At 69.7% G+C, this 56,920-nt stretch carries 46 protein-coding genes and 5 pseudogenes (1 of these 51 cut by a window edge); 23 read left to right on the top strand and 28 right to left on the bottom strand.

The annotated features are described in order from the left end of the window. The 4 genes in view from ACFVWD_RS33460 to ACFVWD_RS33445 are tightly spaced (at most 43 nt apart) and all read right to left on the bottom strand, a layout consistent with a single transcriptional unit that may run on beyond the window. Positions 1–998: the 5' portion of a beta-N-acetylhexosaminidase gene (locus ACFVWD_RS33460; protein ID WP_389601556.1), read on the bottom strand. 535 nt of this gene lie to the left of the window's left edge; the window shows 998 of its 1,533 coding nt (coding positions 1–998); it begins with the start codon at positions 996–998; the stop codon falls past the left edge of the window. A gap of 43 nt (positions 999–1,041) precedes the next feature. Further along, the gene (locus ACFVWD_RS33455; protein WP_389601554.1) at positions 1,042–1,881 is read right to left on the bottom strand and encodes a carbohydrate ABC transporter permease; all 840 of its coding nucleotides are present in this window, start codon (positions 1,879–1,881) and stop codon (positions 1,042–1,044) included. Then, entirely contained in the window at positions 1,878–2,867 is a 990-nt protein-coding gene (locus tag ACFVWD_RS33450; RefSeq protein WP_389601553.1) for a carbohydrate ABC transporter permease, read from the bottom strand. The genes ACFVWD_RS33455 and ACFVWD_RS33450 overlap by 4 nt, the downstream gene beginning before the upstream one ends. Positions 2,868–2,896: 29 nt before the next feature. Next, the gene (locus ACFVWD_RS33445; protein ID WP_389601589.1) at positions 2,897–4,126 is read right to left on the bottom strand and encodes an extracellular solute-binding protein; all 1,230 of its coding nucleotides are present in this window, start codon (positions 4,124–4,126) and stop codon (positions 2,897–2,899) included. A gap of 301 nt (positions 4,127–4,427) precedes the next feature. Here ACFVWD_RS33445 and ACFVWD_RS33440 point away from each other — a divergent pair, with 301 nt between their 5' ends. After that, positions 4,428–5,267, top strand: coding sequence for a GntR family transcriptional regulator (locus ACFVWD_RS33440; protein ID WP_389601552.1), 840 nt, complete (start codon positions 4,428–4,430; stop codon positions 5,265–5,267). Positions 5,268–5,351: 84 nt separating this feature from the next. On the opposite strand, the gene ACFVWD_RS33435 is transcribed toward ACFVWD_RS33440, so the two are convergent. The 3 genes from ACFVWD_RS33435 to ACFVWD_RS33425 all read right to left on the bottom strand — a co-directional run bounded on the left by ACFVWD_RS33435 (position 5,352) and on the right by ACFVWD_RS33425 (position 8,396). Then, positions 5,352–6,134 carry an SDR family oxidoreductase gene (locus ACFVWD_RS33435; RefSeq protein WP_389601551.1) on the bottom strand — a complete coding sequence of 261 codons (783 nt, stop codon included), beginning with the start codon at positions 6,132–6,134 and terminating at the stop codon, positions 5,352–5,354. Positions 6,135–6,304: 170 nt separating this feature from the next. Further along, positions 6,305–7,144, bottom strand: coding sequence for an SDR family NAD(P)-dependent oxidoreductase (locus tag ACFVWD_RS33430; RefSeq protein WP_389601549.1), 840 nt, complete (start codon positions 7,142–7,144; stop codon positions 6,305–6,307). A 376-nt stretch (positions 7,145–7,520) separates the two neighbouring features. Further along, complete coding sequence (locus tag ACFVWD_RS33425) at positions 7,521–8,396, bottom strand: helix-turn-helix transcriptional regulator (RefSeq protein WP_389601547.1); 876 nt, start codon at positions 8,394–8,396, stop codon at positions 7,521–7,523. Positions 8,397–8,637: 241 nt separating this feature from the next. Between ACFVWD_RS33425 and ACFVWD_RS33420 the strand changes: the two genes are divergently transcribed. The 3 genes from ACFVWD_RS33420 (at position 8,638) to cynS (ending at position 10,760) form a co-directional block, all read left to right on the top strand. Then, entirely contained in the window at positions 8,638–9,510 is an 873-nt protein-coding gene (locus ACFVWD_RS33420) for a helix-turn-helix transcriptional regulator (RefSeq protein ID WP_389601545.1), read from the top strand. 159 nt (positions 9,511–9,669) lie between these two features. Beyond that, complete coding sequence (locus ACFVWD_RS33415) at positions 9,670–10,236, top strand: flavin reductase family protein (protein ID WP_389601543.1); 567 nt, start codon at positions 9,670–9,672, stop codon at positions 10,234–10,236. Between the two features lie 80 nt (positions 10,237–10,316). Then, positions 10,317–10,760: a cyanase gene (gene cynS / locus ACFVWD_RS33410; RefSeq protein WP_389601541.1), complete on the top strand. Its 444-nt coding sequence runs from the start codon at positions 10,317–10,319 to the stop codon at positions 10,758–10,760. Positions 10,761–10,793: 33 nt separating this feature from the next. Here the strand turns inward: cynS and ACFVWD_RS33405 are convergent, their stop codons facing one another. Beyond that, the gene (locus ACFVWD_RS33405; RefSeq protein WP_389601540.1) at positions 10,794–11,645 is read right to left on the bottom strand and encodes an MOSC domain-containing protein; all 852 of its coding nucleotides are present in this window, start codon (positions 11,643–11,645) and stop codon (positions 10,794–10,796) included. A 169-nt stretch (positions 11,646–11,814) separates the two neighbouring features. On the opposite strand from ACFVWD_RS33405, the gene ACFVWD_RS33400 reads away from it, so the two are divergent. From ACFVWD_RS33400 to ACFVWD_RS33380, 5 genes are all read left to right on the top strand, one after another. Then, the gene (locus ACFVWD_RS33400; protein ID WP_389601538.1) at positions 11,815–13,098 is read left to right on the top strand and encodes a methyltransferase domain-containing protein; all 1,284 of its coding nucleotides are present in this window, start codon (positions 11,815–11,817) and stop codon (positions 13,096–13,098) included. A 190-nt stretch (positions 13,099–13,288) separates the two neighbouring features. Continuing rightward, positions 13,289–14,569, top strand: a complete 1,281-nt coding sequence (locus ACFVWD_RS33395) for a molybdopterin molybdotransferase MoeA (protein ID WP_389601536.1) — start codon at positions 13,289–13,291, stop codon at positions 14,567–14,569. Further along, positions 14,494–14,679, top strand: a complete 186-nt coding sequence (locus ACFVWD_RS33390; RefSeq protein ID WP_389601534.1) for a pyridoxine 5'-phosphate oxidase C-terminal domain-containing protein — start codon at positions 14,494–14,496, stop codon at positions 14,677–14,679. The genes ACFVWD_RS33395 and ACFVWD_RS33390 overlap by 76 nt, the downstream gene beginning before the upstream one ends. A 46-nt stretch (positions 14,680–14,725) precedes the next feature. Next, the gene (locus ACFVWD_RS33385; protein WP_389601532.1) at positions 14,726–15,418 is read left to right on the top strand and encodes a M24 family metallopeptidase; all 693 of its coding nucleotides are present in this window, start codon (positions 14,726–14,728) and stop codon (positions 15,416–15,418) included. Between the two features lie 354 nt (positions 15,419–15,772). Further along, positions 15,773–17,383 (top strand): purple acid phosphatase family protein, encoded by a 1,611-nt coding sequence (locus ACFVWD_RS33380; RefSeq protein ID WP_389601530.1) that lies wholly within the window; start codon positions 15,773–15,775, stop codon positions 17,381–17,383. Positions 17,384–17,854: 471 nt separating this feature from the next. Here the strand turns inward: ACFVWD_RS33380 and ACFVWD_RS33375 are convergent, their stop codons facing one another. Both ACFVWD_RS33375 and ACFVWD_RS33370 read right to left on the bottom strand, forming a co-directional pair. Next, on the bottom strand, positions 17,855–18,517 hold the full coding sequence (locus ACFVWD_RS33375) for a TetR/AcrR family transcriptional regulator (RefSeq protein ID WP_389601529.1): 663 nt from the start codon (positions 18,515–18,517) through the stop codon (positions 17,855–17,857). Further along, on the bottom strand, positions 18,514–19,809 hold the full coding sequence (locus ACFVWD_RS33370; RefSeq protein ID WP_389601527.1) for a PucR family transcriptional regulator: 1,296 nt from the start codon (positions 19,807–19,809) through the stop codon (positions 18,514–18,516). Before ACFVWD_RS33370 ends, ACFVWD_RS33375 begins: the two co-directional genes overlap by 4 nt. Positions 19,810–19,997: 188 nt before the next feature. Here ACFVWD_RS33370 and ACFVWD_RS33365 point away from each other — a divergent pair, with 188 nt between their 5' ends. Genes ACFVWD_RS33365 through ACFVWD_RS33345 form a run of 5 tightly spaced genes read left to right on the top strand, consistent with a single transcriptional unit; the run spans position 19,998 to position 24,874 of the window. After that, the gene (locus tag ACFVWD_RS33365; protein WP_389601525.1) at positions 19,998–20,756 is read left to right on the top strand and encodes an ABC transporter ATP-binding protein; all 759 of its coding nucleotides are present in this window, start codon (positions 19,998–20,000) and stop codon (positions 20,754–20,756) included. Further along, the gene (locus tag ACFVWD_RS33360; protein ID WP_389601523.1) at positions 20,753–21,559 is read left to right on the top strand and encodes an ABC transporter ATP-binding protein; all 807 of its coding nucleotides are present in this window, start codon (positions 20,753–20,755) and stop codon (positions 21,557–21,559) included. Before ACFVWD_RS33365 ends, ACFVWD_RS33360 begins: the two co-directional genes overlap by 4 nt. 5 nt (positions 21,560–21,564) lie before the next feature. Beyond that, on the top strand, positions 21,565–22,446 hold the full coding sequence (locus ACFVWD_RS33355; RefSeq protein ID WP_389601521.1) for a branched-chain amino acid ABC transporter permease: 882 nt from the start codon (positions 21,565–21,567) through the stop codon (positions 22,444–22,446). Beyond that, entirely contained in the window at positions 22,443–23,591 is a 1,149-nt protein-coding gene (locus ACFVWD_RS33350; protein ID WP_389601519.1) for a branched-chain amino acid ABC transporter permease, read from the top strand. The genes ACFVWD_RS33355 and ACFVWD_RS33350 overlap by 4 nt, the downstream gene beginning before the upstream one ends. 5 nt (positions 23,592–23,596) lie before the next feature. Further along, positions 23,597–24,874 (top strand): ABC transporter substrate-binding protein, encoded by a 1,278-nt coding sequence (locus ACFVWD_RS33345; RefSeq protein ID WP_389601518.1) that lies wholly within the window; start codon positions 23,597–23,599, stop codon positions 24,872–24,874. A gap of 74 nt (positions 24,875–24,948) precedes the next feature. Here ACFVWD_RS33345 and ACFVWD_RS33340 read toward each other — a convergent pair whose 3' ends face one another. Together ACFVWD_RS33340 and ACFVWD_RS33335 are read right to left on the bottom strand one after the other, a co-directional pair. Continuing rightward, positions 24,949–25,758 (bottom strand): SDR family NAD(P)-dependent oxidoreductase, encoded by an 810-nt coding sequence (locus ACFVWD_RS33340; RefSeq protein WP_389601516.1) that lies wholly within the window; start codon positions 25,756–25,758, stop codon positions 24,949–24,951. Further along, complete coding sequence (locus tag ACFVWD_RS33335; RefSeq protein ID WP_389601514.1) at positions 25,751–26,398, bottom strand: carboxymuconolactone decarboxylase family protein; 648 nt, start codon at positions 26,396–26,398, stop codon at positions 25,751–25,753. Before ACFVWD_RS33335 ends, ACFVWD_RS33340 begins: the two co-directional genes overlap by 8 nt. Before the next feature lie 233 nt (positions 26,399–26,631). Here ACFVWD_RS33335 and ACFVWD_RS33330 point away from each other — a divergent pair, with 233 nt between their 5' ends. Then, positions 26,632–27,828, top strand: coding sequence for a PucR family transcriptional regulator (locus tag ACFVWD_RS33330; protein ID WP_389601512.1), 1,197 nt, complete (start codon positions 26,632–26,634; stop codon positions 27,826–27,828). 184 nt (positions 27,829–28,012) lie between these two features. Further along, a complete protein-coding gene (locus tag ACFVWD_RS33325) occupies positions 28,013–28,279 on the top strand; it encodes a PAS domain-containing protein (RefSeq protein WP_389601510.1) in 267 nt (88 codons plus the stop codon). 19 nt (positions 28,280–28,298) lie between these two features. Here the strand turns inward: ACFVWD_RS33325 and ACFVWD_RS33320 are convergent, their stop codons facing one another. Further along, a complete protein-coding gene (locus tag ACFVWD_RS33320; protein WP_389601508.1) occupies positions 28,299–29,915 on the bottom strand; it encodes a cation acetate symporter in 1,617 nt (538 codons plus the stop codon). Continuing rightward, positions 29,912–30,367, bottom strand: a complete 456-nt coding sequence (locus ACFVWD_RS33315; RefSeq protein WP_389601506.1) for a DUF485 domain-containing protein — start codon at positions 30,365–30,367, stop codon at positions 29,912–29,914. Before ACFVWD_RS33315 ends, ACFVWD_RS33320 begins: the two co-directional genes overlap by 4 nt. A 1,273-nt stretch (positions 30,368–31,640) precedes the next feature. On the opposite strand from ACFVWD_RS33315, the pseudogene ACFVWD_RS33310 reads away from it, so the two are divergent. Beyond that, a pseudogene (locus ACFVWD_RS33310) lies at positions 31,641–32,189 on the top strand (transposase); the annotation flags it as partial. A 159-nt stretch (positions 32,190–32,348) separates the two neighbouring features. Further along, a pseudogene (locus tag ACFVWD_RS33305) lies at positions 32,349–32,723 on the top strand (DUF4097 family beta strand repeat-containing protein); the annotation flags it as partial. A 325-nt stretch (positions 32,724–33,048) separates the two neighbouring features. Here the strand turns inward: ACFVWD_RS33305 and ACFVWD_RS33300 are convergent. From ACFVWD_RS33300 to ACFVWD_RS33270, 7 genes are all read right to left on the bottom strand, one after another. Then, positions 33,049–34,110, bottom strand: a complete 1,062-nt coding sequence (locus tag ACFVWD_RS33300; RefSeq protein ID WP_389601504.1) for a threonine aldolase family protein — start codon at positions 34,108–34,110, stop codon at positions 33,049–33,051. A 20-nt stretch (positions 34,111–34,130) separates the two neighbouring features. Further along, positions 34,131–34,676: a helix-turn-helix domain-containing protein gene (locus ACFVWD_RS33295; protein WP_389601502.1), complete on the bottom strand. Its 546-nt coding sequence runs from the start codon at positions 34,674–34,676 to the stop codon at positions 34,131–34,133. A 289-nt stretch (positions 34,677–34,965) separates the two neighbouring features. Beyond that, positions 34,966–37,950, bottom strand: coding sequence for a glycoside hydrolase family 2 TIM barrel-domain containing protein (locus tag ACFVWD_RS33290; RefSeq protein WP_389601500.1), 2,985 nt, complete (start codon positions 37,948–37,950; stop codon positions 34,966–34,968). A gap of 48 nt (positions 37,951–37,998) precedes the next feature. Beyond that, positions 37,999–40,734 carry an alpha-mannosidase gene (locus ACFVWD_RS33285; protein ID WP_389601588.1) on the bottom strand — a complete coding sequence of 912 codons (2,736 nt, stop codon included), beginning with the start codon at positions 40,732–40,734 and terminating at the stop codon, positions 37,999–38,001. A 41-nt stretch (positions 40,735–40,775) separates the two neighbouring features. After that, complete coding sequence (locus ACFVWD_RS33280) at positions 40,776–41,582, bottom strand: carbohydrate ABC transporter permease (protein WP_389601586.1); 807 nt, start codon at positions 41,580–41,582, stop codon at positions 40,776–40,778. 47 nt (positions 41,583–41,629) lie between these two features. Continuing rightward, entirely contained in the window at positions 41,630–42,562 is a 933-nt protein-coding gene (locus tag ACFVWD_RS33275) for a carbohydrate ABC transporter permease (protein ID WP_389601498.1), read from the bottom strand. 7 nt (positions 42,563–42,569) lie between these two features. Further along, positions 42,570–43,904 carry an ABC transporter substrate-binding protein gene (locus ACFVWD_RS33270; RefSeq protein ID WP_389601497.1) on the bottom strand — a complete coding sequence of 445 codons (1,335 nt, stop codon included), beginning with the start codon at positions 43,902–43,904 and terminating at the stop codon, positions 42,570–42,572. A 391-nt stretch (positions 43,905–44,295) separates the two neighbouring features. On the opposite strand from ACFVWD_RS33270, the gene ACFVWD_RS33265 reads away from it, so the two are divergent. Then, complete coding sequence (locus tag ACFVWD_RS33265) at positions 44,296–45,297, top strand: LacI family DNA-binding transcriptional regulator (protein ID WP_389601495.1); 1,002 nt, start codon at positions 44,296–44,298, stop codon at positions 45,295–45,297. 132 nt (positions 45,298–45,429) lie between these two features. On the opposite strand, the gene ACFVWD_RS33260 is transcribed toward ACFVWD_RS33265, so the two are convergent. The 5 genes and pseudogenes from ACFVWD_RS33260 to ACFVWD_RS33240 all read right to left on the bottom strand — a co-directional run. Next, a complete protein-coding gene (locus ACFVWD_RS33260) occupies positions 45,430–46,428 on the bottom strand; it encodes a hypothetical protein (RefSeq protein ID WP_389601493.1) in 999 nt (332 codons plus the stop codon). A gap of 25 nt (positions 46,429–46,453) precedes the next feature. Then, on the bottom strand, positions 46,454–47,740 hold the full coding sequence (locus tag ACFVWD_RS33255) for a TRAP transporter large permease subunit (protein ID WP_389601491.1): 1,287 nt from the start codon (positions 47,738–47,740) through the stop codon (positions 46,454–46,456). 3 nt (positions 47,741–47,743) lie between these two features. Beyond that, positions 47,744–48,367, bottom strand: a complete 624-nt coding sequence (locus tag ACFVWD_RS33250; RefSeq protein WP_389601489.1) for a hypothetical protein — start codon at positions 48,365–48,367, stop codon at positions 47,744–47,746. Next, positions 48,364–50,492 (bottom strand): annotated as a pseudogene (locus ACFVWD_RS33245) (hydantoinase/oxoprolinase family protein). Before ACFVWD_RS33245 ends, ACFVWD_RS33250 begins: the two are co-directional and overlap by 4 nt. A 123-nt stretch (positions 50,493–50,615) precedes the next feature. After that, positions 50,616–51,830: pseudogene (locus tag ACFVWD_RS33240) on the bottom strand (FAD-dependent oxidoreductase); the annotation flags it as partial. A gap of 8 nt (positions 51,831–51,838) precedes the next feature. Between ACFVWD_RS33240 and ACFVWD_RS33235 the strand changes: the two are divergent. Continuing rightward, positions 51,839–52,024 (top strand): zinc-binding dehydrogenase, encoded by a 186-nt coding sequence (locus ACFVWD_RS33235; RefSeq protein WP_389601584.1) that lies wholly within the window; start codon positions 51,839–51,841, stop codon positions 52,022–52,024. Positions 52,025–52,550: 526 nt separating this feature from the next. Here the strand turns inward: ACFVWD_RS33235 and ACFVWD_RS33230 are convergent. Further along, a complete protein-coding gene (locus tag ACFVWD_RS33230) occupies positions 52,551–53,432 on the bottom strand; it encodes a helix-turn-helix transcriptional regulator (protein ID WP_389601487.1) in 882 nt (293 codons plus the stop codon). A 210-nt stretch (positions 53,433–53,642) separates the two neighbouring features. Here ACFVWD_RS33230 and ACFVWD_RS33225 point away from each other — a divergent pair, with 210 nt between their 5' ends. Beyond that, the gene (locus tag ACFVWD_RS33225; protein WP_389601485.1) at positions 53,643–54,554 is read left to right on the top strand and encodes an alpha/beta hydrolase; all 912 of its coding nucleotides are present in this window, start codon (positions 53,643–53,645) and stop codon (positions 54,552–54,554) included. A gap of 239 nt (positions 54,555–54,793) precedes the next feature. Here the strand turns inward: ACFVWD_RS33225 and ACFVWD_RS33220 are convergent, their stop codons facing one another. Beyond that, complete coding sequence (locus ACFVWD_RS33220; protein WP_389601582.1) at positions 54,794–55,732, bottom strand: Ig-like domain-containing protein; 939 nt, start codon at positions 55,730–55,732, stop codon at positions 54,794–54,796. Between the two features lie 461 nt (positions 55,733–56,193). On the opposite strand from ACFVWD_RS33220, the gene ACFVWD_RS33215 reads away from it, so the two are divergent. Next, on the top strand, positions 56,194–56,628 hold the full coding sequence (locus ACFVWD_RS33215) for a dihydroxyacetone kinase subunit DhaK (RefSeq protein WP_389601483.1): 435 nt from the start codon (positions 56,194–56,196) through the stop codon (positions 56,626–56,628). Between the two features lie 140 nt (positions 56,629–56,768). After that, positions 56,769–56,920: pseudogene (locus ACFVWD_RS33210) on the top strand (NAD-dependent formate dehydrogenase); the annotation flags it as partial.

Below are 56,920 nucleotides of genomic sequence, written 5' to 3'. Positions count from 1 at the left end.
TGCGCCACCGCTCGTTCCCGCGCGGCGACACTCTGCGTCCACTCGGTGGTGGGGCACTCCTCGCCGCCGACGTGGATGTACGGCGAGGGGAAGACGTCCATGACCTCGTCGAGGACGGTGCGGCAGAAGTCGAGGACCTCGTCGTGGACACCGAGGACGGTGTCGCACACGCCCCAGCGGGTCCAGACGTCGAGGGTGCGCTCCGGATGGTTGCCCAGTTCGGGGTAGGCGGCGAGGGCGGCGCGTACATGGCCGGGCATCTCTATCTCCGGCATGACGGTGACGCCGCGTGCGGACGCGTACCGGACCAGGCCGACGAGTTCGTCCCGTGTGTACGCCCCGCCGTGCGGGATGCCGTCGTACGTGTCGCTGCCGGCCGGGCCCTTCTGGGACTCGGCGCGGTGGCCGCCGACCTCGGTGAGCCTGGGCAGTGCGGGGATGGGCATGCGCCAGCCCTGGTCGTCGGTGAGATGCAGATGGAACACGCTGATCTTGTGCAGGGCCAGCAGGTCGACGTACCGGCGCAGGTAGGAGACGGGCTGGAAGTGGCGTGCCACGTCCAGCATCGCGCCGCGCCAGGGGTGGCGGGGAACGTCGGTGATCTCGGCGCACGGCAGCAGCCACCGCGTACCGCGCTGCGGAGTGTCCGACAAGGCCTGAGGATGCAGGAGTTGGCGGAGCGTCTGGATGCCGCGCAGCAGACCGGTCGGGTGCGCGGCTCGCAGCAGCACGGCGCGCGGGGCGACGGTGAGCCCGTACCCCTCTTCTCCGAGGCCGGTGAGTCCGGGGTCGAGCGTCAGGGCGAACTGTCCGTCCGGGGAGGGCCGCAGGGACAGCCCGGTGGCGGGGGCGAGCAGGGTGCGCAGCAGGTCCGCGGCCGGTTCGGCGCCCGCGCCGATGTGCAGCGCGGTGCCGGCGTCGAGCGTGAAGTGTCCCGGCCGGAGTGCGGCCTTGGTGGGGCGGGGTACGAGGGTGAGCACGGATCGCTGTGCGGGCATGGATCAGCTCCGGGACGGGGTCGCGTGGGGGTGGGGTGTGAGGTCAGCCCTTGACTGCGCCGGCCGCGAAGCCGGCGGTGACATGGCGCTGGAGCAGCAGGAACACCACCAGCGCGGGGGCGGCGAAGAGGGTCGAGGCGGCCATCGTGGCGCCCCAGTCGGTGCCGAAGACGTTCTGGAACGAGGACAGCCACACGGGCAGGGTGCGGTTGTCCTGCTGCTTGATGATCAGGAAGTTGGCGTAGGCGAATTCGTTCCAGGCGGTGATGTAGCCGAACAGCGAGGTGGCCATCAGGCCCGGGGCAAGGAGCGGGAACGCTATGTGCCGGAACGCGCCGAGCCGGGTGCAGCCGTCGACCTGGGCGGACTCCTCCAGCTCCGGGGGGATCGTGCCGATGAAGCCGCGCAGGACGATGATGGTGAAGGGCAGCGTCATCATGAAGTAGACGAGGGTCAGGGTCGGCAGCCGGTCGAGCATGTCGGTGTCCCGGGAGATGATGTAGACCGGGATGATCAGTGATTCCCAGGGCGCCATCTGCGCGATGAAGACCATGAGCATGAACTGCCGGCGCCCCTTCCACTTCATCCGGGCGACCGCGTAGGCGGCGCCGAGCGCGATGACGAGGGCGAGCAGGACGGCGCTCAGCGTGACGAGGATGCTGTTGCGCCAGAACAGGCCGAAGCCGGCAGCGCCGACGGCGGTGCGGAAGTGGTCGAGGGTCCAGGTCCGAGGGACGATCCGGGGGGTGTCGGAGTGGATGTCGCGGGTCGGGGTGAACGCGGTGGCGACCATCCAGTAGACCGGGAAGAGACAGACCACCACCGTGACGACGGCGGCGGCGTTCAGTGGCAGACGGCGGATGCGGGGCCGGGTCGTGCTCATGCGAGCTCGTCCTCCTGGCGGAACATCTGGCGGAAGTAGAAGACGAGCACGCCCGACATCAGCACGACGGTGACCATGGAGGCCGCCGAACCGAGGTCGTAGCGCTGGCTCGACAGGGCGGTCTGCACCGCGTACACGGGCAGGATCGTGGTCGCGTCGCCGGGCCCGCCGTTGGTCATCACCCAGATCTGGACGAACGCCTTGAAGGTCCAGATCACTTCGAGCGAGAACACCAGCATGAAGATCGGCCGGACCATGGGGAAGGTGATGGAGCGGAAGATCCGCGGCCCCGACGCCCCGTCGAGCCGCGCCGACTCGTACAGCTCGGTGGGGACGGTGGTGAGGGCCGAGTACAGGGTGATCGCGGCGAAGGGCACGGATTGCCAGACGACGAGGACGACCACGATGGCGAAGGCGGCCGGGCCGTGCGCGAACCAGGGGTAGCGGTGGAAGGACGCGAACCCCAGGTCGGTCAGGACCGCGTTGACGATGCCGAACTCCGAGTGGAACAGCCACTGGAAGACGGTGGTCGCCGCGATGACGGGCATCGCCCAGGTCAGCACGAGCGCGCTGAGGACCGCGGTCCGGCCGAACCGGCCGAGCCGCTCGACCATGAGCGCGACCAGCGTGGACAGCACCATGATCAGGGCGACGTTGATCGCCATGAAGAGGAAGGTGCGGCGCACGACCTCCCAGAAGCGGCCGTCCCCCAGCAGCGTCTCGTAGTTCTTGAATCCGACGAAACGCGCGCCGCCCAGGATGAGTTGGCGCAGGCCGAAGTCCTGCAGCGATATCACCACGGCGCGGACCAGGGGATAGACGAGCAGATAGAGCGTGCCGAGGACGGCGGGCGCGATCAGGACGTACGGCCAGATCCCACGGCCGGTGGACTTCGGCGGGCGGCGAGGCCCTGGACCGGTGGAGCGCCGGGGCGGCCCGGTACCGAGTGGGGGGCGAGGGGCGGTCTGCTCGCGGACGGCCGACACGGCGCTCCTCCTTCCGCTGCGTGGACGGTTCAGGAGCCGGAGTTCATGGCCGCGGTGATGGCCTCGGACGCGGTGGCGGCCTTCTTCTGGATGTCGCCTCCGGTGAGGACGGCCGTCATGTAGTCCTTGATCGGGTTCTTGGCCTCCACGGCGGCCCAGCCGGGGGTGTTGGGTGTGGCGTGGCCCTGGGCGGCGCCGACCGCCATGGCCGCGGCACCGGGGTCGGCCGCGACCGCGGAGGCCAGGGTGGTCTTGTTCGGGACGTAGCTCATGGCGACGGCGAGCTTCTTCTGCCAGGTGTCGCCGGTGAGTTCCTTGACGAAGGTGTAGGCCGCGTCCTGCTTGGTGGACGCCGTGGGGATGACGAGGTCGGAGCCGCCGGTGAACACCGCGCCGGGCTTGTCGGCGGCCTTCCCCGGGATCGGGAAGAAGCCGAGCTTTCCCTTCAGCGCCGGGTTGTTCTGGATGACGACGTTGGCGCCGCCGGGTGTCGAGATGACCTGGGAGACCTTTCCCTTGGCCATGACGTCCGCCTGCGGGGGGTTGGCCTCGTCGGAGTCCTTGGGGCCCTTGCCGAGGGCCTGGAGCTTCTCGTAGAACTCCATACCGCGGATCGCCTCGGGGGAGTCCAGCGTGCCCTTCCACTTGCCGCCGGACTCGGTGGCGAGGTCGCCGCCCTCGTCCCAGACGAAGCCCGCGAGGGTGTACCAGTTCTGGCCGGGCAGATAAATGCCTTGTGTGTCACCGGTGTTGAGCTTCTTGGTGGCGGCGATCCACTGGTCGCGGGTCTTGATGGCGGTCGCCTCGACGGCCGCCTCCTTGAAGAGGTCGGTCCGGTAGATGACGACGCGGTTGGCGGCGTAGTACGGAATGCCGTACTGCTTGCCCTCATAGACGCCCGGCTCCGCGAGGCCCTTGAGCCAGTTCTTCCCCCCGAGGTCGTCGACCTTGTCGCTGAGGTCGAGCAGCCCCCCGCTCTGCGCGAACTGGGCGACCTGGGTGTTGCCGGTCTCGATGACGTCCGGTGCGTCGTTGCTGGCGAGGGCGGCCGTGACCTTCTCGCCGATCCCGTCCCACTCCTGGATCTGCACCTTGACCTTGATGTCCGGGTGAGCGGTCTCGAAGCCCTTGACGAACTCGTTCTGGAACTGGGCCGAGACGCTGTCGCGCATCAGCCAGACGTCGATGGTGGTGCTCCCGCCGGAGCTGTCGTCGGAGGTATCGGAGGAGCTACTGCAGGCACTCAGCCCGGCCGTCATCACGAGCACGGACACACCGGCAAACAAGCGGAGCTTCACGGTTCACCTCTGGAGGACATGACCTGACCACCTGACCAGTGAAGTCCACTGGACAGCTCACCTCTTGATGTGGGGTTGAAGGTGGCATAGACCAATCGCGGGCGTCAACCCCCCGTACTTCAAAGGGTTTTGGGGTGCAGGCCAGTCGGGATCTGGGTGGTCATCTCTCGGTGGCAGTTACACTTGCCTGATCGAGGGGGCGGTTGCGGGTGACCACTGGTCAACTGGTTAACTGAATATTCCACGCATGAGGGAGGGCACCATGAAGGCTGACGCACCAGGTGCGGTGCTCAAACGGGAGCGAGTTCGCGACTTCATCCTCGACCTCATCGAGTCACACCGCCCGGGGGACGCGATCCCCTCCGAGCGTTCCCTGTGTGCCCGCCTGGGTGTGTCCCGCCCGACCCTGCGCGCGGCGGTCGACGAGCTCGTCGCCGCGGGTCTTCTGGTACGGGAGCACGGTCGCGGAATGTTCGTGGCACCCGAGAAGATCACCCAGGAACTCGTCTCGGGTCAGCAGGCCATGACGGTGCCCCAGGCCTCCGGGACCTGGTCGAGTCGCCTGCTGGAGTTCACCACCATTCCGGCGGGCGCGCGCGTGGGCCGCAAGTTGCGCATCTCGCCCGCCGTCGAGATCGTGTACGTGGCACGGCTGCGCCAGGTCGACGGCGCCCCGATGGCCATCGAGCATCTGCACATCAGGGCCGATCTGGTTCCCACCCTGTCCGCCCAGGAACTGGAAGCCGGCGACTTGTACGAGCACCTGCGCGAACAGCATGGCGTGCACGTCCAGGAGGCCGTACAGGCGATCGAGCCGACCGTCGTCACCCGGGCGGAGGCCGAGTTGCTCGACGTGCCCGAGCTGTCCCCGGCGCTGCTCTTCGAGCGGCTCACCTCGGACACCACGGGGCAGCCCGTCGAATACGTCCACTCGATCTACCGCGGCGACCGCTATCGGATCGTCTCCCGGCTCACCCTCGGCCCCTCGGCCGCGGTGGCGCCGGCCCGGCTCGGACACCACCCCGGCATCCCCCCGGGCGACTTCGCCCACCGCGACACCATCGCGTCCTCCACGCACGGGGACATCCAGTCGGCACCATGAGCCGGCGCGGTGTCCGGCCGGCCGGGCGGGGGGGGAGGAGGAACAGCCGAGTGCTGTTCCTCCCCCGCCATGACGGGACCGAATTCAGATGGCCTGAGCCGTGGGCATGATGGTGATCTCGGTGAGGTTGACGTGGCGGGGCACGGCGGCCATGAAAGCGACGGTTTCGGCGATGTCGGCGCTCTGGAGGCAGTCGATGTCGTGGATGAGGTCGGCCATCAGCTTGGAGGCGTCGGGGTCGGTGACGTGGTCGGGGAGTTCGGTGTCGACCATGCCGGGTTCGATGGTGGCGACGCGGACCATCTTGGGGCCGAGTTCGACGCGGAGCAGTCGGGTGAGGTGGCTGATGTAGGCCTTGGTGCCGGAGTAGATCGAGAACTTCGCCAGGATGCGGGTGGCCGCGATGGACGAGGTGTTGATCAGGTCGGCGGGCTTGCCCTGGGCGGCGGAGTCCGTCAGGTGGGGGAGGAACGCGGCGATGACGTTCATCAGGCCGCTGATGTTGAGGTCGATCTGGCGCTGCCAGTCGTCGACCTTGAGTTCCTCGATGCCGGAGATGAGCTGGACGCCGGCGTTGTTGAATACGAGGTCGGCCTTGCCGAAGCGCTCGGCGGCCTGGTCGGCGGCGGCCTGGACGGCGGGGCGGTCGGTGACGTCGACGGCCAGGGCGAGTGCCGTGCCGCCGGCGGCCTCGATGTTCTTGACCAGGCTGTCGAGGCGCTCCTTGCGCCGGGCCAGTACGACCACCGTGGCACCGAGCTCGGCGAGGCGTTCGGCGGTGACGGCGCCCATGCCGCTGGAGGCGCCGGAGACGACAGCGACACGGCCGGCCAGGGGAGTGCCGGTGAGCAGAGCAGCAGACATCACAAAACCTCAGTCTCTGTGATCGGAAGGTGGGAATGCCGGATTGATCGGAGGGGGAGTGCCGGATTGATCGGAACGCGAGGCCGGCCGGATCGGTGTGGTGCCCGGCCGGGCCGGTCGTCCTGCCCGGGAGGGCTGCTTGAGGGGGCTGTGTGTGCCCGACCGCGATGGCGTCAGGCGGCGTCGTCATGCGCGGTGGCGGCGGACTTCTCGCGCCACGGGGCGAGGTCGTCCTGCACCTGCTGGTACTTGACCTCGAGCCGCTCGAGGGTGTCGAGCCCGAGATAGAGGTGCGTGGGCGGCTTCTCGGTGGAAGCGACCTCGACGATCAGGGCGGCGCCCTTGACGGGGTCGCCGAGCTGGGCGTGGTTGGCCCGGTCGATCCAGTCCAGCGTCACGTGCGCGGGAGTGTCGTCGTAGTCGGTGATGCGGTTCGCGGCGACCGACAGGGAGCTGGCGTCGAGGAAGTCGGTGCGGAAGACGCCCGGCTCGACGACCATCGACTGGATCCCGAACGGCGCCATCTCGGCGGAGAGTGCTTCGCTGATGCCGGCGACCGCGAACTTCGACGCGCTGTACAGGCTGACGCCGGGCTCGCCCTCGAAACCGGACCGGGAACCGATGTGCACCAGCCTGCCGGACCCCTGCTTGCGCATGAGGGGCAGCACGGCACGGGTGACGTTGATCAGGCCGAAGACGTTGAGGTCGAACAGTGACCGGGCCTCCGCGTCGGTGATCTCCTCCAACGCGCCGAGCAGGCCGCGGCCGGCGTTGTTGACCAGGACGTCGATGCCGCCGAACCGGTCCACGGCGGCCTCGACCGCCTTCGGGATGCTGTCGTTGTCCGTGACGTCCAGGGCGACCGTGAAGACGTTGTCGGAGTTCTTCAGATCGGCCGGCACGCGTTCCGGGTTTCGTACGGCGACCACGACATTGTTACCGCCTGCCAGAGCGGCGCGGGCGATTTCAGCGCCGATTCCACGGGAGGCGCCGGTGACAAACCACGTAGCCATGGGAAAGACCTCTTTCGTCGTTTCCCCTTCTCGGGGATTTCCTGTTGACGTATTCGAGTGTGCCCGTCGGCTACGGCGGTATGAAGGCTGCGCTTTTCCTGGGAGTCCCACACCCAGGAAGACCAGGCAGCCCTACCGAGCCGATACCCGGGCGAAGTACCGGAGGCTGCGGTGCGAGCCTCCGTCGACGAGGTGTTCCGGGGCGAGGGATCCTTGAGCCGAGGTGGGCTGGGAACACAGCTGTCCGTCCCGCCGGATGAGCCGCGACGTGCGGACAGCGTGCGGAAGCTGGTTTTCGATCCGCTGACACCCGACGCGGTGCATATTTTCGGTGACTTCTTGGACCGAATTCTGGGTGCCGTCCCCGGCACCCGGCTCAGGCGCCGTGTGCGGGATTCTGCTGGTGAGGTATTTCAGGTGCGCTGATGGACCCCAGCAGGGCCAGACCGTCGGCGGAGGGGGAGCCCGGCTCGGCCTGCAGGATGACGAGCTGCTGTCCCGGAACACTGCGGATGCCGAGGGCCTCATGCCGCAACTCCAGATCTCCCACGCCGGAGTGGTGGATCTGCTTGACGTCGTAGGGCGGGACCCGGGTGTACTCGCGTGCCCACAGGGAGCGGAACTCCCCGCTGCGCACCGACAGTTCACCGACGAGCTCCAGAATGCGGGGATCCTCGGGCGTGCTTGCGGCGGACTGCTGAAGGTCTGCGACCGCACGGTGCTTGGCCCGCTCCGCGTTCCTGTAGAAGGTCTTCGCCGCGGGGTCCAGAAAGAGCATGCGCAGCACGTTGTCGTGCTGCGTGAAGTCGAGGTAGAGCGCGTCGGCCAATGCGTTGGTGGCCAGCAGGTCCTGGGCATGGCCGACGATGAAGGCCGGTGTCCTGGTCCAGCTTTCGATCAGTTGCCGCAGGTGCGGGCGGACACGCTCGACCCGGAAGGGCCGCTTCGTGCGGCGGGTTGCCGGCTGGGCCAGCCGGAAGAGTTCCCGCTTGTCCTCTTCCCCGAGTTGCAGCACGCGTGCCATGGCCTCCAGCACTCGGAGCGAGGGGCTGAGTTCACGGCCCTGCTCGAGTCGGCTGTAGTAGCTCGGACTGACACCCGCGAGCGTCGCGACCTCGTCACGCCGCAAGCCGGGCACTCTTCGCCGGCCGGCGCTGGGCAGTCCTGCGTCCACGGGGCTGAGGCGTTCCCTGTGGGAGCGGAGGAACCGACCCAGCCCTTCAACCGAGTCAGGGCGCGTGTCGTTGTCCATGCTGCCAAGGCTAGGCGGAAAGCGCCCGGAAAACTTCTGTCGACGGTGGGTGCATTACACCCAGGATTGTGAGCTCCCGGGTGGCACAAGGAGTCGACGGACGACAATGGAGCCGACGGACGACAAGAGGCCACCCAAGTACGCCAGGACGGTGAATTACTCTGTGTGCAGAGCGTGCGACTTGGTGCAATAGTCCGCGACCGGCACTTCTCATCGGCTGGAAACCATCTAGTCTTGCCACATGAGCAATGGGACACCTTTGGGTGATTTCCTCCGAGCCCGCCGAGAGGCCCTCAAGCCGCACGACGTCGGTCTCCCCGAACACGGGCGACGTCGGGTGCCGGGACTACGCAGAGAGGAAGTCGCGCTGCTCGCCGGGGTCAGTTCCGACTACTACATCAGGCTGGAACAGGGGCGCGAAAACAGCCCGTCCCCGCAGGTGCTCGAGGCCGTGGCGCAAGCGCTGAAACTGGATGCGGAGGCTGCCGACCATCTCAACCGCCTCTGTCTGGCCTCCTCGCAGCGGCCGCACGACTGGGGAGAGGCCGACGTCAGCCAGCAGTTGTTGCAGCTGATGGACGGATGGGAGCACACTCCGGCCTTCGTCATCGGCCCGGCCCTCGACATCATGGCGGGCAACTCCCTCGCCACGGCTCTCCACAGTGGGTTCGAACAGTTCGACAACCTCGCCCGCATGGTGTTCGTCGACCCGGCAGGGCGCGAGTTCTACCAGGAATGGGAGCGCGCCGCGCACTCCTGTGTCGCCGAACTCAGGGCGGCCTACGGCCACGATCCCGAATCGGCCCGCCTCGCCGAGGTCGTGGCGGAACTGTCCGCCCAGAGCGAGGAGTTCGCAGGGCTTTGGCAGATGCACGAGGTCAAGGGAAAGTCCCAGGAAGGGAAGCATCTCAAGCACCCCGTGGTCGGAGACCTGCACATCAAGTTCGCGGCATTCACGGTCAATGGGGCCCCGCATCAGCAACTGGTGGTCTATCAGGCCGAACCGGCCAGCCCGACCGCGGATGCCTTCGAGACGCTGAGGACCATGGCCGCCGAGCCGAAGCATGCCCAGGCGGCTGTGCCCGCGTCCGACCTCGCCGCCAAGGAGCGGTAGCGGCGAACGTGAGCAGGTGAGCCCGGTGGAGGCTGGTCCTGCCGCACCCAGGAACAACGCGGCCTTCATAGCGGTGTGCCCGACTGCCGACACTCGATTCGACAGACAGAGCGCCGGCCGGGATGCCGACGCGCGGATCGCACGGCGCCAGGAGCAGACATGATCACCGTGAAGGACCTTCAGCCCCACCCCCTGGACCAGGTTCACCGTCTGATCGAGCCTGGCCCCGTCATCCTGGTCACCACCCGGCACCGCGGCATCCCGAACGTGATGACCAATGGGTTCAACATGATGGTGCGCCATGACCCGCCTCTGATCGCGTGCACCATCGGCCCCTGGGACCACAGCTACCAGGCTCTGGTCGAAACCTGCGAGTGCGTCATCTCGGTCCCGACGGCGGACATGGCTGCCACCGTGGTCGACATCGGCAACTGCTCGGGCGCCGACGTGGACAAGTTCGAGGAGTTCGACCTGACCGCCGTATCCGCTGCGGAGGTCCAGGCACCACTGGTGGCCGAATGCTTCGCCAACATCGAGTGCAGGGTCGCCGACAGCAGCCTCGTGGCCCCCTACAGCCTCTTCCTGCTGGAGGCCGTCAGGGCGTGGACCGACCCCTCCGAGCCCCAACCGCGGCTGTTTCACCACCGAGGAGACGGGACCTTCACCCTGGACGGGCCGACCGTGGACCTGAAGGACCGCATGACCAAGTGGCAGTACCTCGTGTAGGCCAGAAGGCCAGTGCCCCGACATGGCTCCTACTCTGGTGTGACGTGCGACCAGGACCACCGTCGTCAAGGGAGATGCACATGCTCACCAAGCGGGAAGCCGCCGAAGCCGTACGCCAGGCCAAGGTGAAGACCGGGGTCACATGGGCCCAACTGGCCGAAGCGGTCGGCAAGCCGCTGGCCTGGACCACGGCGGCCCTGCTCGGCCAGCATCCGATGGGCAAGGACGAGGCGGCCACGGCGGCGGCACTGCTCGAACTCGGCGACGACGCTGCCGTGGCCTTCCAGCTCCAGCCGACCCGGGGAGCCCTGGACGCGGCCGTTCCCGTGGATCCCACGATCTACCGGCTCTACGAGGTCGTCCAGGTCTACGGGCCGACCATCAAGGAACTGATCCACGAGCAGTGCGGCGACGGCATCATGAGCGCGATCAACTTCCGGCTCGACGTCCGGCGTGTTCCCGACCCCGCGGGCGACCGGGTCGTCATCACCCTCGACGGGAAGTACCTGCCTTACCAGTGGTAGTGACTCACTGAGCAGTCGAAGCGACTTCTCGTGTCAGGCCCAGCGGACCGGGTCGCCGAGCCGGATCGGCCCCGGCCGCAGCACTTGGGCGTAGACGCCGGCGCACGGCTGCGGCCCCATCGACTCCAATGGGATGACCCGGTTGTGGTCCGCCAGGACCCGAAGGGCGGCGGTGTCCGGGGGGAGAGGGCCGTGCGCCAGGGTGGGCACGGCGCAGCGCGGGGTACGGGCGATGACGCGCAGAGTGAGGTCGGCGCCGATGCGCAGGGCCCGGCCGGTCCAGTCGTTCTCCGCGAAACCCCTGGCAAGAGGCGTACGGATCACGATGTTGGGGCGGTAGCGCTCCGCTTCGGCGGTGCCGGTCGGGGCGAGGGTCGCGATCCGGGCGACCGTTGAGGTCGTGAGCAGATGGACGGGTGCGTAGTCGAAGAACGTACCCTCCGGGGAACCGGCGCCCAGTCGCCCCTCCCGCGCGATCACCGGTGGCTCCGAGGCGTCACGCAGTACGTCCTCGGGGTCGGCACGGTCGAGTGTCGCCTCGTGCGGAGGGGTGTCGGTGAGTGAGACGCGGCGGCCCACGATCTCCGACAGCATCGCGTCGACACCCGGATCGGTCGACCACAGCACCTTGCCCTCCGAAGCGGTGATGCGTACCGCGCAATCCTCGGCCTGTGCCGTCAGCGTGAGCAGCCGGCGCCACAGACGGGGGTGCTTGGCGCTGGCGACCTTGCCGGTGTCCCGGTCTGTCAAAGCGAAGCGCCGGTCGTGGGCGAGGCCCCGCTCGGTGACGTCGACAGCGGGCAGATCCTCGCCGAGCATCGACTTCACCGGGTAGCGGATGAGCCGGCCCACCGCTCCCAGCTTGTCTGATTCCTTCGACGTCACCGTGCGAAGTATCGAGGTCTGTACAGCGAGCGGCAAGGTTTTTCCGGCGCCTGCCGGCGCGGTTCCCGCATGGTTCCGCATACGCCATCTGGATGGTCGATTCGAGTTCGTGCGTACGATGTGATCCCGCTGTTCAGCGTGGCATCTGCGGATCTGGAAGGGGTCGGCCGTGGCTGTTCTGGTGGTGCAGCACGTGGCAGAGGAGGGCCCGTACGAGATCGGCTCCTTCTTGGGGGCAGCCGGGCTCGTGCTGAGGGTGTGCCGGGTGTGGGCAGGTGACCCGCTTCCGGAGGACCTGAACGGGGCCGAGGCGCTGGTGGTCCTGGGCGGCCCGATGTCCGCGTACAGCGACGACGGTTTCCCCACGCGCACGGCGGAGCTGGGCCTGCTGCGTGCGGCGCTGGATGCTCAGGTGCCGGTGCTCGGCGTGTGCCTGGGCGCACAGCTGCTGGCGGTGGCGGCGGGAGGAACGGCCCGGCCCGGCAATGGAATCCAGGTGGGGTGGGCGCCGGTGCGGATGGCGTCCGCCGCAGCCGGGGACCCGCTGTTCGCCGGGGTCCCGGAGCGGCTGCGGGTGTTGCACTGGCACGGCGACACCATGGTTCTGCCCGCCGGGGCAGTGGCGTTGGCCTCCTGCGACCGCAATCCGGTGCAGGCGTTCCGGGCGGGCGCGGCGGCGTGGGGACTCCAGTTCCACCTGGAGGCCGACGCTACCGCGGTCGACGCCTTCGCGACCGCCTTCCCGGACGATGCGGCTGCCGCGCCGGGCCTGCGCGAGGCCGCGCTCGAAGAGCTGGCGGTCCTTACACCTCACCGGGACCGGGTACTTGGCCGGTTCGCCGCGCTGGTGGCGGCGCGCGCCGACTACACATCGACCCGTACGTTCTTCACGCCGAGGGCCGAGACCTGGGAGGAGCGCTTCGCGGCCGACGGACCCGTCTACGCGGTTGCCGTCGCCCGGATGGGGATCGGCGCGGGGCAGACGGTGGTCGACCTGGGGTGCGGCACCGGACGGGCGCTGCCCGCGCTGCGGGCGGGAGTCGGAGACAAGGGTGTGGTCCTCGGGGTGGACGTCACCGCGGCGATGCTCGACGCCGCCGCCCGGCACGGCCGCAACGAGCTTGCGGCGTTGCTGCTCGCCGACGCCTGCCACCTGCCCCTGTCCTCCGGCTCGGTGGACGGCATCTTCAGTGCCGGACTCATCAACCACCTTCCCGAACCCGCCCCCGCACTGGGCGAATGGGCCCGGGTGACCGCTCCGGGCGGCACCCTCCTGCTCTTCCACCCCTCGGGCCGCGTCGAACGCGCCGCCCGGCACGGCCGCCCACTGGACCCCGACGACCCGCTGGCCGAGACCAACCTGCGGCCCGCGCTGGTGGCAGCCGGCTGGCGGCTGGCCCGCTATGAGGACGCGCGGCAGCATTTCCTGGCCCGTGCCGTACGGGTCGGCTGAGCTTCTCGGCTCAGTGCCTGGGACGAGAAGTACGGCTCCCGTGGGAGGCGGTCCGAGTTCCACGGGGTGGTACGGCTGATCGTGTGCACCGGCCCCCTCACCGCCCCAGCGAGGCAGGCGTGAGCGGCTTGGTGCGCGGCGGCAACTTCCGGCGCCATAGGGGGTAAAACGACGGCGGCACGGTGGACACATGACCGTACTTGCCGCAGCCCCGGTGACCTCCTGCCGCGACGTGCCGTGGTCGCGGGCGCGCGAACTGGCCCACGCGGCCCCCACGCCCCTGCCCGCCCGGCAGGTGGCGCTCACACGGGCCGCCGGACTGACACTGGCCGAGGACCTGTGCGCCCGGCAGCCACTGCCGGCCTTCGACACCGCGGCCATGGACGGATACGCCGTCGCCGGCCCCGGTCCGTGGCTGCTGTCGGCCGGAGCGGTGCGCGCGGGTGCCACCGAGGCGCCCGCGGGACTGGCCGGCGGCGAGGCGGTGGAGATCTCCACCGGCGCGCAAGTGCCCTGCGGCGCCGAGGCGGTGCTGCCACTGGAGCACGCGGTGCGGGACGGGGCGACGGTACGCGGCCCGGAGCCGGCTCCCGGCAAACACCTCCGCCGGGTGGGCGAGGACGCTTCAGCGGGCGCGTGCCTGGCGCAGGCAGGGACGCGGGTCGGTCCCGCCCTGCTCGGCCTGGCCGCCGCCTGCGGCCACGACACGCTGTCGGTACGGCCCAGTGCCCGCGTCCGGATCCTGGTAACCGGCGACGAACTGATCAGTTCCGGGCAGCCCGCCCCCGGCCAGGTACGCGACGCGCTGGGCCCGTTGCTGCCGCCGCTGGTGCACACGCTCGGCGGCGAGGTCACCGACGTACGCCCCGTGCCGGACCACCCCGTGGGGTCGCTGGCCACCGTCGTGCTCACCACGTCGTACGACAACGAGGTGATCGTGGTGACCGGCTCCACCTCGGCCGGAGCCACCGACCAGCTGAGGCGGCTGCTGGCCGAGCACGGAGCCCGGTGGGTGGTGGACGCGGTCGCCGTCCGCCCCGGCCACCCTCAACTGCTCGCCCAACTCCCCGACCGCCGCTGGATCGTGGGCCTTCCCGGAAATCCGTACGCGGCCCTGACCGCCGCCCACACCCTGCTCGCCCCACTCCTCGCAGGCCTGACCGGACGCCCACTGCCGGCCCTGCCCCACATCCCGCTGACCGGTGACATCACCGCCGCGCCCGGCCGTACCCGGCTGATCCCCGTCACCTGGGACGGCGCCACCGCCAGCCCCGTCGGCGGACACCGGCCCGCGTTCCTGCACGGCGCCGCCCTCGCCGACGCGCTCGCCGCCGTACCACCGGACTGGCAGCCCCACACCCCGGTGCCGCTGATCCTGCTGCCACACGGCACGGAGTGCGCGAGCCGTACGCTGCGGTCCTCGCCACCGCCGCCGACGGACGTCCCTCGACCGGCGTGTCGCACTCGCTGACGAACTCGCCCTGCGAGTTCCGGTACGGCAGCCCCGGCCGACTGCACCGCAGGCTCCGCTACGACCGCGAACAGGGCCAAGGCTGGTCCTGGCAGCGACTGCAACCGTGACGAATCCGGTTGCCGGACGATGATTCACATGGCTACGGTCGGCCCCATGGCGGATGACGAACCCACGCGCGCCGCGCGTCTGCTGGATGCCCAGGCGAAGGCCGAGCGGCTGTTCACGGAGATCGAGGAGCGCGGGCTGGTCGCGCCGGGGGAGGGCGAGCGGGCGGTCAGCGACCGGATCAGGGACCTGGCGAACGAACTGTTCGGCACGACCCGCCACTGGCACAAGCGGATCGTGCGCTCGGGCCCGAACACGCTGAAGCCCTACCGGGAGAATCCGCCGGACCGGGTGATCGGCGCGGACGACATCGTGTTCGCCGACTTCGGGCCCATCTTCGAGGAGTACGAGGCCGACTTCGGGCGCACCTTCGTCCTCGGTGACGACCCCGTCAAGCAGCGGCTGCGCGACGACCTGCCCAAGGTCTTCGCGGCCGGGCGGCGCTTCTTCGAGAGCGACCCGGACATCACCGGCAGGCGGTTGTACGCCGAGGTCGAGCGGCTTGCCTCGGACGCGGGCTGGGAACTGGGCGGCTGGCACACCGGACACCTGGTCGGCGAGTTCCCGCACGAGACGATCGACGGTGCGGACGTCGAGTCGTACGTCGCGCCCGGCAACGACACCCCGATGCGGCGGACCGACAAGGCCGGGCGCCGCTGCCACTGGATCCTCGAGATCCACCTGGTCGACCGGGGGCGCGAGTTCGGCGGCTTCTACGAGGAACTGCTCGACCTCGGCTGATCCGTCACGCCCGCATCACGAAGGGCGACCGGGTTGAAGGGACCCGCTCATCGACCTGGCACCGAGCGGGCCGATCGCGTACTGGCGGAGCCCCTGCCCTCACTGTCCTGCCCCACTGGCGTCCAGCGCCCGGTCACGTCGTGAGGCCGCCGCATGGGATGCCGTTGAGCGGATGCGCGGGGCGGTCGCGTCAACGGCGGGGCGGCCACTGGCAAAGGCAGGGGCAAGAATCGCCTCCGTGGCCCGCTACTCGCGGCGCAACGACCGTCTGGCAACGCACCGTTCACTCAGGGGCCGCTGGGGCGCGCCAGGGTGCGGTCGTTGTCAGCTCAACTGCTCGCCAGAGAGGGCACCATGGCCACACAGACAGGGACACCGGACGGGTCGACGCAGTCTTCCGAGGGGGTCAGCCGTCGCCACGCGCTGGGCCTCCTCGGTACGGCAGGGGCCGGCGCGGCCGTCACCCCGTTGCTGGGAGCAGGTACGGCACAGGCCGCTCCGCTCGCCGCCCCGGCCCTTCACCTCACCGCGGACTCGGCCGGTGCGCCGCCGGTCCAAGGGCTGCACCTGACCTTCGGGGCAGACCCGCGCACCCAGATGACGGTGTCGTGGATCACCGACAGACCGGTGACCAGACCCGTTGTGCACTACGGCACGCTGGAGCACGGCTTCGGATCCAGCGCCGACGCCCGGACCGTCACCTATGTGGACGGCACCTCCAGCCGTACCGTCTACGTCCACCACGCCTCGCTGACCCGGCTCACCCCGGGCACCGACTACGTCTACCTCGCCACCCACGAGGGGACGACGCCCGACAGCGGTACGTTCCGCACCGCTCCGCGCGGACGGAAGCCGTTCACCTTCACCAGCTTCGGCGACCAGTCCGCTCCGCAGGTGACCTGGGCGGCCAACGGCACGGTGGCGCTCGACGCGAACTCCACCCCCGCGACGAAGGACATCGTCACCGGCATCGAGCAGGTCGCCCCGCTCTTCCATCTGCTCAACGGCGACCTGTGCTACGCGAACCTGGACGTCGACCGGGTGCGTACCTGGAACAACTTCTTCACCAACAACACCCGTTCCGCGCGCTTCCGCCCCTGGATGCCCGCGGCCGGCAACCACGAGATCGAGAAGGCCAACGGCCCACTCGGACTCGGCGCCTACCAGACCTACTTCACCCTCCCCTCGACCGAGACGGACGCTGAACTCGCGGGCCTGTGGTACGCGTTCACGGTCGGCTCCGTGCGGGTGATCATGCTGCAGAACGACGACAACTGCCTCCAGGACGGTGGCGACGTCTACATCAGCGGTTACTCGGGCGGACGGCAACTCGCCTTCCTGGAAAAGGAGCTGAAGGCGGCGCGCTCATCCGGCGACATCGACTGGGTGGTCGTCGCCATGCACCAGGTCATGATCAGCTCCTCGGACGCGAACGGCGCCGACCTGGGGCTGCGCCAGAAGTACGGTCCCCTGTTCGACAGGTACGGCGTGGACCTCGTGCTGTGCGGTCATGAGCACAACTACGAGCGCTCGCTCGCCGTCCGCGGCGTCGTCACCGGCAGCGAGACGCTGACCCCTCGCCCGGCCTCCCAGGCCACCGACTCCATCGACACCGGGCTTGGCACCGTGCACATGATCCTGGGCGGCGGAGGCGTCTCTGGCACGACGAACGAGAAGTTCTTCACGGACGGCACCGCCAAGGTGATCACCGCTGTGTCGGCGACCCCCGGCTCCAACGGCAAGCGCACCTCCACCTACACCAAGGAGGAGGCGGTCTGGACCGGAGTCCGGGACATCGAGCACCCCTACGGCTTCGCCGCCTTCACCGTCGACCCCGGCCGGCACGCCGGTGACACCACCCGCATGCACGTGACCTACTACAACGTGAACAAGCCGAACGGCGACCTGTCGGTGTTCGAGACCTTCACGCTCCACCGCCGGCGCTCCGACGGCCACTCGAGGTGACCCCGCGGCCGGTCCGCCACCGGCACCGGCCCACGGGCGTGGTCGCGTCGGGACGAGGCAGGGGTGAACCGCACTCCGGCACACCGGGATCTCGTTCTGGCTCTACATCGGTGTAGGCCGTGCCGAACGCGCTTGACGCTCATCGAGCAGTCCATGAGCCGAGAGCACGGCGCGTGAAAGGTGCCTGACGGGTACACGCTCAGGTCAGGCGCCTTTCTGCGCGGGCCTGGAAGAAGCCCGACTTCTTCGGTGCGTGCGACACCAGCAGATTCGTCGTCTGCTGGTGGTACACGGGCGCCACAGCATCTGACCGAAGTCCCAGTGCTCCTCATGAAGTTCGGGGATGGCCAGGTCGTCGCCACGATGTCCATCGCGCAGCCGTTGACACCCGAGCCCTGCCGGGCGGTAGCGGGATGTGAGGTGTCGTAGGGCTTGGGCCGGTCCTGTCGCCCCAGCCGTGCGCCGGGCGTTTCAGCCGGGCGGTGCCGACAGATGGATCAGGATGCCGCACACTTCTTCCACGATCTCCCAGGCCTCCGTCTCGTCCCCGCAGTCGCCCAGCTCGCGCGCCGTCCCTCCGATGACGGTGGTAAGCACGCTCACCCGGACCCGACCTGCGCGTTGTCGCTCGTCCACTTCCAGCAGCCGGGCGTTGCGCCGTACCCATGCGCGGTCCCACTGGCGGCGCAGCGCGTCGAAGCCCGCGGGGCCATCGTCTTCCACGAGGAGCCTGCCGAGGCTCCGGTTGTCCCAGGCACCTTCCAGGTACGCCCTGGCTCCGGCCACGAAGAGGGCGATGGGGTCGTCCACGCCACGACTGCGCTCGGAGGCCAGCATGGCCGCGGTCCGGCGCTCCTGCTCCTCCCGGAACTCTTCCCAAAGGGCGAGGTAAAGTCCTTGCTTTCCGCCGTAGTGCTGGAAGAGGCTGCCCACCGGGATGCCGGAGCGTGCGGCGATCTCGATGAGACCGGCGTCGGTGTAACCGCGCTCGGTGAACACGTCCAGCGCGGCGTCCAGCAGCGCACGCCGGACCGTTCGGTTCTGCCCGGCGTGCTCCTCCGGCAGGCCCATGCCCTCCTGCCGCGGCAGCTGACGTGCCCCCTCGGTCCCGGCAGACTCCACTGTGCCGCTCACTGGCGATCCCCACCTTCTTCGGCCCCGTCGCGGATGGCGAGGGCGACCAGTAGTTCCAGGAGGTCGACGATCCGTCGCGGATTGCGGCCGGTGCGTTCCTCGATTCGGCGCAACCGGTAGTGCGCCGTGTTGTGGTGCACCCGCAGCCGCTCGGCGGCCAGTCGCAGATTGAGGTCTGCCTCCGCGAAGGCCCGTATGGTGACGGCCAGTGTGCCGCCACGTCTGCGGTCCTCTTCCAGCAGCACTCGCACCCGGGGATCGACCAGCTGCCGGGCGAGGTCGTCGGCGCGCAGCGCCAGGTAGTCGAACGGGGACAGCCGTGGCAACGCCGCCACCCCGCCCCCGCTCGGCACCAGGTCGAGGGCGGCCCGCGCCTCCTGGTAGGTGCGCGGCAGTTCCGACGCGCCCTGTGCGACCGTGCTGATGCCCATGGAGAGTGTGGTTCCCTCCCGCGCGAGCCGCCGCTGTACGGTCTCGAAGTGGGCGCATATGTCCTCCGCGGTCATGCCGGCCCGGACCACGGGCACGGCCACCACTTCGCCATGGCGCACGACGACCAAGGTTCTGCCGGCCCAGGGCCCGGCGATGCTGATCGACGCGCTGGTGGCGTACCCGTTCTCGGCCGAGGTGTAGTCCCCGGTGTGCGTGTCGCCGACGCACACCGCCACGACCGCCATCATCGGCGAGCGGAGTCCGATGCCGTACGCCTGCGCCGCGGCGAACAGCGGACCGCGCGTCGGTGCCACGCCGGCCAGGAGCTGGTCCAGGAGATCCCGGCGCTCCCGGTCCGCGTCCGCCACCACGTGCTGCTGGTACTCGACGTACGCCTGCGCGGCATGGGTGCTGGCGTAGTCGACGTACCGCATCAGCGGGGTGACCAGGGACAGCGCGGCCTGCTGGGCCTCGACGGACGCGCCCGCGCAGTCCAGCAGCGCATCCCACAGCACCTGCCGGCCGACCCGGAAGGCACTGATCCAGTCCTCCAGGGCGAAGCCCGCGCGTGCTCGGCGCATCGCTGCCGCGCGGCTGAAGACCAGGTCTTCGGGAGCGATGTCGCGGTCGCCGGCCAGGGCCGCCAACTGCATCCGGTAGTGCTCGAGCACTTGCCCCTGTACCTCGTCGAAGAAGAGCTCGTCCTGCAGTGCGTACGACGGGATCTCCGCGCGCATCACGTCGACGGCGGTCTCCGCCACCTCCTCGACCCGGTCGTGGACGGCGTGCAGGATCCGCCGCCGCTCCCGGAGCAGCGGTTCGGAGAGTTGGGGAGCGCCCAGGGCAGGACCATGAGGCATGGTGCCGATCGTCGCCGTCCGCCTAGTGCTCCGTCAACAGGCTCGGCGTGAGACATCCCCCGGCACCTGGGCGCGGCGCACAGTTCGACGCCCCAGAAGTTGGGTGCTCACACCCAATGTGCGCTTGGAACGCCCCCACCTACTGTGACGCTCGCCCACCCCCCAGCACCTCGGAAGGGGCGTCACTCATGCTCGCGGTCGAAGGTATCACCGTGCGCTTCGGCGGGATCACGGCACTGGACGGTGTCTCTTTCACCGTCGAGCCGGGCACCTCCGTAGGGCTCATCGGGCCCAACGGAGCCGGCAAGACCACCTTGTTCAACTGCCTCACCCGGCGCTGCGCTCCTGACGGGGGAGACGTGCGGTTCGAGGACGAGGACCTGCTCGCCCTCCCTCCGCACGCCGTGGCCGGGCGCGGCATCGCCCGCACCTTCCAGAACCTGGGCCTGTTCCCACGGCTCACGGTCCGGGAGAACGTCATGGTCGGCGCCCACAGCCGGGGGCGCACCGGACACCTCGCCGCGGCGCTCCGGTTGCCCCGCGTCCGGCGGGAGGAGAGGGAACTACGTGACCAGGCGGACGACTTGCTACGGCGGCTCGGCCTGACGGATGTCGCCGACCACCCCGCCTCCGGGCTGCCGTTCGGCACACTCAAACGCGTCGAACTCGCCCGGGCGCTCGCGGTACGGCCTCGGCTGCTGTTGCTCGACGAACCCGTCAACGGGCTCAGTCACGGCGAGGTCGACCAATTCGCGGATCTGGTCCGGTTGGTGCGCCAGGAGTTCGACCTCACGCTGGTGGTGGTCGAACACCACATGGGGTTCGTGATGGGCCTGTGCGACAGGGTGATCTGTCTCGACTTCGGCCGCAAGATCGCCGAGGGCTCTCCGGAGGAGATCCAGCGCGACCCGGCGGTCGTCGAGGCGTACCTGGGGGTGGCCGCATGACCGAGTCCACCACCGACCGCACCGAGGTCGCGGCGAGTGCGGAGCCGGATTTTTTGAAGGTGTCCGATCTGTATGCCGGATATGGCCAGGCCCGCGTGCTGCAGGGCCTCGACTTCTCCGTCGCCCGCGGTGAGGTGTGCGCGATCCTCGGACCCAACGGCGCGGGCAAGACCACGACGCTGCGGGCGCTCTGCGGCATGGTCCGCGGCCGCGGCTCGGTCACCTTGAACGGCACGGAACTGCTGGGCCGCTCGCCCGAGCAGGCCGCCAGGCTCGGCGTGGCACATGTGCCCGAGGGCCGGGGCACCTTCAACGACCTCACCGTCGAGGAGAACCTGCGCATCGGCGCCCATCTGCGCACCGGCCCCCGGCGGCGGGGCCGCGCCGAGCGTGCGGCCGTGGTGGCCGACCTGGAACGGATCTACGGCTACTTCCCCAAGCTGCGCCAGCGGCTGCGACAGGCCGCCGGCAGCCTCAGCGGCGGCGAGCAGCAGATGCTCGCCATCGGCAGGGCACTGATGCTGCGGCCCTCACTGCTGCTCCTGGACGAGCCGTCCCTGGGCCTCGCACCGCTGGTGACCCGCGAACTGTTCCAGATCGTCCGTGCCGTCAACGAGGAGGAACGCACCACTGTGGTCGTCGTCGAGCAGAACGCCCAGCTCGCGCTGGACATCGCGCACCGGGCCCACGTACTGGAGGCCGGCCGCCTGGTGCTGTCCGGACCGGCCGCGCAGATCCGCGAGGACGGGCAGGTCGCCGAGGTGTACCTCGGTGTCTCCGTCGGCTCCCGGAAGGCCGGGTGAGCGCCGTGACCGATCTTCTCCAGCAGGTGGTGGAAGGACTGGGTTCCGGCGCGGTGTACGCCAGCCTGGCGTTGGCCCTGGTGCTGATTTACCGGTTCACGGGGATCGTCAACTTCGCCCAGGGCGAGCTGGCCATGCTGTCGACGTACGTCGCCTGGCAGCTGGTGGCGTCCGGGATGCCGTTCTGGCTGGCGCTGCCGGTCACCCTCGCGGTGTCCTTCGCCGGCGGCATGCTGGTCGAGCGGATCGTCATCCGCCCCGTGCAGGGCGCGCCCGAGCTGACGGTGGTCATCGTCACGGTCGGCCTGTTCATCTTCGTCAACGCGTTGGCCGGCCTGATCTGGTCGTTCACCGTGAAGGACTTTCCGCAGCCCTTCCCCGACGGCGGACTCGACCTGGCCGGGGTGCGCGTGGACTGGTCGACGCTCGGGATCACCGGGGTGGTGGCCCTCGTGATGGGCCTGCTGTACCTGCTGTTCCAGCACACATCTGTCGGCCTGGTGATGCGGGCGGTCGCCTGCAATCCGGCCTCCGCCCGGCTGTCCGGCATCCGGGTGGGCCGAGTGCTGATGTTCGGCTGGGGGCTGGCCGCGACGGTCGGCGCGGTGTCGGGTGTGCTCGTCGCCCCGGTGCTGTTCCTGGAGCCCAACATGATGGGCGGGGTGCTGATCTACGCGTTCGCCGCGGCGACCCTCGGGGGCTTCGACAGCCCGGTCGGTGCGGTTGTCGGAGGCCTGTTCGTGGGCGTCGCCGAGACGCTGACCGGGGCGTACGTGGACGTGATCGGTGCCGATCTGAAGGTGGGAGTCCCCCTGGTGATCATTCTGGCGGTGCTGCTGGTGCGGCCCCAAGGCCTGTTCGGGCGGGCGGCGGTGGAGCGCGCATGAACACCATCACAGCGGCACTCGGCACCGACCGGGTCCGGCGGCTGCGGGCCGCGCTCACCGTGCTGCTCGCGGCGGCAGTCGCCGGCTACCTACCGTTCTACTTCGCACCCTTCCAGGTCTTCCAGCTGACCATGGTGCTCCTGTACGCCGTGGCGCTGGCCGGCCTGAACCTGCTCGTCGGCTTCGGCGGGCAGATCTCACTCGGGCACGGCGCGTTCTTCGCGGCGGGGGCCTACACGACGGCGGTCATGCTCGACCGGTACGACACCGGCCACCTGGCCACACTGCCGGTCGCGGCCGCCGGATGTTTCCTCCTGGGCCTCGGGTTCGGAGTGCCCGCCCTGCGGCTGCGCGGGCTGTACCTGGCCCTGGTCACCCTCTCGTTCGCGGTTTTCCTGCCGCCCTTGCTCAAGCGGCTCGAACCGGTGACAGGCGGCTCCATGGGCCTCACCGTGGACAAGCTGCAGCCGCCCATGTGGAGCGGCCTGGCCGAGGACCAGTGGATGTACTTCGTCGTCCTCGCCGTCTCCGCGGTGGCTCTGCTGCTTGCCCGCAACCTGCTGCGGTCCCGGGTCGGCCGGGCAATGCTCGCCGTACGGGACAACGAGAGCGCCGCCGAGGTCATGGGCGTGCGGCTGTCGCTGCACAAGACCCTCGCCTTCGCATGGAGCGCGATGTTCGCGGGTGTCGCCGGGTGTCTGTACACCTGGGTGATCGGCTTCGTCTCGCCCGACTCCTTCAGCTTCGTGCTGTCCATCACCCTGCTGGCCGGCCTGGTGGTCGGGGGGCTGGCCTCGCTGTACGGACCCCTGCTGGGCGCGGCGTTCGTGATGTATGTGCCGAGTGTGTCCCAGGACGTCAGCGAGGCGGCACCGGGATTGGTGTTCGGCCTGCTGATCATCACGGTGATGTTCGTGGCCCCGACGGGACTGGCCGGTCTGCCGGGCCGTGTCCTGGGTGCAGTCGCCCGTCGCCTGCCACGCGCCACCGCCGCCCTCGACCGGACGCCCCAGGCCGAATCCGCGCCCGATGCGGAGCCGAAGTCCCGGGCCGAATCCGGGCCCTTCGCGACCCGCACCCCTGCGTACCCCGCAGTTGTCGACGCCGAACCCGTGGGCGCACCGCCCCGCACGGAAAAGGAATGAATCACATGCGCAAAACGACCGCTCTGCGGGCGGCCGCGGCCGCGACCGCCGCCCTGCTCACCGCGACCGCCTGCAGCAGCCAGCGAGGGCAGGACGGCCAGGACACCGCCGCCGCCGGTGCGTGCAAGGGCCAGCAGACCACCGGCATCACCGACAAGACCATCAAGCTGGGTGGGATCTACCCGCTGTCGGGACCTGCCTCCGCGTACGGCACGATCAGCAAGGGCGTGGCCGCCTACTTCAAGAACGTCAACGACAAGGGTGGCATAGACGGCCGCAAGGTGCAGTTCATCATCCGCGACGACGGCTACCAGCCGCCCAAGGCGGTCGAGGAGGCCCGCAGACTCGTCGAGCAGGAGAAGGTCTTCGCCGTGTTCCAGACCCTGGGCACCCCGTCCACGGCAGCCGTGTGGGACTACCTCAACAAGCAGAAGGTGCCGCAGCCCTTCGTCGCCACGGGTGCCTCCGTCTGGGGCATGGACGACAAGCACCCCTGGACCATCGGCTGGCAGCCCAACTACGTGGCCGAGGCACGAGTTTACGCCAAGTACCTCAAGGCGGAGAAGCCGAAGGTCAAGGTCGCGGTCCTCTACCAGAACGACGACTTCGGCAAGGACCTGCTCGGCGGGTTCAAGAAGGCCGTCGCCGGCAGCGGCATCAAGGTGGTCGCCGAGGAGAGCTACGAGGTCACCGACCCTTCGGTGTCGGCACAGATGGCGAACCTCTCCCGTTCCAAGGCGGATGTGCTGCTGGACGTCACCACGCCGAAGTTCGGCAGCCAGGCCCTCGCCGCCGATGCCAAGAACACCAAGTGGAACCCGCTGCACATCGTGAACAACGTGGCCTCGTCAGCCGCCGTACTCCAGCCCGTCGGCTTCAAGAACGTGCAGGGCGTGGTCTCGGCGACCTACTTCAAAGACCCCGCCGACCCGCAGTGGGCCGACGACGCCGAGATGAAGACGTACAAGGAAGCGCTGCACAAGTACGCCCCCGACGCCGACCCGGCCAACCAGTTCAACGCCTACGGCTGGGCCGTCGCCTCCAGCCTGCACAAGGCCCTGGACTCGATGAAATGCCCGACCAGGGAAGGACTGCGGGACGCGGTGCGCAACCTGAAGAACGTCAAGGTGGGCCTGCTGCTGCCCGGGGTCGCCATGACCACGGGGCACGGCGACGCCTTCCCGCTCGAGACGATGCAGCTGATGCGGTTCAAGGGCGTGCGGTGGCAGCTGTTCGGCAAGCCGGTGGACACCCGCAAGGAGTTCGGCCCGCTGGTGAAGTGAGCCGGTGGGGGCGGTCCCGGTCGATGCCCTGACCCGGGGGACCGCCCCCACCTCGTCACCGGAGCTCGGAGTGCTCAGACGGCGTTCAATCCTCCGTCCACCACCAGGCTCTGCCCGGTGATGTAAGAGGCGCGGTCGGAGAGCAGGAAGGTGACGGCTTCGGCCACCTCCCAGGCGGTGCCCTGGCGTCCGAGCGGTATGCGGGCGAACGAGGTGGAACGCGACGCCCGACGGGCCGAGGCCTCACGGCCCATCGGGGTGTCGATCAGGCCTGGGACGACCAGGTTGGCGCGGATCCCGCGCGGCCCACCCTCCTTGGCGACATGGCGGGTGAGACCGAACAGGCCTGCCTTGGAACTGTCGTAGGCGGGCGAGTCGGTGGCCGCGCGCAGCCCGGCCACCGAACCGACGAAGACGATCGATCCTCCGTCGACGATCGCGGGCAATCCGTACTTGGCGGCGAGGAAGGGGGCGCTCAGGTTGAGCGAGAGCACGCGTGCCCACTGCTGCGGTGAGGTGTCCGCCAGGCCCGCGCCGAGGCCGATGCCCACGTTGACCACCATCGCGTGGAGCGCGCCGAGTTCGCGGACGGCCCCGGCGACCATGGCCGAGGACTGGCCGGGATCCGTGGCGTCACCGACCACGGGGAGGCCATGGGCGCCCTCCTCACCGACCAGGGCGGCGGTGGTCGCCGCGGCGGCGGGGGAGATGTCGGCGCAGGCCACGGAGGCTCCCTCGCGGGCGGCGAGCACGGCCACCGCCCGACCGTTGCCCACCGGGGCCTTCGGATCCTCGCTGGGGCGGGTGCCCGCGCCGATGACCAGTACGCTCCGGCCGGTCAGGAGGCCGACCGGGTGGGTTGCGGTGTGCCGGGGCTCAGGCATCGCCGTGCACCCCTTCCGCCCCGTCCTCGCAAGCCGGGGTGGGCGCGGGCAGAGTCTCCTTGTCGTAGCCGGGCTCGAGCCGGGTACCGGCGGAGTTCAGGAAGAACGCGACCATGTGGTACTGACCGACGAGCATGGTGATTTCGATCAGCTGTGCCTCGTCGTGGTCGGCGGCGAGCGCGGACCAGGTGGCAGCGGCCAGGCGTGCGTCCCGGTGCAGTTCGTCGGCGGCACGCAGCAGACGGGCGTCGGCCGCCGTCCACCCTTGAGCGTCCGGGCCCGCGCCGATTCGCTGGATCTCCTCGTCGCTGACTCCGACGGCCCTGGCCAGCGGTACGTGCCGCCCCCATTCGTAACCGGCTCGGGTGTTGCACGCGGTGCGCAGGATCAGCAGCTCCCGGGTCCGGTCCGACAGACGGCCGTCGCGCAGCAGATGGCTGCCGAACGGCAGGAAGTGCCGGAAGAGGCCGGGGTGCCGTACCAACGTGGTGAAGACGTTGGCGAGGTGGCCGTCGGCGTCCCGGGGAATCGGGGCGAGCAGCTCCTGGGTGGACGCATCCCAGCCGTCCTCGGGCAGTGGCGCGAGGCGCGGGGCGGTGGCGGCGGCGCGGTCGGGTCGGTGACGGTGCTCGTCGGTCATGGAGGTCTCCGCATTGTTCGTCACTGTTCGGCAGGGTGGGTCGGTAGCACGAGGGCGGGTCTGAGCACGGTCGATCGGTGCCTTGTTGCGTGCGCGCCGATGCGCTCCTTCCGCCGCCGTACCACTGTGCTTTCGGGGACGGGTGGCTGTCGACGGCTCCCCGGCCAAGGCCGGAGGGCGGCATATTGTTCAGTTGCACAACGACCGGTGCCACAGGGGCGGAGGTGAGGTCCATGCCCGGGCAGTCGGGCGCGACGGCGCCCCTCGAACGGGTCATCGCCGCGATGGCCGCGAAGCAGTGGAACGTGGGCGGGCGGTTGCACGCGGAGCTGACGGACCACATCCCGTCCTACCGCGCGGTCCCGCGGGAACTCCTGGACCAGATCTGGCAGCGGCACTTCCAGCGGGCGCTCGCGGTGGTGCGAGAAGGGTCGGTGCCCGCGCCGGAGGACTTCGACGAAGCGGACGTGGCCCGGGACCGGGTCACCCGAGGCGTGCCGCTCAGCGACGGGCTCCGCGCGTTCCGCCGGGCGCTGAGCGCGATACGGGATCTGTTCATCGCCGAGGCGACCGAGCGCGGACTGGACCCCGGCGTCATCGTCGACCGCACCAAGTGTTTGTGGGAGCTCGCGGACGTCGCGAGTGTGCGGATTGCCACTGTCCACCGGCAGGCGGAGGTCGCCTCCGCCCTGTTCGATGCCCGCCGCCGCGCCGACTTCCTGCGTGGACTGCTCTACGGAACGCTGAGAGCGGCGGAGATCCACAGCGGAGCGGCGATCTACGGACTGGACCTGTCGCGGCCGTACCGGGCGATCAGAGCCGTCCCGAACGGCAAGGTCGGTCCGGACGCGCTGGAACGCTCCCTGGAGTCCCACGGCCGCAGGAACGGAGGGTGCGCGCTGCTCACCGTACTGGACGAGGCTGTCGCCGGGGTGGTCGAGGCAAAGCCGGAGATCGGTGACCTGGAGGTGACGGCGGGGCTCGGCCCGCCGACGGACCTGGCCGCGGCGCACGGCTCCTTCCGTGCCGCCGGCAGGCTGTTGGAAGCCGCCCGTGCGTACGGTCTGCGCGGTGTGTACGACCTGAGCGACCTGTCCTGGCGGGTGGCGGTCGTCGCCGAACCGGAACTCGCCGAGTTGCTGCTCGACCGATATCTGCGCCCGCTGGAGGCGGAGGGGGAGTTCGGCGCGCTCATCGAGGAGTCGGTGCGGGGATACCTGGAGTGGGGACGGCACATCCGTGAAGTCGCCCGGCGCGCACACGTCCATGTCAACACCGTCCGCTACCGGCTGCGCCGTTTCGAGGAGCTGACCGGCACCAGCCTCGACGCACCCGACACCTCGGTGGAGCTCAGCTGGGCTCTGGCGGCACGCGAGCTGGGGACACCTCCACGAGGTCCGGCAGGACCTGCTCATGGCGGAGTCCCATAGTGGTGGTTCACGGATAGTGGTGGTTCACGGACGTTTCCGATTTCACCGTCACCTCGTGCGAGCTCTCGAGGTCCGGACGCGCTGTCGATCGCGCCCTGTTCATCGTGTCCCGCTTTCGTGATGTGCGGGCCACCATGCCTGCCGTAATCCGTGTACAAGGTGGTGTCCAGCGGTGGAGGGGCGGATGAAGGAGTTCAGCGAAAGCCACGACGATCCTTTCGTCCTGCACCTCGCCGCCTTGGCCGTGCTCGACGACCGGGGAGCCGTGGCCGGATGGAGCCGGCGGGCCGAGGAACTGCTCGGCCATCCGGGCACAGCCGTGATCGGTCGTCCGGCTTTCGAGGTCTTTGTCGATCCCCGCGATCGGCCGGCCGTCAGGGAGGAAGGTGCCGCAAGACGGGACTTGCCCCCTGGGCGGACCACGGCGGCGGCACCGAGGCCGCTCGCGTAGCCCGCCCCCGCCCGCGTGGTCATTCGGCTGCGGCGAGCAGCCGTGCCTCGCTCTCCTCGTAGAGCCGCCGGTACTCGCGGCTGTCGGCGGCGCGGCGCCGGTGGTCCATACGGCTGCCCAGCCAGCCCACCAGGTAGCCGAACGGGATGGAGACCAGTCCGGTGGACTGCATGGGGAACAGGTCGAAGTGGGCGTTCGGGAAGACGGCGGACGGCGTGCCCGAAACGGCCTTGGAGAAGACCATCAGCAGCAGCGCGCAGGCCGCGCCGCCGTAGAGGGTGGCGAGCAGGCCGGTTTGCGTGAATCCTCGCCAGAACAGGGAGTAGGTGAGGGCGGGTGCCACCGCCGATGCCCCGATGCAGATGGCCAGAGTGGTCAGTACGCCGACGTCCCAGTTCTGGACCAGGGTGGAGAGCCCGATGGCAGCGGTTCCCACGGCCACACACGTCCATGCCGCCACCGTCATCTCCGTGCGCGGCTTCGCCTGTCCCCGCAGCGCTGCATGGGCGAACAGGTCGTGGGCGAGCGACGAGGCCGCGGCCAGGGTCATCCCTGCGACCGACGACAGTAGGGTGATGAACACGGTGCCCGCCACAGCCGCGTAGAGAATCGTCGCGCCTGCGGAGGCGGGGGCCCCGCCGAGTACCTGCGACAGCATGAGCACCGACGTTCTGCCGTGCGGGTCGGCTGCGGTGATATACCGCGATCCCACCAGCGCCGCCGCGCCCGTACCGATGATGATCACAAGCAGGCAGAACGCGGTGACCGTGCCGACTGCCCACGACATGGAGCGACGCACGGCCGGCACGTCCCGCGCGGAGTACAGACGCATCGTGATGTGGGGCAGGCAAGCCACGCCGAGGACCACGGTGATCTGGAGACCGACGAAGTCCAGCCGGTCAACGGCCGAGGTGCCCAACTGAAGGCCCTGACGGAGGAAGGCGGGGCCCGCGCCGCTGCCGTGCTGGGCGGCTCTGAGGACGTCGCCGGGGCTCCAGTCGAAGCGGTTCAGGACGAGAGCGGCGACGACGACGCTGGTGCCGAGCAGGAGCACAATCTTGATCATCTGAATGAGCGCGGTTCCTCTCATACCGCCGAGCGCCGCGTAAATGATCATCAGGCTGCCGACGATGACGATGCACGCCGTCCTGGCGCCCGCCACGTGCGGGATGTTCAGGATGAAGGTGAGCAGCGACCCGGCCCCGGAGAGCTGGACGACCAGGAAGGGCAGGGTCGCGGAGAGCGTCACCACGCAGGCGGCGATACGCACGGCCCGCCCGGGCATGTTGCGGGCCAGGACGTCGCCCATGGTGAACCTGCCTGCGTTGCGCAGGGGTTCGGCCAGCAGGAACATCAGCAGCACCAGCGACAAAGCGGTGCTGACCGCGAGGACATAGCCGTCGTATCCGGCGAGCGCGATGATGCCCGTGGTGCTCAGCACCGTGGCCGCCGAGATGTAGTCGCCCGCGATCGCCAGGCCGTTCTTGAGCGGGGTGAGCGAGAGGTAGCCGGTGTAGAAGTTCGTCAGGTCGTCGCGGTCCGGTCCCGCCATCACGCACATCAGCAGCGTGACGGTGACCAGCGTGGTGAACAGAATCAGGACGGTGGCCTGCGTCCCGGAGTTGAAGTCGTTCATCTCGCCGCCTCCGGGTTCCGGCTGGTGGGGACCGTCCGCTCCCTGACGGCGCGGGCCAACGGATCCACCGAGCGTTGTGCGCTGCGTCCGTACCAGAAGACCGCCGCGAAGGTGACGACGAGTTGGAGGACCCCCAGGGCGATTCCCAGGCTCAGCTCTCCGGTGATCTTGGCCTCCATCAGGCCAGGCGCATAGCAGGACAGCACGACATACACCACGAAGGAGCCGAGCGCGGCGAGCGTGGAGATCCGGCGGAGCAGGCGGTAGGCCGAGCGCAGGGCGGCGAGGTCGGCACTGCGCCGGTGAGTCTCGTGCGCGTACGGCTCACCCCAAGGGGCTTGACCGTACGACCCGTACCGAGGGGCGTCGTACCCGTACGACGGGCGCGCGGTGTGGGGCAGCGGCCATCCCGTTGGTGATTGCGGGTACTGGTTCTCGTCGGCGTATGTCATCGCCTGGCCTTCCGCTTCGGCTCGGATCCGTGGAGGTGAACTGGGAGGAATGGTTTTGGCGGCGCACGATACCGACTGGTTGGAATGCCTGTAAGTCCACCATGGGTTACGTTTCGGGGTCGGTGCGGTTGCCCGGCAAAGCTCGGCTCGCGCACTCGCCGGATCGCCTCCGCGGGAACGGCCTGCGCCAACTCGATCACCAACACCGGACCGATCGGGCCCGGAGCCTGTCCAGTCAGTCCCGTCGCTCCACTCCATTACTCACTGTGCCAGTCCTTCCGCACCCGGACCCGGCCCATGTCCGTCAGGTGGTACTGGTGGAACCAGATCGAGTGGTACTCCAGTGTCTTTGGCCTGGGCGAGTACGGCATTCGAGGTGCTGGGGAGCTCAAGATTCACTTGGCAGAGTGGTGCCCGTTCGTCAGTGGGCGCCGGGACAGTAGTTGAAGACGAGTGGCCCGTCTCGTCCACCCTCCGGTGAGCTGAGGATGTAACCGGGCGTGACAGCCCCGTCTATCTGACCGGGCCTTCTTCTTCTCCTGGCTGATCGTCGGGCATGTATTTTGCGGAGGTCGGTGCGGAGGAGAGCGACCTGAGCGAGAAGACTTGTGAAGGTCGATCCCCATGGTGATCACGCGCATCCTGACCTGGTGCTCGAAGCGGCAGAAGTGTGCGGTGGGCGCCCTGACTTGAAGTTGCGGTCTCACACATTCATGCCTCTGTTGAGCCACACCGCACGGGTGCCGGTCGGCGGCGGCACGCTCATCATGAGCCGGCCCGAAGGGCGGCAAGGAGCTGTGCGAGCCAGTGCCGACCGGCTCCCTGGACGCCACGGCTGCCGACCGAGCATCTGGGGTCAATCCAACAAGTCAGGAGCACGGCGCCCGAGTTGGACGCTCAGTCCATCCGGGACTGTGCTCTGCGCATCGTGCAGACCCTGGGCCTGGCGCTATCCACAGATGACCTGAGCAGGCTCCTCACCGAACTCATGGCCCCTGGGGTGGCCCCGCTCCCAGAAAGCCCTCGGTACCTCACCCGAGAGGCATCCTGGGCAACTGGAGAGAGTCAGTGCGCAGGCGCTCGACCAGAGCCGCCCAGACTTCCCTACGTTGTTCCGCGGGAAGCGGTGAGCCCTTCGTATGGTTCATCCACCCAGGGGTGTCGGGTGTGGCTTTCAAACTTCTGCCACTTGATGCGTCCATCGATTGGCCGCCCGACGCCTCACGATGACTCGGCTGCCAATCAGGAATTGCGAATGATCGCTTCGTAGGGAATCGGCAGCGAGGTCGTCCGTCGGGAGGGCACAGCAGCACACCGCACGGAGGTACCACATGACCGCGATCTGGGCCGAGACCACGACGACGGAACAGTCGCGCGGGTCGCGGCGATCGACATCCCCAAGGCATCCGGGATGGTCTGCCTGCGCGTCCCGCACCACACCATCGAGGGTCGGCGCGTCCAGCAGGTTCGGACGGTCGCCTCGACCACCAACGCGATCCTGGAACTCGGCGACCGGCTGGTCTGCCAGGGCGTCGAGCGGGTCGTCATGGAAGCGACGGGATCGTACTGGCGCCCGTTCTGCTACCTGCTGGAGGCACGCGGACTGGCCTGCTGGCTCGTCAACGCGCGCGATGTGAATAACGTCCCCGGGCGTCCAAAGCCCGACAAGCCGGACACGGTCCGGCTGGCCAAGCTCGCCGAACGCGGCAGGGTCCGGGCCTCGTTCGTCCCGACGAAGGCCGTCCGGCAGTTGCGGGATATCACCCGCACCCGCACCGCGTTCGTCCAGGAACGCACTCGCTTCAAGCACCGGGTGGACAAGGCTCTCCATGACGCGAAGATCAAACTGTCCGGCGTCGTCTCGGACCTGTTTAACCTGGCCAGGAAGAAGGCCGCCCTCATCGAGGCCCTGACCGGGCAGTTCGAGGACCACCACGCCCGCCTGCTTCGGGTGCTGCTGGGCACCGTCGACCATCTCACCGAGTTTCGGGGCGTCGGACGGCTCGGCGACGTCGCCTTCGAGGGCGCGCAGGGCTCGGTCAAGCTCGACGAGGCCGAGAGCGCCCGCCTCAGCCTCCTCGTCGGCGACGTCTCGGTCGGCCGCCTGGGCGGTCCCGCCGAGATCAGCACCCAAAAGGGCGACATCCGCATCGCCGAGGCCGTGTGCGGCACGGTAGTGCTGCGCACCGAGTCCGGCGAGGTGTCTGTCGGCGCCGCCCGCGGAGTCTCCGCCTCCCTGGACACCGGCACCACCTACGGCCGGATCCACAACGCACTCAAGAACACCGAAGGCGCCGCCGGCCTGAACATCCGTGTGACCACCGCCTACGGCGACATCACCGTCCGCAGCCTCTGAAGGAGCACCCATGCCGCCGCCCCGTGGGCGACGCCAGCGAACAACGGGTCATCCTCGCCCGCCGTGCCGAAGGTCGGTCGATGCGCGAAATCGCCACAGGGGCCGGCGCTCGATCGGCGTCGTCCACGCAAACCTCACCCCGGCCGACAGCTGAGCCTCGGCGAGACCGACGGCTACTGGTCCACGCGTGCAGGTTCGTTGCTACTGGAGCGGCCACGAGTCGCGGCCGGGACCGGCTTGTCTCCTCCGAGGGCCGGCCCTGTGCCTCGCGGTTCCCCCTTGCCTGTGGCGTCGGTGTGACCGAGACGTTTCCCCCGGCCGTTGGTCAGCGGGTGTGGCGGCGGACCGCGTCGAGTAGCTCGTCGATGTCGTCGGCGCTGTGGGAGAAGGCGGTGACGAACCGGACGATCCCCGGTTCCCAGCGGTCGTGGTAGAAGGCGTAGCCCTCGGCGAGGAGTCCTTCGGTGACCTGCTGGGGCAGGCGGCAGAAGAGGATGTTGGCCTGTGGCGTGGCCAGAAGGCCGGTGCCGGGGATGGCTTTGAGGCCGTCCCCGAGCCGGGTGGCCATCGCGTTGGCCTGGCGGGCGTTGCGCAGCCACAGGCCGTCGGTGAGGTACGCGTCGATCTGGGCCGTCTGGAAGCGCATCTTGGAGGCGAGCTGGCCGGCGCGCTTGCCACGGAAGGCGAGTTCGTTGGCGAGCGTGGGGTCGAAGGAGACGATGGCGTCGGCGGTCATCGCGCCGTTCTTGGTGGCGCCGAAGGACAGCACGTCGATGCCGGCCTTCCAGGTCATCTCGGCCGGGGTGGAGCCGAGATGGTCCAGAGCGTTGGCGAAGCGCGCGCCGTCCATGTGGACGCGCAGTCCCGCGTCCTTGGCGATGGCGGACAGACGGCGGATCTCCTCCAGGGTGTAGACGCTGCCGCTCTCGGTGGCCTGGCTGATGCTCAGCGCGGACGGCTGCACGCTGTGCACGTCACCGGCCCGGCGGCGCACCGCCGCCTGCAGCGCTTCGGGGTCGATCTTGCTGTCGGAGCCCGGGACACCGACGAGCTTGGCGCCGTTGGTGAAGAACTCCGGAGCGCCGCATTCGTCGGTGTTGATGTGGCTGCCGGGGTGGGAGAGCACGCTGCCCCACGGCGGGGTGAGGGCGGCCAGGCTCAGGCCGTTGGCGGCGGACCCGGTGGAGACCGGGAAGACGTCGACGTCCCGCTCGAAGATCTCACTGAGCCTGCGGCGGGCGCTGTCGGTGAAGGGGTCGTTGCCGTACGGCAGGACCTGCCCGGCGGCCGCGTCGGCGACGGTCCGGGCTATCTCAGGGGATGCCCCGGCCATGTTGTCGCTGATGAAGGCACGGCTGGAGGGGGTGGTGGCGATGGTGGTGCTCATGGCGGGGTCTTCCTTGGTACTCAGGTGCTGATGGGGGAGGCGAAGACGACGGTGATGTCCACTTCCTCGGCGCCGGTGCGGTAGAAGTGCGGGGCGTCCCCGGCGAAGGCGAGCATGTCGCCGGGGCCCAGATCCTGCGGGGAGTCGACGGGGCCGGCGGTGACGTGCCCGGTGGCGATGAGCAGGTGCTCGATCGTGCCGGTGGCGTGCGGGACGCCGGGCAGCTCCGTCTCGGGCGGGATACGCAGCCGCCAGATCTCCAGGCTGTTGCCGCTGCTGATGCGGCGCAGCAACTCCCGGGAGACCTCGCCGGGCTCGATGTCCGTGCCGGGCCGGAAGACCGGCCCGGTGTCGGCGTCACGCGCCAGCAGGTCGGCGATCGGAATGCGCAGGGCGATCGCGATCGCGTCCAGGGTGTCGATCGTCGGATTGCCGTTGCCGGCCTCCAGCTGCGACAAGGTGGCCTTGCTGAGCCCGGCGCGCCGGGCCATCTCCGCGGCGCTCATGCCGCGCTGCTGGCGGCGCAGACGGATCTTCGCGCCGACCGCGGCTGCGGTACTGCTCACCGGCTGACGGCCGGACGGAGGGGGCGTCATCAGCGGCCCCTGTGCGTTGCGGTGCAGGACACGCGGATGCGGGCCCAAAAAGCCCCGACTGAATGAACCATGCGTTCACTATACCGAACTCGTCTAGGTAGTGAACATAGCGTTCGTTTTAGTGAACGATCCTGATCGAGGGGAGGCGCGCCACCGGTGGCTCAGACACAAGACCCGTGCCGGCCGGCCGCTGTGCTGCGGTCGGCCGACACGGGTGTTCCTTGCGGTTCGGTGCTCCGTCGGTCAGGAGCCGGGGAGGTCAGCGCGCCGTGATGCGCAGTCTGATCGTGCGGGCCTCGGGACGCAGGGCGAACTCGGGCCACACGTCCGGGCCGCACGACCGCGAACCGAGTCCGTGCTGCGCCGCGTCGATGGTCAGACGGCTCGTCGTCGAGGCGGGGAGCTCATACGGGTGTCCGGCCCGTGCGAGCTCCTGGGCCGTGTGGCGGCTGAGCGTGAAGCCGGGCCGCCGCCCCTGCGTGTCGGGCAGGGCCTCGACACGGAACACCTCCGCACCCGTGCTCGTGAGGGTCAGCCGACGCAGCCCGGACCGGTGTCCGGTCTCCTGGGGACGGGCGTAGTCGACCGAGAGATCGTCGATGCCGGAGGAGAAACGGCCGGTGCGCGCCGCCCGCAGACTGTCGGGATACGACTCCGACGGGCCGAGCCCGAACCACTCGGCGCCGTCGACGGGTGCCGCGCCGTCGGGCAGGTCGAAGCGGATTCCGATCCGCGGCCACACCGTGCTCCAGCCGCTCGACGGCTCGATCTCCACGCGGAGTTCCAGCTCGCCGGCTTCGAGCGACCAGACGGACTCCACCATCACGAACAGGGTGGAGTTCGCCGCGGAGACCTTGTCGAGCGTGCGCAGCGCGTCCGCCTTGTCGTGGGGTCGCTCCACCGACACGCGACGTGCGGTCAGCCGGTCGAGACCGTCGCGACGCCACAGCTCGGCGTTGGACACCCCCGGGACACTCGCGTCGCTCTCCTCCACACCGTCCGACGGGCTCTCGTCGTTGTCGGTCGGGGCGCGGAACAACTCCAGCCGTGGTCCCGTCACGGCGCGGCCTGCGAGGCTCACGAGGGAACCGTCCACGAACTGGGCGGCCCCGAGAATCAGCGTTCCGGCGTCCGGTCGCCAGCCCGTCCGGTGCCGGACGGCGGGCACGGGGACGTCCGGCGAACGGTCCGACTGGACGGTGGCCACCACATGGCCCTCGGGGGCCCAGGGCGCGGCGGTCGCCAGGACCGCCTCGATCGTCAGCCATGTCTCGCCCTCGGGCGCCACCGGGACCGGCGGGAGGGACACCCACCCCGACTCGCCCGCCGCGACCACCGGGACCTCCAGGTCCCCGGCGTCCACAGGCGTTCCGTCGTGCTCGACGCGCCAGCGAAAGCGCAGGTCGGACGTGTCGGCCGAGTGCCGCAGGTTCGTCACCGCGACCTTGTCGCCCTCGAAGGCGAAACGGACCGGCTGTACCACCGCCTTGTACTCGTACAGGCTGGGCGTCGGGACGTCGTCGCTCAGCAGCATGCCGTCCATCACGAAGTTGCCGTCGTGCACGACCTCCCCGAAGTCGCCTCCGTAGGCGTGGTACGGAGTGCCGTCCGGCGCCGTGGCCAGGATGCCGTGGTCGCGCCACTCCCAGACGAACCCGCCGTGCAGCCGCGGATGTTCGTGCACCAGAGCCTCGTACTGGTCGAGCGCACCCGGCCCGTTGCCCATGGCGTGGGCGTACTCGCACAGCAGGAACGGCTTGGCCCGCTGCCGCGCGCTCTGCGCGGGGGTGCAGTTCAGCAGCGGGGTGTCCGTGCCGTTCCTGCCGATGCGCTCGGTCTCCGGCACCGACGCGTACATCCGGGAGTACACGTCGGTGTACTCGCCGGTGTAGTCGCCCTCGTAGTGCACGGGGCGTTCGGCGTCCCGGGCGTGCACCCAGGCCGACATGGCGGCGAGGTTGCTACCGGTACCCGACTCGTTGCCGAGCGACCAGATCACGATGCTCGGATGGTTCTTGTCCCGCTCGACCGTCCGCCGGATGCGGTCGAGGTACGCCTCCCGCCACGCCGGGTCGTCGCTCGGGTTGCCCGCCCAGCCGCCCTTTTCGAAGCCGTGCGTCTCCAGGTCGCATTCGAGCACGACCCAGAAGCCGAGTTCGTCGGCGAGGTCGAGCAGACGCGGATGCGGCGGGTAGTGGCTGGTGCGGATGGCGTTCACGTTGAACCGCTTCATACGGGACAGGTCCTCGCGGGCGTGCTCCTCGTCGAAGACCCGGCCCCGCACGGGATGCGCCTCGTGGCGGTTGACCCCGTGGAACACGACACGACGGCCGTTGACCAGGAACCGGTCACCGCGGATCTCGACCGTCCGGAAGCCCACGCGCAGCGCGATGCTCTCCGCCGCCGTCGACACGGTGGCGTCGTACAGGCGGGGACGCTCGGCCGACCAGGGCTCCACCTCGCCGGCGTCGACCGGCCTCACGTCGGCCGCGGTCGCCCAGACCTGCTCGACGCCGAGTTCGGGGATGCGCAGGGTGACCGGGAACGCGGACGCCTCGGCGGTGATCTCCGCCTCGACGCGCCCGCGGCCGTCGCGGAACCCGGTCCGCAGCCAGACGTCCTCGATCCCGCCGAGCGGCCGGGCGGTCAGTGTGACGTCGCGGAAGATGCCCGGCAGCCACCACTGATCCTGGTCCTCGACGTAACTGGCCGCCGACCACTGATGCACCCGCACGGCGACGACGTTGTCGCCCGGACGCACCGCCCGCGTGACGTCGAACTCGTGGGCGAGCCGGCTGCCGCCGGCGCTGCCGATCTCGACACCGTTGACCCAGACCCGGAAGAGCGACTCGACACCGTCGAACCGCAGCACGATCCGCTCGGCGTCGGACCAGCCGGCGGGCATGGCGAAGTGACGCCGGTAGTCGCCGGTGGGGTTCTCGTCCGGGACGTGGGGCGGGTCGATCGGGAACGGGAACTGGATGTTGGTGTAGATCGGCCGGCCATGGGCTCCGTCGCCCTCCAGCACCCAGTGGGACGGCACCGGGATGCTCTCCCAGCCGTGGTCGTCGAATCCTTCGGCCGCGAAGTCCTGTGGCACCGACGCCGTGGGCGACAGACGGAAACGCCAGGCTCCGTTCAGCGAGAGCGAGGGAGCGTCGGAGTACAGCCACGAGCGCGCCGGGCGTAGCGCACCGCGCCCGGGTGTGGGGTCCGAAACGTACGCGGAAAGCTCGGAGGGCAAGAGGTCACAACCTTCTTGGTGGCAGCGGGGAGATTCTTTTTTGAGGGGCTAGCGGAGGACCACGGTGCGGATCTCCCAGGGGCCGAGGGTGAGTTCGAGGCCGTCACGGGACGGTTCCGCCTGCGCGGAGAGCGGTCTGCCGAGCAGGTCGACCGTCGTCGCCTCCGTGAACGCGCCCGTCACCCGGACCACCGAGCCGGTGGCGCTCATCGCGGTCAGCCGCACCTCGGTTCCGGACCCGCGCCCGTCGTCGGTGACGCGGCGGACGCTGGAGACGAGGACATCCCTGCCGTCGACCCGGAGTCCGATCGCGTCGCCTGGCAGGTCGCCTCCGCCGGGCGCGGTGCCGCGGGTGACGAGCACGTCGCCCCGGAACTCCTCGGCGAGGGCGACCGCGTCGGCCCCCTGCCAGCCGGTTGCGGAGGGCAGCACGGCGAAGCGGTTCGTGATCCGCATTCCGAGGTCCTGCGCACCCGGCGCGGGGATCTCGGTGGCAGCGGGCTCGTCGCGCAGGGGGTGGATGTTGACGCTGATAGAGCCGATCGCGCGCAGCAGGGTGACGGCCAGTTCCGCGCCGCCGTCGACGAGTTCGTACTCGCTGGAGTGGTCGAGCAGCACGGTCGCCGGTCCGGCCGACACGAACGAGCTCGCCGGGAAGGTCGGGAGCGGGTACTCGCCCCAGCCGCCCTCGGCGGTGAGCCCGCGCTCGGTCACGGCGAACTGCCCGGCGGAAGCGGAGACGGCCACCGGCTCGGGCAGCGGCACGTGGAAACGCAGCCGGTGGTCGGCGGACTGGTTCAGGAACGACGTGGAGACCCGGACGAACGGCTCTCCCGCGCGCACCTCCACGAGCGTCTCCACCGGAGTCGCCACGGTCCGGTCGGCGCGCCGATCGCGGTCCGCGGAGAGCGCGGCGGGCCATGCGTAGACCCGGGTGACCCGCAGCCGGGAACGCAGCGGGCCGGATTCGAGGAGGTCTACGGTCGTCTCGACGGGCTCCGACACGAGTACGTCCCGCGCCGGGGGCGCGTAGTTGTAGCTGTCGCCGCGGTCACCGCCGTCGACGAGGCGGCCGACGCCGCTCAGGACGGTGCCGTCGGCCCCGGTCACGGTCAGGGTGCCGTCGGCGGCGACCTCGACGTCGACCAGGCCGTTGGACACGCCCCGGGGCGCCGCCGTGGCGTTCGCGAGCGTGGTCGACGGGGCGGCCGGCCACTCGCTCGGCGCGACCCGGAAGCTCGCCAGCCCGGAGGCCGGCACGTGCACGGGCACCAGCGCGGTCGCCCGCGCCTCCTCCAGTGTCAGCACCCGCCACTCGCCCGGGTGCGCGGCGGCCGCCTCGGCGACCTCGCGGCGCAGGATCAGCAGGTCGAACGGTCCGCTGGTGGGCACCTCGGCGAGGTGGAAGACGAGCGAGTTCGGGGTGAGTTCGTAGTGGTCGATCAGCCGGCCGAACAGCTCGCGGCGGTGGATACGGCGCAGGACGCGTTCGAGCTGGGAGGCGTCCATGCGCTCGTCGCTCAGCAGGGTCGGGGCCTGCGAGATCAGCTGCACGGGGTGCGTGGAGCCGTCGGCGGCGGTCGCGACCAGCCCGGCTCCCGCCGGTGGTGCCACGACGTCCACCTCGACCAGCGCCGTACGGGCGAACGGCAGCGGGTTGGCGACGAGATGTGCGTCGCTCGGCACCCGGGCGGCGGGCTCGGCGAGCGCGGCGTCCCGTACGGCGCGTGCGGTCTGCGCGGCCTCGGCCAGGCGGGCGTCGACCTGGTCGCAGGTCTCGTCGGTGCCCGAGCCGACGACCGAGTCGTGCGCCGTCGACTCGATGATCTTGTGCCAGGCGAGTGACAGGAACGGCGCGTCGTCCCGCCGGGACCACAGGGCGTTCACGCGCTCGGCGTGGTCGACGGTGCGCTCGGCGACGGCCATCCGCTGCTTGAGCCCGAGCCGCACGGAGAGTACGCCGGGCAGGATGTTGCCGCGGACATGGCTGCGCAGCTCGCCGGTGACGACGGCGGACACCTCGTCCCGCACGTGCTCGCGGATGTACTCGTCGAGTGTCGCGATCGTGATGGCGCGCTCGTCGTCGCAAGCGCGCCGCAGCCAGTCCGCGAGCCGCGGGTCGGGCGCGTTGTGGTCGGTGCCGGCCATCGCCAGCACCGGGTCACCGCCCCAGCGCGCGGCCGTCATTCGCGCGTAGTCGCCGAGGGCGCGGCCGATCCGGTCGGGCACCAGCAGGACGTCGAGACCGTTGTCGTAGCCGTCGAAGAGGAACTCGGTGCGCACCTCGGAGCCGTCCGGCGCGCGCCAGCGGAAGGCGTGGCCGTCCACGGAACCGGGCACTCCGCGCCACAGCGCCGCGTGCTCGATCCCGGCGCGGGCGAGGACCTGCGGCATCTGCGCGATGTGGCCGAACATGTCCGGCAGATAGCCGACGGGCATCGCACCGCCCAGTCGCTCCGCCGCGGCCCAGCCCATCTGCAGGTTGCGTACGATCGTCTCGCCCGAGCAGAGGAACTCGTCGAGCAGGATCAGCCACGGTCCGATGGCGAGGCGGCCCTCGCGCACCAGCGCCACGAGGCGGTCGCGGTTCTCCGGCCGCATCTCCAGGTAGTCCTCGACCGCGGCCATCTGCCCGTCGACGGTGAACCGGAAGTCCGGGTTCGCCTCGGCCGTCTCCAGCACGGTGTCCAGGGCGGTGACGAGCCGGTGCCGGAACACCTGGAACGGCTCGTACCACTCCCTGTCCCAGTGGAAATGGGGCACGAAGACGGCGGAGTTCTGCATGGCGAGGGGGACCTTCTGTGCGGACGTGCGGGGGAGAGCGGTCACTTGAGGGAACCGGCGGCAAGCCCGGTGCGCCAGAACCGCTGGAGGAGGATGAACACGATGATCACGGGCACGATCGAAACCAGCGAGCCGGTGATCACGGACTCCTGGAGCAGCGGAGCCCGGGCGGTCTGGCCGTTCCACTCGTACAGGCCGAGCGTGATCGGGAACAGTGACTCCTTCTGGAGCATCACCATCGGCAGGAAGAAGTTGTTCCAGATGGCCACGAACTGGAACAGGAAGATGGTCACCAGGGCCGGCGTCATCAGCCTGGACGACACCGAGAAGAACGTGCGGAACTCGCCCGCGCCGTCCAGCCGCGCCGACTCGATCAGCTCCTGCGGGACGGCGGCGTTGGCGAAGATGCGCGCCAGGTAGACACCGAACGGGCTGACGATGCTGGGCAGGAACACCGCGAGATAGGTGTTGACGATCCCGGTCGCCGAGAAGAGCAGGAACAACGGCAGGGCGAGCGCGGTGGTCGGGACGAGGACACCGCCGAGGACGACGGAGAAGAGGAACTCCCGGCCGCGGAAGCGGAACTTGGCCAGCGCGTAGCCGCACAGGGCCGAGATCAGGGTGCCCACGGCTGCGCCCAGCACCGCGTAGATGACGGTGTTGAGGGCCCATCGCCCGAAGACGCCGTCGCTGCGGGTGAACAGGATGCGCAGGTTCTCGAACAGGTTGAAGTGCGAGAACGCCAGTCCGTTGGTGGCGGCGAGGTCACCCTGCGGCTTCGTCGCCGCGACGATCAGGAAGTAGACCGGCAGCAGGAAGTAGACGGCCAGGAGGAACATCAGGGCCATGACGGCCGTACGGCTGCCCCGGCTCTCGCGGATCGTGGATGGGTTGCTCACAGTCCCGCCTTCTTCGAGGTGAGTCGCATGAACCCGAAGCTCAAGACGAAGGTGATGACGGCGATGACCACCGAAATGGCCGCGGCCTGCTGGTAGTTGTTCCCGGAGGCCACCGCGTACGCCAGCATGTTCGGGGTGAACGTGCTGGAGATGTTCGAGGAGAACTGGCGCAGCACGGCCGGCTCGGCGTAGAGCTGGAGTGTGCCGATGATCGAGAACACCGTGGTCAGGACGATCGACGGGGCGATGATCGGGACCTTGATCCGCCATGCGATCGTCCAGTTGCTCGCGCCGTCGATCTTGGCGGCCTCGTAGAGCTCCTGTGGGATCGACTGGAGCGCCGAGTACATGATCAGCATGTTGTAGCCGGTCCAGAGCCAGGTGGAGACGTTCGCCGCCGACCACAGCACGGCGCCCGGACCGAGGAAGTCGGGGTGCAGGCCGATGTGCTGGAACAGGTCGACGACCGGGCTGAGTTGCGGCGAGTACAGGTACGACCACATGATCGCGGCGATGACGCCGGGCACGGCATACGGCATGAACGCGGTGATGCGGAAGAACGCCTTGAGCTTCAGCAGGGGAGTGTCCAGCAGCAGCGCCATGACCAGCGCGACGAACAGCATGACGGGCACCTGCACGATGCCGAACAGCCCGATGCGGCCGATGCTGTTCCAGAACTCGCTGTTCTGGAACACCTGCGTGTACTGGTCGAATCCGCCGAAAGTCGTGTACGAGGTCCCGTACTGCCCTCCGGTGCGGCGCACGACGTGGAAGCTCTGCCAGAGCGCGTAGCCGACGGGCACCAGGTAGAACAGCACGAACGGCAGGAAGAACGGGGTGAGGAACGCGATGACGGTGCCCGCCCGGGGGCCGCCGCCTGGACGGCGGCGGCCACCTGACGTCACCGCGCGAGGTGCGATGTCGGTCATTCCGTGGTCACTTGCCCGCCGTGGCCGGGATCGCCTGGGCCTTCATCGACCTCAGGGCGGCGGCCTGGGCGGCGGAGAGCGCGTCGGACAGCGTGCCGTCACCGGCCGCGGCCTTGGCCATCGCGTCCTGGAGGGCCAGGTTCACCGTCTTCTGGGTGGGGCCCCAGGCGAATTCGGTGTCGATCTTCTTGGACGAATCGGCGAAGACGTCGAAGATCTTCTCGTTGTTGTAGTACGGCACGCCCTTCGACAGCGCGGGCAGCTTGAGCCCCGCGTCGGCCGCCGGGTAGAGGCCGCCCAGCTGGTTCTCCAGCGCCAGCGCCTCCGGGTCGGAGTTCAGCCACGTGTTGAACTTGACCGACTCGTAGAGGTGCTTGCTGCCCTTCATGAACGCGACGGTCGAACCGCCCCAGTCACCGGAGGCGCCGTTCGCACCCCACGTCGGCATCGGCACGATCGACCACTTGCCGGCCTGCTTGGGCAGGTTGTCGCGGAACATGCTGTAGCCCCAGGCGGCACCGACGTAGCTGGCGATCTGGTCCTTCTGGTACGCGGCGTACATCTGGGTCGAACCGTTGGCGAGGTCGGTGCGCACGAGCTTGCCGGTGATCAGCTTCTGCCAGTAGTCGGCGACCTGCTTGCTCTGGTCCGACGCGACGGTGACGTGCCACTTGTCGCCGGAGTAGCTGTACATCTGGGCGCTGTTCTGCCAGAGGAGCCCGTTGAACCACTCGGCGTTGTTCGGGTCGAAGAACGTGATGTCGAGGTTGGGGTCCGCCTTGTGCAGCTTCTGCGCGGCCGCCGCGTACTCGTCCCAGGTCGTGGGGATCGCGATGCCGTGCTTCTTGAAGATGTCACTGCGCACGAACAGGGCCATCGGGCCGGTGTCCTGCGGGAGGGCGAAGACGCCCGTGCCGCCGAAGCTGGTCTGGGACCAGGTCCACGGCACGAACTTCGACTTGGCCGCGGTGGCCGCCGAGCAGGCCGAGGCGTCCACGAAGGCGTTCTGGGTGCGCAGGTTGGGGAGCTCGTCGTAGCCCACCTGGGCGAGGTCCGGCGCCTTGCCCGCCTTGAGGGCGTTGCCGAGGGTGCCGTACTGGTCGTTGGAGATGTTCTTCGTCTGGACCTGGATGTCCGGGTTCTTCTTGTTCCACAGGTCCACGACCTTGTCCATGCCCGGAACGGTGTTCCAGTACTGGAGGGTGACCTTCCCCTTGGCGGGGGTGCAGGAGGCCGCGGACGCCTTGTCCGAGGGAGCGGGCGACGAGCACCCGGCGAGTACGACGAGAGTGGCTGCCGCGGCGACGGCGGCGAGACGGGTGCGCGTGACTCTCTTGCTCATGTTTTCCGTTCCAGAGAACGACTAGCGGCGGCGCTAGGCGGGTCGACGTTGACAGCTCAGGCGGGGAATGCCTTCTGGTTGGGATAAGGTGCGTGAGCGTTCACGTGAACGTTCACGGGAGCGTTCACGGGAGCGTGTTATGAATTGATCCGGAGTCTGCGCCGCGGCACGGCCGAGTGTCAAGACTCTCGAGTCGTCCATGGGTCCGGCAGGTTAAGGAGAGCACACATGACGCCGCTGACCACCGATAATGGCCTGGCGCCACCGGCGAAGGCCTCACGACGGCCATGATCGTCGAGGGCCCGCGGAAAAGGTCGCACCATGGCTTCGGCCCGGTGCATACTCAGTGTCCCTACGACGCGCCTGCGTCGACACAGGTACGGAGGTAGTGATGGCGTCGTCGGGGACCGGACCCCGCAGAGTGACGATTCACGATGTGGCCCGGACCGCCGGAGTGTCCCGGCAGACGGTGTCGCGGGCGCTCAACGACAAGGGCGAGATCGACGTCACCACCAAGCAGCGCGTCCTCGACGCGGCGCTCGCGCTGGGGTACCGCCCCAGCAGGTTCGCCAGGGGGCTCGTGCGGCAGGACACCATCAGCGTCGGGCTGGTGATCCCCGACCTGCTCAACCCGTTCTTCACCGAGGTCGCCGCGGCCGCCCTGGACGCGGCGCGGTCCCGTGGCTGGCACGTCGTCGTGTACGACACCGGTGACCGCATCGAGGAGGAGCGCGGCACGCTCCAGGTGATCGCCTCCCAGGTGGACGCCGTGGTCGGCTATCTGAGCCAGCCCGAGGACGAGATCGACAGACTGGCACGCGGGCTGCCCGTGGTACTCATCGACCGGGAGCACCGCACCGAACGGTTCAGTTCCATCCGGATCGACGGCGAGCAGGGCGTCCGCGCGGCCATCGCGCACCTCGTCGAGGCCGGGCACCGGCACATCGGCATGCTCGACCACGCGGGCCGGTCCGAGCCCAGCATCCGCCACGCCTGGTTCGCCGACGCGATGGCCGCCTGCGGGCTCGACGCCGGCCCGGTGAGCCGCGCCGACCAGAGCGTGGAGGGCGGGGAGAGCGCGCTGAAGGTCCTGCTCACCGAGCACCCGGACGTGACAGCCGTGTTCGCCTTCAACGACATCGTCGCCATAGGCGCGCTGCGTGGAGCGCGCCGGCTCGGACGCGCGGTTCCTCGCGACCTCGCGGTGATCGGCTTCGACGGCCTCCAACTGGGGGCGCTCGTCGAGCCGCCGCTGTCCACCGTGGCCCTGGACACGCGGGCGCTCGGCGCGCTCGTCGTGGAACAGACGGCCCGGCTGCTGACCGGCGAGGATCCGCTCGGCCAGGACGAACTGGTGGTGGGGGCGGAGCTGAGGCTGCGCGAGTCCGCGTAGGCCGTGTTCGGAGACAGTGGCGTTGCCTTTGCCTTTGCCTTTGCCTGGGCCGCCGGCGGCCCAGGCGTTGAGACGAAGTGCGCACACGGACTCATCGCTCGCACGTCACTCGACAGAGCTTGAACGCTGCGGTCAGCCGCGGGCCATGGCGATGGAGCCCGAGAGCCGTTCCCCTGCTTCGTAGATCATGTAGGGCACGCCCCCGTCGGTGCCGAACGAGGGGGCGGCAGCGCGACCGTTCTCCGGTGCACTGCTGCGGGAGTTGTAGAAGACTCCAAGGTGGTTACGCTTGCTGAAGTCGTTGCCCACCTCCGTGATCATCAGGTCACCGCCACTCTCCTTGTCCTTGTTGTAGACGACGTAGGTGCTGTTGTCGCGGTACAGCAGATGCGGCCCGCCGACGTTGACGGCACTGACGTCGGAGTGGCGGATCAGGGGCTGTTGGTCGTAGGTCCAGGTGCGCCCGTCGGCCGACCAGCCCCAGCGGATGTCACGGTGGTTGGTGGTGTTGTTCAGCATGAAGACCATGACGTAGTGGGCGCCGCGAGAGGGCAGCTCGTGCGGGAAGACACGGGCGCAGGACGTCTCGGTGGTGCCGCTCGGCAGCATCGACGTGGACAGGACGACCTTGTCGTACGTGAAGTTGATGCCGTCCTTCGAGCGGGCCAGGCGCGTGGTGGTGTTCTCGCCGTGGAAGTACAGCCACAGCTCTTTCGTGCTCGCGTGCCACATCACGTGCGGGGACGCGACGTGGCTGACGGAGTAGTGGGGCTGCCAGTCGTTGGCGACGATCGGGTTGTCCGGGTACTCCGTGAAGGGCCCTTCCAGGGAGTCGCCGTAGGCCAGGCAGATGCCGCCGGGCGCGTTGTGCGGCCCGTAGTACAGGTAGTAGCGGCCGAGTGGGGCGCTCAGCTTGTCGTAGACGCCCCTGACGCAGGGGAAGATGATCTCACCGGTCGGGTTGTACTTCAGTTGGGACGGCGTGAGCAGGGTGCGGACGTAGGTGTAGTCGGGGAATCCGCCGGGTGCGGCGGACGCGGACGGGGCGCAGAGCCCGCCGACGCTGACGGCGGCGCCGGTGGCGGCGGTGGCACGCAGGAACAAGCGGCGGTCGAAACGCGACTGGGGCATGGTCGGCTCCAGGGGGAGGTGACGGTCAGAGGTAGGTGGCCGCGGTGACGCACAGCCCGCCGAGGGCCACGGCCCACACGTACGGGAGGGTGCGCACCATGACCTGCTGTGGGGAGACACCGGCGTACTGGGCGGCCCAGACCGTCTGGGTACTGGTGGGGTCGGCGACTCCGAAGACCTGGTTGTACGAGGTGGCCATGCCGAGGACGGCCGCGGCCGGGTAGATGCCCGTGGCGATGAGGACGCCGGCGATCCCGGCTCCGAGCCCGAAGACGTTCAGCGGCCCGCGGTAGAGGCACAGCGGGACGAGCAGCGTGAAGACGAGGACGAACAGCACCGCGTTGTACGGGCTGACCGCCTTCATCAGCGGTTCGAGCGCGTCGACGGCGCCGGGCAGTTTCACCGCGGCCAGCAGGATGCCGATGGCGATGAACAGGGCGATCGGCGGGGCGGCCACCTCGAAACCGCCGTACAGGGTGCGCAGCAGCCGCTTGTTCATCTCGCGGGGGCCGGTGGTGGTGACCAGGGCGTACAGCACACCCGCCAACAGGGAGGGAACGATGGCGAGTTCGAAGCCCAGGGCGAGGATCAGGGGAACGGCGGGGGTGAGCAGCGCGTACCAGGGAGCGTCGCCCAGCCTCTCCCGGCGACTGGCCGAACGCGGCTTGTCCTCCACGGACTTGAGGGACCAGGTGTGTTCCACACCTCGGCGGAGCGACTCGACGAGCACGAAGAGGACGGCGGCGACCAGGGCGAAGGGGAACAGCTTCACCATGAAGCCACGCACGGTCGGTAGGGGCAGGTTCAAGGCGGTGGAGAAGAACTGCCACAGGGGCAGCTCGAAGGGGATGCCCACGGCGATGCCCATGAGGACGGTCCCGGCGGCGGTCACCTTCGGGATGCCGACCGCGACCATGGCCGGGATACCGATGAGCCCCGCGAGCATCGCGGCCGGCGCCGATCCGGTGACGGTACCGACCAACGCGGACACGGCCAGCACACCGAGAGCCACGACGACCGGGCGGTCACCGCCGAACTCGACGATCTTACGGACGAGCGTGGCCGCGATGCCCGTCTCCTCGAGGAGCTTGCCGAGCCAGGAACCGAGCACGATCGCGATCATCGTGGCGGCCAGGGTCGGCGCACCGTCCTGGAGGACCGTGTCCAGAACACTGTTCTTGCCGGTCAGGGGTGCGCCGGCGAGGAAGGCGATGACGACGGCGAGCACGACGAGCGCGAAGGCCGTGGGCAGTTTGCGGGTGAGCATGGCGGCGACACCGGCCGCCATGACGAGCAGGATGACAACACCCATGGGTCACCTCTGTCTTCCGGGTGTGTCCACCGCGGCGGCGAGCGCGGCGGTGAGCAGGAGAGGGCTGCGGCCCAGGCCGCAGACGGTACGGGCGTAGGCGTGGGCCGCGATCTCCTCGGCACCGGCCACATGGCCGAGGACCCGGAACCGGCCCAGCCGCAGGGCGATGTGCCCCAGCGCCTCCTTGAGCGCGGTCCGCATCGCCTTGCGATGGAGCAGTGCGTGTGCGGTCTCGTGGGCGAGGGCCGCGGCGCGCACGGACCCGACGGGATACCAGGAGCGCCAGCCGAGTTCGTCGATCAGCGACTCGGCCCGGTCGATGGTGTCGGTGTAGAGCTCGACGGTGGCCGGACGCGAGGTGTAGCGGGCGAGCAACAGCTGTTGGAGCCCGTCGCCGCGCTCCACGATCCGGGCGCGGCACGGCAGACCGGGGTCGAGTGCGGCGCCGAACGCGTCGGCGGCCAGAGCCCATTGGCGCAGCTCGGCGGGGTCGCGCTTCTCGTGGGTGGGCGTCGTGGCCAGCAGCCGTACGGCGAGACTCAGATCGTCCGCTGCCGGATCGGCGGCGGACACGGCAGCGGCGAGCAAGGGGTCACGCGCGAGGCGGGGCGCGGCGGGGCCGCTCACGACCGCACCTCCACCACGGCGACCACTAGTTCGTCGAGGGCGCGGTCCCGCATCTCGCTGCGGGCCAGGGCGAGCAGTGGCTGTGGGTCGAGGACGCCGGAGAGGTCGGCGATGCGGGAACCGAGAAGGAGCCGCAGCGCGGGGGCGCGGACGCCGCCGTCGCCGTACGACGTCCCCTCGCGCACGAGGTGGGCGAGGAGTTCGGGGGCGGCACCCACGGTGGTGGCGGTCACGCTCGCGTCCGAGGCGTGCAGGCGTACGACACCGTCGGCGTCGACGACGCGTATGGGGCGCCGGGGAGCCCGCAGCCGACGGCGTACCTCGATGCCGTAGACCGTGTGGGCGGATGTCTCGGCGAGGATCCGGACCTCGGCGGGGTCGGTCTTGAGGCTGGCGGCGGCCGCGGTGAGGCGTTCGACGTCGTCGGCGCTGTGTGAACGGTCCTGGGTGCGCAGTTCCGTGGCGCCGGTGGCGGTGGCGCGCACGTGCTGGTCTGCGGGTCGACGGTCACCTCGACCTCGACGCCGTCGGCCGCCGCGCCCTGGGCGACGACAGCCCGCTCGGCCTCGGCCCGTACGGCGAGGATCTGCTCCTGGGTGGCGCCGGGGACGATCCGCTCGATCTGCTCCCGCACCAGCGCGAGGGCCACACCGATGGGGCTGATGACCTCACTGTGCCGGGCGATCCTGCCCTTCATGCCGGTGAACGCCGCCAGATGCGGGGTGACGGAGGCCGCCCCTCCGCCACCGCCGACGAGGACCGCCGTGTCGGGGTCGAGGCGGTAGTCGCGGACGAGCGAGTCCACGATCTCCCGCACGCGGGCGACGCCCGCGTCGAGGATGCGGGTGGCCGCGGTCGGCACATCCACGCCGAGGGCGGCGGCGAGCGGCGCGATCGCGGCCTTCGCCACCTCCTGGTCGCAGCGCGCGAAGTCCCCGTCGGGGACACGGCCGAGGGCGTTGGCGGCGCACGTCATGGTGATCGCGAACCGTCCGCCCGCCGCGTCCAGGACCACGTAGTCGTCCGGGTCGTCCGGCATCGGGCGCACCGTGGCGAGTGTCGCCTCACGCAGGTCGTCCGGGTCGGCGAAGCAGGCGTAGGGCAGTCCCGCGATGTGAGCACTGCGCGGACCGACAGCCGTGACGCGGCCCTGAGCGACGCGGATCATCGAACCCCCGCCGACTCCGACCGTGCGCACGTCGAGAGCGTTGAGGTACGAGGTCTTTCCGAGCATCGTGGCGTGCCGGACGGCGACCTTGCCGCTCCGTACGACGCTGATGTCGGTGGAGGTGCCGCCGGTTTCGAGGAAGACACCCTCGCTGATCCGTTCCTGCATGAGGGCACCGGCGACTCCGGCCGCCGGGCCGGACAGGACGGTCAGCAGCGGGCGCCGTCGCATCTCGGCCAGCGCCATGACCCCGCCGTCGCAGCGCATGACCATGAGCGGTGCGGTGACCCCGGCCTTGGTGATGGACGCGTCGACGAGGTCGGCGGTGGCGAGCATGCGCGGCAGGATGGCCGCGTTGACGACCGCGGTGCGGGTCCGCTTGTGCAGTCCGTACAGGGAGGCGATCTCGTGTGCGGCCGTCATCGGGAGGCCGGCGGACCGGGCGGCCTCCAGCACGGCCTGCTCACCCTCGGGCCGGTCTACGGCGAACGGCTCGGTGGCGACGAGGACTTGGGCTCCGGCGGCCGTCAACTCGTCGACCGCGGCGCGTACGGCCGCCGGGGCGTCCGGGTCGGCGACGTGGGCGTAGGTGAGGGGAAGCCGCTTGCCGGGGGAGAGTTCGAGCCTGCCGAGCGCGGCGAGGCGACGGGTGAGGACGGCACCGGGTCCGGTGCCGATGCCGATCAGGCCGACGGTGGCGACATCACCCTCCAGCAGGGCGTTGGTGGCCTGGGTCGTGCCGTGCGCCAGGAACGCGACGTCGCCGGGAGCGCGGTCGACCTTTCGCAGCAGCCGGTCGAGCGCCTCGACGATGCCGTGCGCGACTCCATCCTCGTGATGGTGACTGGTGGGGACCTTGACCTGTCCCAGCAGCCGCAGGTTCGTGGCGTCCACGGCCACGGCGTCGGTAAAGGTTCCGCCCACGTCGATGCCGACGCGGATGCGGTAGGCGGTCATGTCTGGAGCACCTCCTTGTGCTGTGTCGGGCGTGTGCGGGCGGTCGCCGGGCGGGACAGACGCGGTCGATCCGTCCGGCTCACGCGCGGGGTGCGGCGGCCGGAGCCACCGTGTGCGGCGCGGTCAGTAGCCGCGTACGTAGGGCCAGTGGCGCTGCACGCCGTCGCGGTCGAGCAGCCGGGCGAACTCCTCGAACCGTTTGTCCTCGGCCTGCACCTGCCGCGGTTCGACGTCCTCGGCCAGGCAGTGGGCGACGAGCGCGCCCGCGACCTCGCCGATGTTCCACTCCACCGGGTGGAGCCGGTAGCAACCGTTGGTGATGTGGGTCGTGCCGATGTTCTTGCCCGCGGGCAGCAGATTGCGGACCCGCCGTGGCACCAGCGCCCCGAGCGGGATCTCGAAGGGCACCGAGCCGATGTCGACGTAGGTGTCGCCCCCGGTCGAGGGATGCAGGTCGATGTGGTAGCTGCCGATGCCAACGGAGTCGCGGTACTTGGTGCCCCCGTACGGGCCCACCAGGTCGATCGCCACGTCGTGCTCGGTGACGGTGGTGACGGCCTTGATGCGGCGCGACTCGCGGACGTACGGCGCCTTCGCCAGGCCGTCCGCGGTACCGGTCACGTCGGGGCGCGGCCGGAGGCCGGGGAAGCCGGTGCCGCCGTCCGGCCGGGGTGCTTCGGTCTGCAGCCAGTACAGGACCGACAGGGACAACTGCCGTGCCTCGGCGACCGCTTGGGCTCCGGTCTCCGTCCCCGCTCCGACGAGCGGCTTCAACCAGTAGTCGTTGAGTGGCCAGTTGACGAGCGTGATGTCGGAGTCGAAGGCGCCGGGGCGGTGCAGCTTGCGCGCCAGGATGCGGCGGAAGCCCCACAGCTCCTTGTCGCCGGCGTCGGCGCTCTGGTCGGCGCTCACGCCGAGCGGGTCGAGGTCGGGGTTGGGGACGAAGGTCCGCGGGACGGGTTCCAGGGAGCGCGGGTCGGACGCCTGGAAGCCGAGCAGCGGGCCGGGCCAGAAGTCCGGACGATACGCGCGCCAGAAGCCGTAGTCCGCCGGGCGGTCGACGGTGTGGTCCTCGCCCTCGTGGTGGGAGAGCGCGAAGCACACGGTGATGCCCTGCTGGTTGAGCGGCTGGGCCTGGTCCGGTGCGTGCGGCTCGTCGTACTCGGACCGTGCCTCGGTGCCGCAGGCGTGCTCGACGCCCGCCAGGTACAGGAGTTCGCCCGTCTCGGTGGCGTCGATGACATAGCGGGCCGGGACGGTGACGCGGCGGCCGTCGGGGCGGTGCTCCAGGGTCACGGACCGTACGACATCGTTGTCGGACTCGGCCGCGACGGGTCGGCTTCAACCTGGGCATCTGGTTCGAGCACCGGCTGCCGGAGGCGGGCAAGGCGCTGCACCGCCTGGTGGGATGGGTCGCTTCGGGCGAGGTGCGCACACCGGCCACTCAGCCGCTGCCCCTCGCCGAGGCGGCCGAGGCCCACCGTCTTCTGGAGACCGGCCAGACCACGGGCAAGCTCATCCTCAAGCCCTGAACAGCCGGGTCGGCCATCCGCTGCGACCGGCTCCGGCCGTATCGACCGGGCCGGCCACCGCTCCTCCGTACGGGGAAGTTGTGCACGACCATCGCCAATGCGTCTGCCTGTCTTCGGCTGCGATCATGATGCGGTTCCGAGGCCGCGCTCTCGTGTTGCGGCCGTGGTTGTCGGCGGCCTGCCCGGTGGTCAGGACCAGCGCGAGCGGTCGGCGGCGTCGGTGGGCCGCGAGGTGGAACATGCTGGTCAGCCCACCGCGGGACCGCCCGAGGAAGGCGATCTTCAGGCGGGCCTTGCGCCGTCGCCGCGGGCGCCGCCGCTCGGCCCGTCCCGGATCGCCTTCACCGCCCTGCGCGTTCTTCATGCGGGTGCGGGTGCGGGTGCGGGTGCGGGTGCGGGGTGCGGGGCGGGGCGGGGATGGTCGGGGAGGCACAGCTCCGACAGTTCCGGCTCGTCGGGACGCGCACGGTGCGACAGTGACAGGCTGAGGCGTTCGCGGGGCGCCGGACGAGGCCAGGCCAATTGCCTAGGTCTCGTCGACAGCAGGAACCGCCCGCTGCTGATCGCGAGTGGCCGCCCAGGTGGTCAGCAGGCGCAGGCCGTCTTCGGAGGCGGTGCCGGCTTCGGCGCCGTAGGCCAGGAGGGTCAGGCCGGTGTCGGCGACGAGTTCCATCGCTTCGAAGGTGAGGTGGAGGGTGCCGACGGCGGGATGGCGGAGGTGTTTGACGCCGGTGGCGTGGCGGCGTACGTCGTGGCGGGCCCAGCGGGCGCGGAAGTCCTCGCTACGGGTGGACAGTTCACCGATCAGGGCGGTCAGGCCCGTGTCGAAGGGGTCCCGGCCGGCCTGGGTGTGCAGCAGGGCCACGGCGTCGTCCGCGGCGTGCTCCCAGTTGTCCCAGAAGTCGTGGGAGCGGGCGTCGAGGAAGATGAACCGGGCGTGGTTGGGAGGCCGCGTTGTGGTGTCGTGGAGCGGTGCGAACAGGGCCCGGCCGAGTGCGTTGCTCGCCAGCACGTCAGTGCGACCGTTGATGACGAGTGCCGGGGTGTCGGTCATCGCGTCGAGGAGCCGCTGGACGTTGGGGCGCACTCCTTGCGGGTACGCCGGTTTGCGGCGTCGGCGCGGACTTGTTCCGGCGGCGCGGGCCAGGTCGTAGAGGTGGGCCCGCTCGGTGTCGTCCAGACGCAGGGCGCGGGCGAGCGCGTCCAGGACGGTGTCGGACACCCCTGCGAGGTTCCCGCGTTCCAGGCGGGCGTAGTACTCGACGCTGACCCCGGCGAGCTGGGCGGCCTCCGCGCGGCGCAGCCCGGGAACCCGGCGGGCGCCGTAGCTGGGCAGTCCCGCCTGGGCGGGGGTGATCCTGGCCCGGCGGGAGGTCAGGAACTCGCGGATCTCGCTGCGGTGGTCCATGCCTTCCAGGCTAGGTAGCCGCAGAGCTCGGTGGGGTGCCCTGTCAGGGCGCGTTTCAGCAGTGACTCCCTCGTTCGCCGACGCGCCGATTGCATGGTGGTCAGCCCGCGCATTGCATGGTTTCCGACCGGCTCTGCGGGCTTTCACCTCGATCAGGGGAGCGGCGGCCTCACGGCCACGCTCCCGGACAGATCAGCGAAGGACATCACCGTGCAGAACGTCACCTTCACCAACGCCGACGACACCATGGCCGGGAACCTCTACCTCCCGGACGGCTTCTCCGAGGGCCGGTCGTACCCGGCGATCGTGTCCGTCCACCCCGGCGGTGGCGTCAAGGAGCAGACGGCCGGCCTCTACGCCGGAGAGCTCGCCCGGGAGGGCTTCGTCACCCTCGCCTTCGACGCCTCCCACCAGGGCGAGAGCGGCGGCCGGCCCCGCCACCTCGAAAACCCCGCTTCCCGGGTCGAAGACATCCGGTCCGCCGTGGACTACCTGGCCACTCTCGGCTACGTCGACGCCGACCGCATCGGCGTACTGGGCATCTGCGCCGGCGCCGGTTACGCGGTCAACGCCACGATGACCGACCGCCGGATCAAGGCCGTTGGCACCGTCAGCCCGATCGACATCGGCGCGGCCTACCGCCTGGGCTGGGACGGCTCCGAGCCCGTCGCCACCCAGCTCGCGACCCTCGACGCGGTGGCACAGCAGCGCGCCTCCGAGGCCGAGGGCGCCGACGCCGCCTACGTGCCGTACGTGCCGTACGTGCCCGAGACCGTGGACGGGACAACCGTCCCCGACATGGCCGAGGCCCACGACTACTACCGCACACCCCGCGCCCAGCACCCCCGCTCCGACAACCGCATGCTGTTCACCAGCGTCGCCAACATCTACGCCTTCGACGCGTTCGACCAGGTCGAGACGCTGCTGACCCAGCCGCTGTTCATGGTCGCCGGCAGCAAGGCCGGCTCCCTGTGGCAGGCCGAGCAGCTGCTGCCGCGGGTGAAGAGCCCCAAGGAGCTGGCCGTCATCGACGGCGCCGGACACGTCTCCCTCTACGACGTCCCCGAGTACGTCGACCAGGCGACGGCCCACCTGTCGCCGTTCTTCACGAAGTACCTCTGACCCGGCAGCGACCCGGCGGCGAGAAGGAAGCGAAGGAACCGAAGACGAACGTCACCTTCCCCAGCACCGGACTGAACCTCGCCGCACACCTCTGCACTCCCGACGATCACGACGGTGGCCGCCTGTCGGCTGTGGTCGTCGGCCGCCCCTTCACCGGGATGAAGGAGCAGACCGCCGGCCTGTACGCCCAGCGTCTGGCCGAGCGGGGCTTCATCGCCTGGCGCCGCCACCGCAGCGCATCACAGCGTCGCGGTCGTCTCCGTCCCGGACGCGCTGCCCGCGAGCCACTGGTCCCATCCCAGGTTGAAGTCGGCGTAGCCGTTGTCGGCCGGGGCCTTGGCACGGGGCGAGCCGGTGATGGTGACGGGGTCGCCCTGCTTGACCTGGCCGTAGAACCACTTGGCGTCCGACATGGAGAGGTGGACGCAGCCGTGCGAGCCGCGGGCGCTGCCGCTGCCCGGATTCGGGTCGCCGGTCGAGTAGTGCACGTACGTGCCGGACTGGGTCAGGTGGATGTCCCAGGGCAGCGTCAGGTCGTAGTAGTTGGGGCTGCCCTTCTCGCAGCTGATGCCGACGCTGCAGGAGGTCATGTGGACCTTCTCCTGCTTGTCGATGACGGCCATCGTGCCGTTCCACGTCGGATATTCGGCGCTGCCCGCATTGATCGACAGGGTGCGCACCGTCTTGCTGTTCCGGGTCACCTTCATGGTGTGTCCGGTCACCGAGACATCCGCGCGCACGTCGTCGCCGATCTGGAAGGTGTGTGTGTAGTTGTGCACGCCGTAGCGTCCGTTGCCGTTGCTGACGCCGTTGATGTCAGCGTCGATCTTCACCTTCGTGCCGGAGGGCCAGTACGTCTTCGGTCGCCAGTCGGCGCGCTTGTCGCCGAACCAGTGCCAGGCGCCGGCGACCGGCTGCGAGGCGCTCACCTTCATGTGCTTCTCCACCGTGGCGCGTGCCTTTGCCGCCACCGGGTTGGTGAAGACCACCGAGATCGGCATGGCCACGCCGACCGTGGTTCCCGTCTGTGGGGTGATCGTGTCCAGCAGCATCGGCGGGCCCGCGGGCTTCGTCGGTGACGGAGAGGCGCTCGCACTCGGCTTTCCCGACGCCTTTGCGTCGTCCCCGCCCGCCTTGTCACTGCTGCCCCCGCCGCAGGCACTCGTGCCCACCAGCATCACACCTGTGACGAGTGCGATCCCTATGCCGCCCTTGCGCCGTCCCACGACGTGCCCCGCTCTCTCGCTTCTTCGGCCCTGACGGGGCCCGACTCCTTGTCAGACAGTGACGGGGTGGGCGGCAGTTGCGTGTGTCGTGTAAAGCGTGTCTCAAGTCTCGGTGCGTACCGCCGGATCGGGGACGATAAGGGGCCGCCTCCTCTGGGTGGCGGGTGAAGATTTGATCATTCCCAGACTGCCGCGAACGGGAAAGTGCGAGCCCCCGCTCGGTACTGTCGTCATCGCGTCCAACTGCGGGAGCGCTGTGGCGGCATGAGGTGGCGGAGGCGGCCACGCAGTGTTCCGGCGCCAGGCTTTGACCGGACGTGGTTCCGCTCGATCACAGGCCCCCCTATGCCGAGGTTCAACCGCATTGCAGGGCGTGAGGGGCGCGCCCGTCCGAGACAGGAGCCGTAGTGGCAGTGAAGGTACCGAGACCGCGAGCCACCGTCGCCGCGTGCGCAGCGGCAACGGCGGTCGCGCTTGCGGTGGGCGCCGCTCTGCCCGCCGGCGCCGTCGGATACACGGCGTCGGCGGGCCCATGGGGCCCCGCGGTCAGCCTGACCGGTGCCGACGGTCAGCAGAGCCTGATAGACGTCCAGGTGGCCGGGGACGGTACGGCATTCGCCCTGTGGCGCAACAAGGCGGCCGGCGCCACTACTTGGGACATCCAGGCCGTCGTCAAGCCCGTGGGCAGCGACAAGTGGGCTGCTCCCCACACTCTGTGGCGCAGCTACGTGGGCGAGTACTGCACCTCGCTCGACATGGCCGGCGTCTCCATCACTCTGGTCCGGCTGGACGACGAGATCTCCGATCTGCTCGCAGACCCCGCCGAGATCCCGATCCGCGTGCTCTGAAGGGGCGCTCTTCCGGCCTCCTGGGGGCCACTGCGGGGCCGCGGAACATTGCGGCGTCGACGCATGCTCAACTAAAATTCAAGATCATCGGTATCCGGCCGGTTCAGCCGGAGCGGAGGCCCTACCGATGGAGGACGGCCATGGCAAAGATCCTTGCGGTGCTCTATCCCGACCCCGTGGGCGGATATCCTCCCGGCTACGCCCGCGACGAGATTCCGGCCATCACCGGATATCCGGGCGGTCAGACAACGCCGACTCCACACACCATAGATTTCACCCCGGGGCAGCTTCT

Origin of the sequence: Streptomyces sp. NPDC058086 (genome assembly GCF_042885015.1) — a bacterium.
GTDB lineage: Bacteria > Actinomycetota > Actinomycetes > Streptomycetales > Streptomycetaceae > Streptomyces.
Note: the sequence above shows the minus strand (reverse complement) of the source record. Positions and strands in the feature narration are given on the sequence as shown.

Coding starts and splice junctions, on each gene's coding strand:
- ACFVWD_RS33455 (WP_389601554.1), bottom strand. CDS start 1,881: ATGAGCACGACCCGGCCCCGCATCCGCCGTCTGCCACTGAACGCCGCC.
- ACFVWD_RS33445 (WP_389601589.1), bottom strand. CDS start 4,126: ATGACGGCCGGGCTGAGTGCCTGCAGTAGCTCCTCCGATACCTCCGAC.
- ACFVWD_RS33440 (WP_389601552.1), top strand. CDS start 4,428: ATGAAGGCTGACGCACCAGGTGCGGTGCTCAAACGGGAGCGAGTTCGC.
- ACFVWD_RS33430 (WP_389601549.1), bottom strand. CDS start 7,144: ATGGCTACGTGGTTTGTCACCGGCGCCTCCCGTGGAATCGGCGCTGAA.
- ACFVWD_RS33425 (WP_389601547.1), bottom strand. CDS start 8,396: ATGGACAACGACACGCGCCCTGACTCGGTTGAAGGGCTGGGTCGGTTC.
- ACFVWD_RS33420 (WP_389601545.1), top strand. CDS start 8,638: ATGAGCAATGGGACACCTTTGGGTGATTTCCTCCGAGCCCGCCGAGAG.
- ACFVWD_RS33415 (WP_389601543.1), top strand. CDS start 9,670: ATGATCACCGTGAAGGACCTTCAGCCCCACCCCCTGGACCAGGTTCAC.
- cynS (WP_389601541.1), top strand. CDS start 10,317: ATGCTCACCAAGCGGGAAGCCGCCGAAGCCGTACGCCAGGCCAAGGTG.
- ACFVWD_RS33395 (WP_389601536.1), top strand. CDS start 13,289: ATGACCGTACTTGCCGCAGCCCCGGTGACCTCCTGCCGCGACGTGCCG.
- ACFVWD_RS33385 (WP_389601532.1), top strand. CDS start 14,726: ATGGCGGATGACGAACCCACGCGCGCCGCGCGTCTGCTGGATGCCCAG.
- ACFVWD_RS33380 (WP_389601530.1), top strand. CDS start 15,773: ATGGCCACACAGACAGGGACACCGGACGGGTCGACGCAGTCTTCCGAG.
- ACFVWD_RS33370 (WP_389601527.1), bottom strand. CDS start 19,809: ATGCCTCATGGTCCTGCCCTGGGCGCTCCCCAACTCTCCGAACCGCTG.
- ACFVWD_RS33365 (WP_389601525.1), top strand. CDS start 19,998: ATGCTCGCGGTCGAAGGTATCACCGTGCGCTTCGGCGGGATCACGGCA.
- ACFVWD_RS33360 (WP_389601523.1), top strand. CDS start 20,753: ATGACCGAGTCCACCACCGACCGCACCGAGGTCGCGGCGAGTGCGGAG.
- ACFVWD_RS33350 (WP_389601519.1), top strand. CDS start 22,443: ATGAACACCATCACAGCGGCACTCGGCACCGACCGGGTCCGGCGGCTG.
- ACFVWD_RS33345 (WP_389601518.1), top strand. CDS start 23,597: ATGCGCAAAACGACCGCTCTGCGGGCGGCCGCGGCCGCGACCGCCGCC.
- ACFVWD_RS33340 (WP_389601516.1), bottom strand. CDS start 25,758: ATGCCTGAGCCCCGGCACACCGCAACCCACCCGGTCGGCCTCCTGACC.
- ACFVWD_RS33335 (WP_389601514.1), bottom strand. CDS start 26,398: ATGACCGACGAGCACCGTCACCGACCCGACCGCGCCGCCGCCACCGCC.
- ACFVWD_RS33330 (WP_389601512.1), top strand. CDS start 26,632: ATGCCCGGGCAGTCGGGCGCGACGGCGCCCCTCGAACGGGTCATCGCC.
- ACFVWD_RS33325 (WP_389601510.1), top strand. CDS start 28,013: ATGAAGGAGTTCAGCGAAAGCCACGACGATCCTTTCGTCCTGCACCTC.
- ACFVWD_RS33320 (WP_389601508.1), bottom strand. CDS start 29,915: ATGAACGACTTCAACTCCGGGACGCAGGCCACCGTCCTGATTCTGTTC.
- ACFVWD_RS33315 (WP_389601506.1), bottom strand. CDS start 30,367: ATGACATACGCCGACGAGAACCAGTACCCGCAATCACCAACGGGATGG.
- ACFVWD_RS33300 (WP_389601504.1), bottom strand. CDS start 34,110: ATGAGCACCACCATCGCCACCACCCCCTCCAGCCGTGCCTTCATCAGC.
- ACFVWD_RS33285 (WP_389601588.1), bottom strand. CDS start 40,734: ATGCAGAACTCCGCCGTCTTCGTGCCCCATTTCCACTGGGACAGGGAG.
- ACFVWD_RS33280 (WP_389601586.1), bottom strand. CDS start 41,582: ATGGCCCTGATGTTCCTCCTGGCCGTCTACTTCCTGCTGCCGGTCTAC.
- ACFVWD_RS33275 (WP_389601498.1), bottom strand. CDS start 42,562: ATGACCGACATCGCACCTCGCGCGGTGACGTCAGGTGGCCGCCGCCGT.
- ACFVWD_RS33270 (WP_389601497.1), bottom strand. CDS start 43,904: ATGAGCAAGAGAGTCACGCGCACCCGTCTCGCCGCCGTCGCCGCGGCA.
- ACFVWD_RS33265 (WP_389601495.1), top strand. CDS start 44,296: ATGGCGTCGTCGGGGACCGGACCCCGCAGAGTGACGATTCACGATGTG.
- ACFVWD_RS33260 (WP_389601493.1), bottom strand. CDS start 46,428: ATGCCCCAGTCGCGTTTCGACCGCCGCTTGTTCCTGCGTGCCACCGCC.
- ACFVWD_RS33255 (WP_389601491.1), bottom strand. CDS start 47,740: ATGGGTGTTGTCATCCTGCTCGTCATGGCGGCCGGTGTCGCCGCCATG.
- ACFVWD_RS33230 (WP_389601487.1), bottom strand. CDS start 53,432: ATGGACCACCGCAGCGAGATCCGCGAGTTCCTGACCTCCCGCCGGGCC.
- ACFVWD_RS33220 (WP_389601582.1), bottom strand. CDS start 55,732: ATGCTGGTGGGCACGAGTGCCTGCGGCGGGGGCAGCAGTGACAAGGCG.